At 72.4% G+C, this 54,775-nt stretch carries 55 protein-coding genes (1 of these 55 cut by a window edge); 31 read left to right on the plus strand and 24 right to left on the minus strand.

From position 1 onward, the window contains the following. Positions 1-178: 178 nt before the first annotated feature. Entirely contained in the window at positions 179-1,189 is a 1,011-nt protein-coding gene (locus ACFWI8_RS12875; protein WP_387089527.1) for a LacI family DNA-binding transcriptional regulator, read from the minus strand. A gap of 153 nt (positions 1,190-1,342) precedes the next feature. Between ACFWI8_RS12875 and ACFWI8_RS12880 the strand changes: the two genes are divergently transcribed. Further along, the gene (locus ACFWI8_RS12880; protein ID WP_387089530.1) at positions 1,343-2,752 is read left to right on the plus strand and encodes an endo-1,4-beta-xylanase; all 1,410 of its coding nucleotides are present in this window, start codon (positions 1,343-1,345) and stop codon (positions 2,750-2,752) included. 36 nt (positions 2,753-2,788) lie between these two features. Here ACFWI8_RS12880 and ACFWI8_RS12885 read toward each other — a convergent pair whose 3' ends face one another. Further along, a complete protein-coding gene (locus ACFWI8_RS12885; RefSeq protein WP_387089533.1) occupies positions 2,789-3,496 on the minus strand; it encodes a TetR/AcrR family transcriptional regulator in 708 nt (235 codons plus the stop codon). A 122-nt stretch (positions 3,497-3,618) separates the two neighbouring features. On the opposite strand from ACFWI8_RS12885, the gene ACFWI8_RS12890 reads away from it, so the two are divergent. Then, positions 3,619-4,071, plus strand: coding sequence for a nitroreductase family deazaflavin-dependent oxidoreductase (locus ACFWI8_RS12890; protein ID WP_387089536.1), 453 nt, complete (start codon positions 3,619-3,621; stop codon positions 4,069-4,071). A 16-nt stretch (positions 4,072-4,087) separates the two neighbouring features. On the opposite strand, the gene hemC is transcribed toward ACFWI8_RS12890, so the two are convergent. After that, positions 4,088-5,020 carry a hydroxymethylbilane synthase gene (hemC, locus tag ACFWI8_RS12895; protein WP_387089539.1) on the minus strand — a complete coding sequence of 311 codons (933 nt, stop codon included), beginning with the start codon at positions 5,018-5,020 and terminating at the stop codon, positions 4,088-4,090. Between hemC and ACFWI8_RS12900 the strand changes: the two genes are divergently transcribed. Genes ACFWI8_RS12900 through ACFWI8_RS12910 form a run of 3 tightly spaced genes read left to right on the plus strand, consistent with a single transcriptional unit; the run spans position 5,019 to position 8,591 of the window. Continuing rightward, on the plus strand, positions 5,019-5,645 hold the full coding sequence (locus ACFWI8_RS12900) for a hypothetical protein (protein WP_387089542.1): 627 nt from the start codon (positions 5,019-5,021) through the stop codon (positions 5,643-5,645). The two genes, hemC and ACFWI8_RS12900, sit on opposite strands and share 2 nt — an antisense overlap. Before the next feature lie 50 nt (positions 5,646-5,695). Further along, positions 5,696-6,088, plus strand: a complete 393-nt coding sequence (locus ACFWI8_RS12905) for a hypothetical protein (protein WP_311599464.1) — start codon at positions 5,696-5,698, stop codon at positions 6,086-6,088. A gap of 4 nt (positions 6,089-6,092) precedes the next feature. After that, entirely contained in the window at positions 6,093-8,591 is a 2,499-nt protein-coding gene (locus tag ACFWI8_RS12910) for a DUF4132 domain-containing protein (RefSeq protein WP_387089545.1), read from the plus strand. Here the strand turns inward: ACFWI8_RS12910 and ACFWI8_RS12915 are convergent. The 6 genes from ACFWI8_RS12915 to ACFWI8_RS12940 all read right to left on the minus strand — a co-directional run bounded on the left by ACFWI8_RS12915 (position 8,578) and on the right by ACFWI8_RS12940 (position 16,228). After that, complete coding sequence (locus tag ACFWI8_RS12915; protein ID WP_387089548.1) at positions 8,578-9,435, minus strand: NAD(P)H-binding protein; 858 nt, start codon at positions 9,433-9,435, stop codon at positions 8,578-8,580. The two genes, ACFWI8_RS12910 and ACFWI8_RS12915, sit on opposite strands and share 14 nt — an antisense overlap. A gap of 116 nt (positions 9,436-9,551) precedes the next feature. Continuing rightward, positions 9,552-9,887, minus strand: coding sequence for a hypothetical protein (locus tag ACFWI8_RS12920; protein WP_387089551.1), 336 nt, complete (start codon positions 9,885-9,887; stop codon positions 9,552-9,554). Between the two features lies 1 nt (position 9,888). Beyond that, positions 9,889-10,467, minus strand: a complete 579-nt coding sequence (locus tag ACFWI8_RS12925; protein ID WP_387089554.1) for an Imm50 family immunity protein — start codon at positions 10,465-10,467, stop codon at positions 9,889-9,891. Positions 10,468-10,822: 355 nt separating this feature from the next. Continuing rightward, positions 10,823-11,311 (minus strand): hypothetical protein, encoded by a 489-nt coding sequence (locus ACFWI8_RS12930; RefSeq protein WP_387089556.1) that lies wholly within the window; start codon positions 11,309-11,311, stop codon positions 10,823-10,825. Positions 11,312-11,323: 12 nt separating this feature from the next. Next, positions 11,324-15,796: a DUF6531 domain-containing protein gene (locus ACFWI8_RS12935; RefSeq protein ID WP_387089559.1), complete on the minus strand. Its 4,473-nt coding sequence runs from the start codon at positions 15,794-15,796 to the stop codon at positions 11,324-11,326. 213 nt (positions 15,797-16,009) lie between these two features. Then, a complete protein-coding gene (locus tag ACFWI8_RS12940) occupies positions 16,010-16,228 on the minus strand; it encodes a hypothetical protein (protein ID WP_387089562.1) in 219 nt (72 codons plus the stop codon). A 115-nt stretch (positions 16,229-16,343) separates the two neighbouring features. On the opposite strand from ACFWI8_RS12940, the gene ACFWI8_RS12945 reads away from it, so the two are divergent. Both ACFWI8_RS12945 and ACFWI8_RS12950 read left to right on the plus strand, forming a co-directional pair. Beyond that, a complete protein-coding gene (locus ACFWI8_RS12945) occupies positions 16,344-17,198 on the plus strand; it encodes a helix-turn-helix transcriptional regulator (protein ID WP_387089565.1) in 855 nt (284 codons plus the stop codon). Beyond that, positions 17,182-17,439, plus strand: coding sequence for a DUF397 domain-containing protein (locus ACFWI8_RS12950; RefSeq protein ID WP_387089567.1), 258 nt, complete (start codon positions 17,182-17,184; stop codon positions 17,437-17,439). Before ACFWI8_RS12945 ends, ACFWI8_RS12950 begins: the two co-directional genes overlap by 17 nt. A 228-nt stretch (positions 17,440-17,667) precedes the next feature. Here ACFWI8_RS12950 and ACFWI8_RS12955 read toward each other — a convergent pair whose 3' ends face one another. Then, positions 17,668-17,814 carry a hypothetical protein gene (locus ACFWI8_RS12955; RefSeq protein ID WP_311599446.1) on the minus strand — a complete coding sequence of 49 codons (147 nt, stop codon included), beginning with the start codon at positions 17,812-17,814 and terminating at the stop codon, positions 17,668-17,670. A gap of 277 nt (positions 17,815-18,091) precedes the next feature. Here ACFWI8_RS12955 and ACFWI8_RS12960 point away from each other — a divergent pair, with 277 nt between their 5' ends. From ACFWI8_RS12960 to ACFWI8_RS12970, 3 genes are read left to right on the plus strand one after another with little or no spacing between them, the layout of a single operon-like run. Continuing rightward, positions 18,092-19,444 carry a protein kinase gene (locus ACFWI8_RS12960; RefSeq protein WP_387089571.1) on the plus strand — a complete coding sequence of 451 codons (1,353 nt, stop codon included), beginning with the start codon at positions 18,092-18,094 and terminating at the stop codon, positions 19,442-19,444. Continuing rightward, the gene (locus ACFWI8_RS12965; protein ID WP_387089573.1) at positions 19,431-19,814 is read left to right on the plus strand and encodes a hypothetical protein; all 384 of its coding nucleotides are present in this window, start codon (positions 19,431-19,433) and stop codon (positions 19,812-19,814) included. The genes ACFWI8_RS12960 and ACFWI8_RS12965 overlap by 14 nt, the downstream gene beginning before the upstream one ends. Further along, entirely contained in the window at positions 19,795-20,943 is a 1,149-nt protein-coding gene (locus ACFWI8_RS12970; RefSeq protein WP_387089576.1) for a caspase family protein, read from the plus strand. Before ACFWI8_RS12965 ends, ACFWI8_RS12970 begins: the two co-directional genes overlap by 20 nt. Before the next feature lie 30 nt (positions 20,944-20,973). Here ACFWI8_RS12970 and ACFWI8_RS12975 read toward each other — a convergent pair whose 3' ends face one another. Further along, positions 20,974-22,608 carry an ABC-F family ATP-binding cassette domain-containing protein gene (locus ACFWI8_RS12975; RefSeq protein WP_387089578.1) on the minus strand — a complete coding sequence of 545 codons (1,635 nt, stop codon included), beginning with the start codon at positions 22,606-22,608 and terminating at the stop codon, positions 20,974-20,976. Positions 22,609-22,815: 207 nt separating this feature from the next. Here ACFWI8_RS12975 and ACFWI8_RS12980 point away from each other — a divergent pair, with 207 nt between their 5' ends. The 3 genes from ACFWI8_RS12980 (at position 22,816) to ACFWI8_RS12990 (ending at position 27,154) form a co-directional block, all read left to right on the plus strand. After that, positions 22,816-23,454: a helix-turn-helix domain-containing protein gene (locus tag ACFWI8_RS12980; RefSeq protein ID WP_387089581.1), complete on the plus strand. Its 639-nt coding sequence runs from the start codon at positions 22,816-22,818 to the stop codon at positions 23,452-23,454. A gap of 546 nt (positions 23,455-24,000) precedes the next feature. Continuing rightward, positions 24,001-24,729 carry an HAD family hydrolase gene (locus ACFWI8_RS12985; RefSeq protein WP_387089584.1) on the plus strand — a complete coding sequence of 243 codons (729 nt, stop codon included), beginning with the start codon at positions 24,001-24,003 and terminating at the stop codon, positions 24,727-24,729. Between the two features lie 7 nt (positions 24,730-24,736). Continuing rightward, a complete protein-coding gene (locus tag ACFWI8_RS12990; protein ID WP_387089587.1) occupies positions 24,737-27,154 on the plus strand; it encodes a glycoside hydrolase family 65 protein in 2,418 nt (805 codons plus the stop codon). An 8-nt stretch (positions 27,155-27,162) separates the two neighbouring features. Here ACFWI8_RS12990 and ACFWI8_RS12995 read toward each other — a convergent pair whose 3' ends face one another. Next, positions 27,163-27,864 (minus strand): FCD domain-containing protein, encoded by a 702-nt coding sequence (locus ACFWI8_RS12995; protein ID WP_311599434.1) that lies wholly within the window; start codon positions 27,862-27,864, stop codon positions 27,163-27,165. Positions 27,865-28,049: 185 nt separating this feature from the next. Between ACFWI8_RS12995 and ACFWI8_RS13000 the strand changes: the two genes are divergently transcribed. Genes ACFWI8_RS13000 through ACFWI8_RS13015 form a run of 4 tightly spaced genes read left to right on the plus strand, consistent with a single transcriptional unit; the run spans position 28,050 to position 31,817 of the window. Continuing rightward, positions 28,050-28,535, plus strand: coding sequence for a gluconokinase (locus ACFWI8_RS13000; RefSeq protein ID WP_387089825.1), 486 nt, complete (start codon positions 28,050-28,052; stop codon positions 28,533-28,535). A 49-nt stretch (positions 28,536-28,584) separates the two neighbouring features. Beyond that, positions 28,585-29,991 carry a gluconate:H+ symporter gene (locus ACFWI8_RS13005; protein WP_311599432.1) on the plus strand — a complete coding sequence of 469 codons (1,407 nt, stop codon included), beginning with the start codon at positions 28,585-28,587 and terminating at the stop codon, positions 29,989-29,991. Positions 29,992-30,001: 10 nt separating this feature from the next. After that, positions 30,002-30,778 carry an SDR family oxidoreductase gene (locus tag ACFWI8_RS13010; protein WP_387089590.1) on the plus strand — a complete coding sequence of 259 codons (777 nt, stop codon included), beginning with the start codon at positions 30,002-30,004 and terminating at the stop codon, positions 30,776-30,778. 13 nt (positions 30,779-30,791) lie between these two features. Next, positions 30,792-31,817 (plus strand): L-idonate 5-dehydrogenase, encoded by a 1,026-nt coding sequence (locus ACFWI8_RS13015; RefSeq protein WP_387089593.1) that lies wholly within the window; start codon positions 30,792-30,794, stop codon positions 31,815-31,817. Between the two features lie 2 nt (positions 31,818-31,819). Here the strand turns inward: ACFWI8_RS13015 and ACFWI8_RS13020 are convergent, their stop codons facing one another. Then, positions 31,820-32,746 carry a phosphotransferase family protein gene (locus tag ACFWI8_RS13020; protein ID WP_387089596.1) on the minus strand — a complete coding sequence of 309 codons (927 nt, stop codon included), beginning with the start codon at positions 32,744-32,746 and terminating at the stop codon, positions 31,820-31,822. 297 nt (positions 32,747-33,043) lie between these two features. After that, positions 33,044-33,916 carry a universal stress protein gene (locus ACFWI8_RS13025; RefSeq protein WP_387089599.1) on the minus strand — a complete coding sequence of 291 codons (873 nt, stop codon included), beginning with the start codon at positions 33,914-33,916 and terminating at the stop codon, positions 33,044-33,046. 165 nt (positions 33,917-34,081) lie between these two features. On the opposite strand from ACFWI8_RS13025, the gene ACFWI8_RS13030 reads away from it, so the two are divergent. After that, entirely contained in the window at positions 34,082-35,482 is a 1,401-nt protein-coding gene (locus ACFWI8_RS13030; RefSeq protein ID WP_387089602.1) for an endo-1,4-beta-xylanase, read from the plus strand. 3 nt (positions 35,483-35,485) lie between these two features. Here ACFWI8_RS13030 and ACFWI8_RS13035 read toward each other — a convergent pair whose 3' ends face one another. Next, positions 35,486-35,824 carry a nitrite reductase (NAD(P)H) small subunit gene (locus tag ACFWI8_RS13035; protein ID WP_387089605.1) on the minus strand — a complete coding sequence of 113 codons (339 nt, stop codon included), beginning with the start codon at positions 35,822-35,824 and terminating at the stop codon, positions 35,486-35,488. Continuing rightward, positions 35,821-38,418, minus strand: coding sequence for a nitrite reductase large subunit NirB (nirB, locus tag ACFWI8_RS13040; protein WP_387089608.1), 2,598 nt, complete (start codon positions 38,416-38,418; stop codon positions 35,821-35,823). The genes ACFWI8_RS13035 and nirB overlap by 4 nt, the downstream gene beginning before the upstream one ends. Before the next feature lie 230 nt (positions 38,419-38,648). Here nirB and ACFWI8_RS13045 point away from each other — a divergent pair, with 230 nt between their 5' ends. Further along, positions 38,649-39,191, plus strand: a complete 543-nt coding sequence (locus tag ACFWI8_RS13045; protein WP_387089611.1) for a GNAT family N-acetyltransferase — start codon at positions 38,649-38,651, stop codon at positions 39,189-39,191. Positions 39,192-39,561: 370 nt separating this feature from the next. Here ACFWI8_RS13045 and ACFWI8_RS13050 read toward each other — a convergent pair whose 3' ends face one another. Next, the gene (locus ACFWI8_RS13050) at positions 39,562-41,046 is read right to left on the minus strand and encodes an aldehyde dehydrogenase family protein (protein ID WP_387089614.1); all 1,485 of its coding nucleotides are present in this window, start codon (positions 41,044-41,046) and stop codon (positions 39,562-39,564) included. Between the two features lie 217 nt (positions 41,047-41,263). On the opposite strand from ACFWI8_RS13050, the gene ACFWI8_RS13055 reads away from it, so the two are divergent. From ACFWI8_RS13055 to ACFWI8_RS13080, 6 genes are all read left to right on the plus strand, one after another. Next, the gene (locus tag ACFWI8_RS13055) at positions 41,264-41,884 is read left to right on the plus strand and encodes a TetR/AcrR family transcriptional regulator (protein WP_387089616.1); all 621 of its coding nucleotides are present in this window, start codon (positions 41,264-41,266) and stop codon (positions 41,882-41,884) included. Positions 41,885-42,067: 183 nt separating this feature from the next. Then, positions 42,068-42,439, plus strand: coding sequence for an ArsR/SmtB family transcription factor (locus ACFWI8_RS13060; protein ID WP_387089619.1), 372 nt, complete (start codon positions 42,068-42,070; stop codon positions 42,437-42,439). Next, on the plus strand, positions 42,436-43,191 hold the full coding sequence (locus tag ACFWI8_RS13065; protein ID WP_387089622.1) for an aquaporin: 756 nt from the start codon (positions 42,436-42,438) through the stop codon (positions 43,189-43,191). Before ACFWI8_RS13060 ends, ACFWI8_RS13065 begins: the two co-directional genes overlap by 4 nt. After that, entirely contained in the window at positions 43,188-43,607 is a 420-nt protein-coding gene (locus ACFWI8_RS13070; RefSeq protein WP_387089625.1) for an arsenate reductase ArsC, read from the plus strand. The genes ACFWI8_RS13065 and ACFWI8_RS13070 overlap by 4 nt, the downstream gene beginning before the upstream one ends. A gap of 53 nt (positions 43,608-43,660) precedes the next feature. Continuing rightward, the gene (locus tag ACFWI8_RS13075; protein ID WP_387089627.1) at positions 43,661-44,467 is read left to right on the plus strand and encodes an NmrA family NAD(P)-binding protein; all 807 of its coding nucleotides are present in this window, start codon (positions 43,661-43,663) and stop codon (positions 44,465-44,467) included. Between the two features lie 44 nt (positions 44,468-44,511). Next, the gene (locus ACFWI8_RS13080) at positions 44,512-45,054 is read left to right on the plus strand and encodes a hypothetical protein (protein WP_387089630.1); all 543 of its coding nucleotides are present in this window, start codon (positions 44,512-44,514) and stop codon (positions 45,052-45,054) included. A gap of 92 nt (positions 45,055-45,146) precedes the next feature. On the opposite strand, the gene ACFWI8_RS13085 is transcribed toward ACFWI8_RS13080, so the two are convergent. Together ACFWI8_RS13085 and ACFWI8_RS13090 are read right to left on the minus strand one after the other, a co-directional pair. Beyond that, entirely contained in the window at positions 45,147-45,344 is a 198-nt protein-coding gene (locus tag ACFWI8_RS13085; RefSeq protein ID WP_387089632.1) for a DUF397 domain-containing protein, read from the minus strand. A 3-nt stretch (positions 45,345-45,347) separates the two neighbouring features. Beyond that, positions 45,348-46,208 (minus strand): helix-turn-helix domain-containing protein, encoded by an 861-nt coding sequence (locus ACFWI8_RS13090; protein WP_387089635.1) that lies wholly within the window; start codon positions 46,206-46,208, stop codon positions 45,348-45,350. 114 nt (positions 46,209-46,322) lie between these two features. On the opposite strand from ACFWI8_RS13090, the gene ACFWI8_RS13095 reads away from it, so the two are divergent. The 3 genes from ACFWI8_RS13095 (at position 46,323) to ACFWI8_RS13105 (ending at position 48,010) form a co-directional block, all read left to right on the plus strand. After that, positions 46,323-46,748 carry an ATP-binding protein gene (locus ACFWI8_RS13095; RefSeq protein ID WP_387089637.1) on the plus strand — a complete coding sequence of 142 codons (426 nt, stop codon included), beginning with the start codon at positions 46,323-46,325 and terminating at the stop codon, positions 46,746-46,748. Positions 46,749-46,817: 69 nt separating this feature from the next. Further along, complete coding sequence (locus tag ACFWI8_RS13100) at positions 46,818-47,363, plus strand: hypothetical protein (RefSeq protein ID WP_387089640.1); 546 nt, start codon at positions 46,818-46,820, stop codon at positions 47,361-47,363. Positions 47,364-47,374: 11 nt separating this feature from the next. Next, a complete protein-coding gene (locus tag ACFWI8_RS13105) occupies positions 47,375-48,010 on the plus strand; it encodes a class I SAM-dependent methyltransferase (protein WP_387089643.1) in 636 nt (211 codons plus the stop codon). Between the two features lie 63 nt (positions 48,011-48,073). Here ACFWI8_RS13105 and ACFWI8_RS13110 read toward each other — a convergent pair whose 3' ends face one another. From ACFWI8_RS13110 to ACFWI8_RS13120, 3 genes are all read right to left on the minus strand, one after another. Beyond that, on the minus strand, positions 48,074-48,841 hold the full coding sequence (locus tag ACFWI8_RS13110) for a phosphotransferase family protein (RefSeq protein ID WP_387089646.1): 768 nt from the start codon (positions 48,839-48,841) through the stop codon (positions 48,074-48,076). Between the two features lie 33 nt (positions 48,842-48,874). Beyond that, the gene (locus ACFWI8_RS13115) at positions 48,875-49,594 is read right to left on the minus strand and encodes a hypothetical protein (protein WP_387089649.1); all 720 of its coding nucleotides are present in this window, start codon (positions 49,592-49,594) and stop codon (positions 48,875-48,877) included. Between the two features lie 74 nt (positions 49,595-49,668). Further along, positions 49,669-50,433, minus strand: coding sequence for an SDR family NAD(P)-dependent oxidoreductase (locus ACFWI8_RS13120; protein ID WP_387089652.1), 765 nt, complete (start codon positions 50,431-50,433; stop codon positions 49,669-49,671). 68 nt (positions 50,434-50,501) lie between these two features. Between ACFWI8_RS13120 and ACFWI8_RS13125 the strand changes: the two genes are divergently transcribed. Further along, entirely contained in the window at positions 50,502-51,110 is a 609-nt protein-coding gene (locus tag ACFWI8_RS13125) for a TetR/AcrR family transcriptional regulator (RefSeq protein WP_387089655.1), read from the plus strand. 39 nt (positions 51,111-51,149) lie between these two features. Here ACFWI8_RS13125 and ACFWI8_RS13130 read toward each other — a convergent pair whose 3' ends face one another. Then, complete coding sequence (locus tag ACFWI8_RS13130) at positions 51,150-51,527, minus strand: winged helix-turn-helix transcriptional regulator (RefSeq protein ID WP_387089658.1); 378 nt, start codon at positions 51,525-51,527, stop codon at positions 51,150-51,152. Between the two features lie 110 nt (positions 51,528-51,637). Between ACFWI8_RS13130 and ACFWI8_RS13135 the strand changes: the two genes are divergently transcribed. Then, the gene (locus ACFWI8_RS13135; protein ID WP_387089660.1) at positions 51,638-52,483 is read left to right on the plus strand and encodes an NAD(P)H-binding protein; all 846 of its coding nucleotides are present in this window, start codon (positions 51,638-51,640) and stop codon (positions 52,481-52,483) included. Positions 52,484-52,530: 47 nt separating this feature from the next. Here ACFWI8_RS13135 and ACFWI8_RS13140 read toward each other — a convergent pair whose 3' ends face one another. Then, complete coding sequence (locus ACFWI8_RS13140; protein ID WP_387089663.1) at positions 52,531-53,052, minus strand: GNAT family N-acetyltransferase; 522 nt, start codon at positions 53,050-53,052, stop codon at positions 52,531-52,533. 128 nt (positions 53,053-53,180) lie between these two features. On the opposite strand from ACFWI8_RS13140, the gene ACFWI8_RS13145 reads away from it, so the two are divergent. Continuing rightward, a protein-coding gene (locus ACFWI8_RS13145; protein WP_387089666.1) for an ATP-binding cassette domain-containing protein crosses the window boundary here: on the plus strand, positions 53,181-54,775 show its 5' portion. The gene runs 787 nt beyond the window's last position; the window shows 1,595 of its 2,382 coding nt (coding positions 1-1,595); its start codon is at positions 53,181-53,183; its stop codon lies beyond the right edge, outside the window.

A 54,775-nucleotide genomic window follows, 5' to 3' on the forward strand; every position in this document is an offset into this window, starting at 1 on the left:
GTCGGCGGGCGCGCCGGCATACGCCCGCGCGCAGCGCCGCGGCGCCGCCCCGCGGGCCCCGCAAGCGCGGAGCGCGTGAGAGGGCGGGTGGGTGGGGGAAAATCCGCCCACCGCGCCCCAGCGGCGGTGCCGCCCGTGTCACGCGGACCGGCTTGCCGGGGGAGGGCGGCGCGCCGGCCTACGGCCGACGCGCCGTCGACGCGCGGACGACCAGTTCCGTCGCCAACTCGACCCGCGGCGAGTCGATCTCCTCGCCCCGCGCCTGCCGCAGCACCGTCCGCGCCGCCACCTTCCCCATCTCCGCCAACGGCTGCCGGACCGTCGTCAGCGGCGGCGCCACCCACCGCATCTCCGGCAGGTCGTCGAAGCCCACCACGCTCACGTCCTGCGGTACCCGCAGCCCGCACTGTCGCAGCGCCTCGATCGCCCCCATCGCCATCTGGTCACTCGACGCGAAGACCGCCGTCGGCGGGTCGGCGAGGTCCATCAGCCGGCGGCAGCCGTGGAAGCCGGACTCGTGGTAGAAGTCGCCCGGTACGGTCAACTCCTCCTCCACCGGGACGCCGGCCGCTTCGAGCGCCGCGCGGTAGCCGTCGTGCCGGGCCCGGCTGCACAGCAGCCGCGGCGGGCCGGCGATGAAGCCGATGCGCCGGTGGCCGAGCTCCAGCAGGTGCTCCGTCGCGGCCATCCCGCCGGCCCAGTTGGTGGCGCCCACCGTCGGCGCGGCGATGGCCGTGCCGCCGGCCGGGTCGACGACCACGATCGGCACCCCGAGCCGGGTCAACTCCTTGTGCAGCAGCGGCTCGAGCACCGACGTCACCATGATCACGCCGTCCGAGGCGCGCGCCCGCAGGTTGGTCATCCACTGCCGGGCGGCCCCGGCCCGGTCGTGGATGGCCGAGACGACCGTGCCGACGCCGGCCGCGTGCGCGACCTCCTCGACGCCTCTGATGATCTCCACCGCCCATGGGCTGTCGAGGTCGTTGAAGACGAGGTCGAGCAGCGCGGCCCGGTCGCCGTGGGGCTGGACCCGCCGCCGGTAGCCGTGGTGCCGCAGCAGCTCCTCGACCTTGGCCCTGGTCTCCGGCGCCACGTCGGACCGGCCGTTGACCACGCGGGAGACGGTGGGCACCGACACGCCCGCCTCCCTCGCGATGGCCGTGATCGTCACCTTGCGTTCGCCTGCCATGAGCACCTCTTCTGTCGCATCCGGGCGCGTCCGGCCACCGGAAGTTTTTCAATGTTATTCCGGAAGGCTTGACGCCCTCCAGGGCGACCCATACAACGGACGCGTCAGCCTGCGGGGGCATGACAACGAGAGGGGTATCGCATGCATCCCCTGGTGCGCAGAGCCGCAGTCGTCATCGCGGCCGGGGCTTTTCTGCTCTCCGGCGGCGCGGTGTACGGCAGCGCCCAGGCCCAGGAGTCTCCGTCCGAGAGCCCGGCGGCCTCGGCCGCGACGCTGCGCGAGGCGGCGGCCGCCCAAGGAAGGTTCATCGGCACCGCCATCGCCGACGGCAAGCTGAACAACACCACCTACACCAACATCGCCCGTACCGAGTTCGACAGCGTCACCGCCGAGAACGTGATGAAGTGGGACACCCTAGAGCCGTCCCGCAACTCGTTCAACTACGCGCCGGGCGACCGTCTGGTGAACTTCGCCCAGGCCAACGACCAGCAGATCTACGGCCACACCCTGGTCTGGCACAGCCAGCTGCCCGGCTGGGTGTCGAACGGCGGCTTCTCCGCCACCGAGCTCAACTCGATCATGACCAACCACATCACCAACGTGGTCACCCACTACCGCGACTCCGTCGAGTACTGGGACGTGGTCAACGAGGTGTTCAACGAGGACGGCACGCTGCGCGGCTCGGTCTTCCAGAACACCATCGGCCAGGGCTACATCGCCAACGCCTTCCGGGCCGCGCGCGCCGCCGACCCGGACGCCAAGCTCTGCATCAACGACTACAACATCGAGGGCACCAACGCGAAGAGCAACGGCCTGTACAACCTGGTGAGCTCGCTGCTCAACCAGGGGGTGCCGATCGACTGCGTGGGCTTCCAGTCGCACTTCATCCTGGACCAGATCCCGTCCACCTTCCAGGCCAACCTCCAGCGCTTCGCCAACCTCGGCCTCGAGGTCAACATCACGGAGCTCGACATCCGGATGACCACGCCGGCCGACGCCACCAGGCTGGCGCGGCAGGCGACGCAGTACGCGGGCGTGGTGCAGACCTGCCTGGCGATCTCGAACTGCGGCGGCATCACGGTGTGGGGCATCTCCGACGCCGACTCCTGGATCCCCGGGGTCTTCCCGGGCGAGGGCGCGGCCTGCCTCTATGACGCGAACTACGTGGCCAAGCCGGCGTTCAACGCGGTGCTGACGGCGTTCGGCGGGGATCCGGGTGAGGATCCTGGCGGCCCCGGCGAGCCGCCCGTCACCGGCTGCGTCGCCAACTACACCGTCGCCAGCCGCTGGAACACCGGCTCGACGGTCAACGTGAGCGTCACCACGTCCCAGGCGGTCAACGGCTGGACGGTCACCTTCAGCCTGCCGGTCGGCGAGTCCGTCACCAACTCCTGGAACACCGCGCTCAGTCAGAGCGGTACGACGGTCACCGCCCGCAACGCCTCCTACAACGGCTCGGTGGGCGCCGGTGGTTCGTTGAGCTTCGGCTTCCAGACCAACAGCGGCGCCGTCTACAGCGCGCCCGTCCTCTCCCTCAACGGGACGGTGTGCACGGCGTCCTGACGTGCCATCACCCGGCTGGCCCGGTGGCGAGACGCCTCAGCTCGCCGCCGGGCCGACGCCGGCCTCGGCCGCCAGCCGGCCCACCGCGTGCTCGAAGAACTCGGCGGGCGCCGTGAGGGCCCCGTTGTACTGGTCGAAGACCTCGAAGCTGACGAGGCCGACCAGCTGTCCCCAGGCGGCCAGCGCCGCCCCGAACACGTCGGGCGGCAGCTCCGGCGCGTACTCGGCGGCCAGCGCCGCCAGGTCGGCGTGCACCGGCTCCGGCGGCTCGCCCCAGGCAGGCCGCTCCAACAGGCCGTCGGCGTGGGCCTCGCGCAGAACGGTGAGCAGCGCCAGCGGCACCCGGACGCCCGCGCGCACGGTGTCCTGCGGGGCCGCGTAGCCGGGGATCGGCGTGCCGTGGATCAGCCCGAACTCGTGCGGGTTCGCCAGCGCCCAGTCGCGCACGGCGCGGCAGACCAGGACCCAGCGGGCGCGCGGGTCCCGCCGGGGCGACGCGGCGAGCGCGGCCTCGGCCGCCTCGCCCATCGCGTCGTAGGCGTCGATGATGAGCGCGGTGAGCAGCTCGTCGCGGCTGGGGAAGTAGCGGTAGAGCGCCGAGGAGACCATGCCCAGCTCCCGGGCGACGGCGCGCAGCGACAGCTTGGGCGCTCCCTCGGCGGCCACCCGGCGCCGTGCCTCGTCCTTGATCGCCGCCGTGACCTCGCGCCTGGCCCGCTCCCTGGCCCCCTTGATCGTGCTCATGGCCCCAGTCTGCCATCTCCCGGAACATCGCTCCAATGTGAGAGCGGTGCTCTTGTTTTCGCGCGATCAGGGTGTAATCATTGCTCCCAACCGAGAGCAGTGCTCACCGAAAGGGCCTCCTGATGTCCACCACCTCGCACGTGAAGAAGCCCGGCTGGTTCACGGTCAACGTCCTGAACCGCCTGGTCGCCTTCCTGGCCCGGCGCGGCGTCAGCGTCAAGGGCTCCCGCGTCCTCGCCGTCCGTGGCCGCAAGAGCGGCGACTGGCGCACCACCCCCGTCAACCTGCTCACGGTCGACGGCGTGGACTACCTGGTCGCGCCCCGCGGCCACGTCCAGTGGACCCGCAACATGCGGGCGGTCGGCGGCGGCGAACTCCGCCTCGGCAGAAAGGCCGAGCCCTTCACCGCGGAGGAGGTGCCCGACGACGAGAAGCCGGCCCTGCTGCGTGCCTACCTCAAGCGTTGGAAGGCCGAGGTCGGGGTGTTCTTCAAGGGCGTCGGCCCCGACTCCCCGGACGCCGACCTGCGCCGCGTCGCGCCCGACCACCCGGTCTTCCGCATCACTCGGTCGTGATCCGCCCGGCCGTCGCTCAGTGCGGGATGGTGTCGATCAACTCGCGCGCGCCCTGGCGCAGGAGCGCCACCGCCACCGAGGTGCCGAGCGTCGCCGGGTCGAGCGGCCCGGCCCACTCGTGGGCGTCGAGCACGGTCTTGCCGTCCGGCGAGAACACCCGCCCCCACAGGCTCAGCCTGCCGTCCCGCTCCGCCTTGGCGTAGCCGGCGATCGGGCTGTTGCAGTGGCCCTGGAGCACATGCAGGAACATCCGCTCCGCCGTCATCTCCCGCCACGTCCCCGGGTCGCCGAGGGCCGCCACCGCGTCGATGACCTCCGTGTCGCCCTCCCGGCACTGCAACGCCAACACCCCCGCCCCTATGGGCGGGCACATCTCGTCGACGCCGAGCACCTGGCTGATCCGGTGTGCCATCCCGATCCGTTCGAGACCCGAGACGGCGAGCAGCAGCGCGTCGGCCTCGCCCGCCGCCAGCTTCTCGAGCCGGCGGTTGGCGTTGCCCCGCATCGGGACGGTCACCAAGTCGGGGTAGGCGGACGTGAGTTGCGCCACTCGGCGGACCGATGAGGTGCCGATCCTGGTGCCCGGCGGCAGCTGGTCCAACGTCCGCCCGGCCGGGTCGACCAGCGCGTCACGGATGTCGTCCCGCGCCAGGTAGGCGGCGAACACGGTGCCCGCCGGCAGCGGCCGGTCGGCCGGCACGTCCTTGACGCAGTGCACGGCCAGATCCGCCTCGCCGGCCAGCAGCGCCGCGTCCACCTCCTTGGTGAACGCGCCCTTCCCGCCCAGCTTGGCGAGGTCACCCTGCCACCTGTCGCCCGAGGTCGTGACGGGCACCACCTCGGTGCGGATCTCCGGGCGCAGCGCGGCCAATTCGGCGCGAACCCGCTCGACCTGTGCCAACGCCATCGGGGAGGACCGGGAAACGATCCGGATGAGCTCAACGGCCATGCGGGACACGATAGCCTTCCGGCACGGGGACACCTGCCAGACCGAACGCCAGAACGGATACGTAGCCCTCATGGCTGAGGTAGATGACTTCGCCCTGCTGGCCCGCATCGCGAGTGATGAAACGTTGCTGCGCTACTTCGAGTGGCCCTGCGACTTCGATGTGACCCGGCGGGAGCCCGTGGAACACCTGCACCTGTCGTCCGGTGCGCCCCTCGAACCCGTCGCGGGCTGCGGCTCCGGCGGCACCTACTTCCTGATCGGCGAACCGGGCGCCACCCGCCCGGTGATCTACACCAACTCCGAGGGCCGGGGCGGCCTGATCGCCAACAGCCTGCGGGAGGCACTGGAGTTGATGGCCGGCATCCCCTACTGGATGGAATGCCTGCACCTCACCCCCGCCGAACTCGCCCGCCCCGAAGTCGACCTGCTGAAGAAGCTGGAACTCGACTTCAACGAGGACCTGCCCGAGTTCGACCCCGCCCACCAGCGCGCCGCGGCGGCCGCCCTCGGCATCTCCCCACCCAGCCCCACCCGACTCCTGCGCCGCCTCCGCGAGCGCGTGGCGCGCACCCGGCCCGACTACATCGTCCACACCAACGAGGGCTGGCCCTACGACAGCTTCTGACGACCGAGTCCTCGAACGCACTGTCAGTGGTGGCCCGTAACGTCGCCGGTATGCCATACGTGACGTTCGTCGACGAGACGACAGCGGGGGAGCGCTCGGCCAGCTGGGCGCTCGACATCACCGGTGAGCGCACCACGCCCCGCGAGCTGATCCGGCGGCGCGTCCGCCACGAGGTCGCCGAGTACAACGCCCGCACCCCCCGCGTCTTCCGCGGCCTCGTCCAGCCGGAGCGCGCCGAGCGGGTGCCCGGCGGCTACGCGATGCCCGCCCCCGGTCACGTCGACGCCGACGCCCAGGTCGAGCGGGCCCTGCGCGCCTTCCAGGGCAACGGCTTCCTGCTGCTGGTCGGCGACCGGCAGCTCACCGAGCTCGACGAGGAGATCGAGCTGACGGCCGACACGGAGGTGACCTTCCTCAAGCTGGTCGCCCTGGTGGGGGGTTGAGGACATGAGCGCACAGCAGCACGCCACCGCGCTGCGGCAGGCTCTGGCGGCCGGCGACACCGCCGCCGCGATCGAGGCGGCCGACGGCATGGTGCGCGCCACCCTGTCCAGCCGGAAGTGGAACTACGACTTCAGGGATGCCTGGTTCCTCTCGCTGTCCGAGCTGCCCGCCGAGGTGCGCCGGCCCGTCGCCGAGCGGGTGGCCGCGACCCTCGCCGAACTGCCGGCCGACCGGGGTCTGGTGGAGGTCGGCTTCGACCCCGCCACGGCTGTCGCTCTCCTCGCCCACGATCTGGCGGACGACCGCTTCGAGGCGGCGCGCGACTGGCTGCTGCGCGCCGTGGGGAGACGCTTCGTCCTTCACGGCCTCTGGGGGGTGGAGCCCCTCCTCGCCGCCGGTGCCGCCGCCGGCCGGAGCATGCCACCTGAGGCGCTGGCCACCTTCCGTCGGACCGCGCTGGACCACTACGCGGCCTCCGCCGCCACCCGTGCCGCGTTCAAGCGGCTCACCGACCCCCCGCTGAACGTGGGCGAGGCGTGGGCCGACAGTGCCCTGGCCGCCGTCACAGGGCCCGACGACCCGTGGCTGACGCTGCTGCACCACCTCACCACCGCCACCACCGCCAAGCCGTCCGCCGCGTGGGAACAGTCCGCCCGCGCCCTGGCGGAGTCGGTCGGTGCCGAGCGGGTCCGCCCCCTCGTCGTGACCCTGCTGCGCCAGGTGGGTCGCCCTCGTACCCTGCCGCTGGAGGTAGGTCCTTACCGCACCGCCAACGACCTCTTCGACGTGCACAACGCCACACCGCTGCGCGGACTGGCCTGGCTGGCGTCCCTCCTGCCGCCCGACCGGGACACGGTCAGGACCCTCGGCGCCCTGGTCGAGACCTCCCTGCGGAAGGTGTCGGGCGTCGGCCCGCGCAGCCCCAAGGTCGCCAACGCCGGCGTGGTCGCCCTCTCCAGGATCGACGACGAGGCCGCCCTCGCCGAGCTCGCCCGGCTGGCCGCCCGCGTCACCTACAAGGCCACCGCCAAGCTCATCGACGCCGCCCTCAGGGACCGCGCCGCCGCGCTCGGCCTCGGCCGCGAGGAGGTCGAGGAGTTGGCCGTCCCCACCTACGGGTTGACCTCCGTCGGAGCGACCACCGTCCCGCTCGGCGAGACCACCGCCCTGCTCGCGGTCAGCGGCGTCAAGGCCACCCTCACCTGGCGCACCGCCGCCGGCAAGCAGGTCAAGGGCGTCCCGGCCGCCGTCCGGCGCGACCACACCGAGGAGTTGACCGAACTGCGCGCCTCGGTCAAGGACCTCGACAAGATGCTCTCGGCCCAACGCGACCGCCTCGACCGGCAGTTCCTCGCCCGCCGCACCTGGTCCCACGACACCTGGCGGCAGCGCCTCCTCGACCACCCGCTCGTCGGCACGCTCGCCCGCCGCCTGCTGTGGACCGTCGACGGCACGGCCGTCGGCTTCGCCGACGGCGCACTGCGCACCCTCGACGACACCCCCGTGGCGCCGGCCCCGGACGCGGAGGTCGCCCTCTGGCACCCGGCCGACCGCGACCCGGCCGAGGTCGCCGCCTGGCGCGACTGGCTCGAACGGCACGCCGTCACCCAGCCGTTCAAGCAGGCCCACCGCGAGGTCTACCTCCTCACCGACGCCGAGCGCGCCACCCGCACCTACTCCAACCGATTCGCCGCCCACATCCTGCGCCAACACCAGTTCCACTCCCTGGCCGCCGTCCGCGGCTGGCGCAACCGACTCCGGCTCTGCGTGGACGACACCCTCCCGCCCGCCGTCCGCGAACTGCCCGAGTGGGGCCTGCGCGCCGAGTACTGGATCCACGGCGACAGCGCCGACCACGGCGCGGACGACATCACGGACTCCGGCAGCTACCTGCGGCTCAGCACCGACCAGGTCCGGTTCTATCCCCTCGACGCCCCGGAGAACCTGGCGCACTGCGCCGGCCGCTGGCCCTACGAGATGTGGCTGCCCGACGGCGCCGAGCCCGTCGAGCCGCTGCCGCTGGCGGAGATACCCCCACTCGTGCTGAGCGAGGTGCTGCGCGACGTCGATCTGTTCGTCGGCGTGGCCAGCGTCGGCAACGACCCGACCTGGCAGGACGGTGGCCCCGCCGGACGCCACCGCGAGTACTGGACGTCGTACGGCTTCGGCGAGCTCAACGCGACGGCCCAGACCCGCCGCGTCCTCCTCGAACGCCTCGTCCCCCGCCTCGCGATAGCCGACCGCTGCACCCTGGAGGGCCGCTTCCTGCTCGTGAAGGGCGAGCGCCACACGTACAAGATCCACCTCGGCTCGGGCAACGTGCTCATCTCCCCGAGCGACCGCTACCTCTGCATCGTCCCCACCTCCCGAGCCGCCGCCGAGCAGCCGCCCGGCTACCTGCCCTACGAGGGCGACCACACCCTCGCGGTCATCCTGAGCAAGGCGATGCTGCTGGCCCACGACACGGAGATCACCGACCGGACGATCCTCAGCCAGCTGTAGCGCCCGCGAAGGCGGCCGCGTGCTCCGCCGCCCACTGGGCGAAGGTGCGCGCCGGGCGGCCGGTGACCTGCTCGACGGTGTCGACGACCGTGCGGCCCACCTCCGGGGTGTTGCCGTACGCCTCCAGCAGGAAGCCGATCACCTCCTCCGGATGGCCCGCCGCCCGCCACCGCGCCACGGCCTGCTCCTCGGTCAGCTCGACCAGACCGATCTCCCGGCCGGTGGCGGCGGCGATCGCCGCCACCTTGTCGCCCACCGTGAGCAGTTCGGGGCCGGTGATCACGTACTCCTGACCCCCGTGCCCCTCCTCGGTGAGCGCCACCGCGGCGACGGCCCCGATGTCACCCTCGTGGACCATGGCGCTCAGCCGGGAGACGAACGGCTCACGGACCTCCCGCGCGGTCGCGATCGGCTCCGCCCACTCCAGGGCGTTGGCCATGAACTCGACCGGCATGAGCACGGTCCAGTCCACGCCGTCGTCGGCACGCACGGCGTCCTCCAGCGGCGAAGGCCCGCCACCGTGCAACACGGTGACCCGCCGCACCCCGGCCGCGCGGGCCGCCTCCAGGATCCGCGGGCCGGTCTCCAACGGGCCGAAGTAGGCCCCGCCGAAGGTGATCAGGTGCAGACCGGTGACGCCCTCCAGGGCCGGCACCAGACTGTCGGGCTCGGTCAGGTCACCCTGCACGACCTCCACCCCGGCCGGAAACACGGCCCCCGCCGCGTTCCGTGTGAGCGCCCGCACCTCGTGCCCCCGGGCGAGCAACTCGGCCACGACCTGCCGCCCGACGGTCCCGGTGGCGCCACTGACCAGTATCTTCTGCGTCTTCCGTGTCTTCGTCATGGCACGACCGTAGGAGCCATTGAGGTCACATCATGTCCGCAATGCCCGGGCGGCGGGGCGGGCCACGGTCTGCGCCACCTCAGTGCCACGCTCACTCGCCGGCACCGCGCGGTCGGTCAGAACGCCCCGGTGATCAGGCCCCGACGCTCGACTCGTGGCGGGGAGTCCGCGTCGAAGCGGACCGACGTGCCGGGGCCGGCGAGGGTGACGGCGAGCCGGCCGTCCGGGAGTTCGGCGGTGCCCCAGGAGGTGAGCGGCTCATGGGTCCAGCCGTCGACCGCCAGATCGGTCACCCCGCTGTACACGACCGACAGCTCGTGCGCCGTGTAGCCCCGCCCCTGCCAGTCCGCGAGCGCGTCCTCCGGCAGGCCGGGACGCCGGCTCGTCACCGTCACCGAACGCCCTCGTTCGTCGATGTGGACCGAGGTGATGTGAGGTTCGTCGAGCGTCACGTCAGAGCCGTCCCCAGTACGCGTGGTCGGTGGTGTCCGGAAGTGAGTCGCCGAGACGGATCTGGTCGACGCGCCCGACATGCCAGTACGTGTCGTCACGGCTGCGGGTCGCCGCGAGGTGGCCGACGGTCAACGACGCGTTGCTGGTGAACTCCAGCACCTGCCCGTCCCCTCCTATCGCCGAGACGGCGATGCGGCGCAGGTGGGCCGGCTCCCGACGGCTGATCTCGACGCTCACCGGCGTGCCGAACGGCCACCCCGCGACCCGCACGTCGGCGACGTCGAGGAAGCGCACCTGGAGCTCGAAGCCGTCGCACCCCGCCGCCACCCACGCCTCGTCCGGCCGGTCCGGCAACCCGGCCGGCCGGAACCGCGAAGTGAGCGTGGGCCCGTCACGGTCAAGGTGCAGGGACACGAGCACCGCACCGTCCAGGCTCGGTGGCGTGGTGAAGTACCCACCCAACAGCTCCCCGTTGGTCAGGAGAACAGCCCAGGGAAGCGGCGTAGGAGTGGTCTGTCCGGCCTGCCGGGGGCTCTGCCATCGAGTCTGCGGAATTCGCGACGGCTCCCTGCGGATCACTCGTTACGACCTTCCCCGTCATACTGGCGATCTCCAAGTAAGAGAGTTCGTGGACCTCGATAAACACTCCTGAAGGGCACCGCTCTGCCAAAGGCGGCCCGGTCAACTCCACTCCCGCTGCGAGCCAGGCCGCGTCCCGCCAGTACCGACGAGCACTGTGAGCCACACGTGCGGGTGAACTCGCATGCCACGCTCGACCGGTTGGGGGAGGCACGTGGGCCTCGGCGCGCAGATCGGTGGCCAGACCTCCCCTGCCACCCGGGAGGCGAAATCGAAAGCGATATGTCCATGCCATCACGCGTGCGTACTGGAAGGTCTCACCCCTCGAAAGGCGGACGCAGCCATCCTTTCTCGGTTATCGGAGCTTGGCGCGATACTCCGTCAGCGCCCTGCGGAAAGCCTGCGGACTTGACTCGTCCAGTGGATCGTCGAAGCCGACGAGGGGAAGGCTGACCTCGATGGCAGAGATGGTCTCCTGACGTGTCTCGTTCCACTGGTGAATCGCGTCGAACACATGTGACGCGGTGTGATAGGCGGGGTCGATCGCGGCGTGGTCGGGGTGGACCTGGGGCCTGCCGTGCTCATCGAGCCGCATGCGGCGACCGGGAGGCACGATCACCAGTGGAGGTTGGCCGTCTCCGCGCCGGTTGACCAGGATTTCCGCTGAGTCGTGACTCGGACTGCCGCCGTACCGTTCATGGGCGAAGATCCCGGCCATGAGGACCGCGTCCACCGGGACCTGTGCGCGGTTGCCCACCTGAAGGTCGACGTCCGGATCGTTCTCGAAGAAGCGGCGCCATGTCCGGAGCGTCTCCGCGTTGCGGGAGGTGATGATGATCTGCACGTGGTGTCCTCGTCAGGGAATGGGCATACTCGGCAGGATGCGAATCCGGCCCATGTTCTCAATGATGTCGTCTCGCAGCGCGAGCGCCTCGATCCCGCCGGCCTCCACCAGATCGACCCTGCTGATTTCCGGGATGTCGTCGATCCTGATGGTCGAACGAACGAGAGTGTACGGTCCTTCGTCCGGGAATCGGCCATACATTGTTCGTGCGTAGGCCGCCGCGGCTTCGGGCGTCGTGGAGAAGTACTTGACTTCGATGCCCGCCGGATTCTGGAAGGTCCGGGTGCGCGCGATCTGATTCAGCTCGGCGTTCTGGACCGCACGGTAGAGGTACATCTCGCCGGGCCTGAGCCTGTCGAGCCTACCCGTGCACGACAGCAGACCCAGCGGGTCGATCCACGTGAACGGATTGTCCACGTAACCGTAGTGGTTGGGGTCCGGGGCGAGCCCGAGAGGATCCGGAGAGGCATAGCGGCTGATCTCGGGGTCGTAGTACCGGTGGTAGTTGTAGTGCCACTCGCTCTCCGGATCGAAGTACTGCCCGGGGAAACGCAGCGGGGTGTCGGTACTGGTCGCTCCGCCGGACGCGGCCACACCCCACAGCGTCGGGCGGGCCTGCCAGGCGACGTGGCCCGCTTCGTCAACGAGTTCGGTCGGGGTCCCCACCAGGTCGGTGACCATCGCGTAGAAGCGCGCGTCGACCTCGGCCTCCGTCAGGTACTCGCGTTGCGCGACGGGGTATTGACCGGTGTGGTCCCACGTGAGGTGGATGGACTCCGCCTTTCCGGTCTCTGTCGTGGTCTGTTCGATGAGTGTGGTGCTGTGCCAGACGAATTCGACGTTCTCCGTGATCGACCCGTCCTCGGCCAACCGCTGCTTCGCGATCCGGCGTCCCAGTGGGTCGTACAGATAGCGCCAGACCGTGCCGTCAGGGGTGCGGACGGTCGTGAGGCGATCCTCCGGATCCCATTCATAGCGCCACACGGCAGCTTTCCCGGACAGATGCCGCTTCTGGCGCAGAACGGTGCGACCCGCCGCGTCGTATTCGTAGCGCACTCGTCCGGCCGTCGTGACGCGCGTTCCCTCGAACCGCCGCTCTCCGACAGCCGCCGCAGGAGTAACTCCGTCGCCGGTCGGCCAATGCGCGGCGAGTTGGTTCCCCACCTGGTCGTACGCGTAGTCCTCGCGCCACGAAGGGGCGGTGATGGAAGTGACCCGTCCCATGGGGTCCAACTCCATCGCCGCAGTGCCGAACCGATCGTCGTACAGCCCGGACAGGTGCTGGTCGCCGCGATAGCTGAAAGCCCGGTGCCGCAGCTGGCGCGGTCCCGCGCTGAGGGCCTGACTGGTCAGCTGCCCGGCTTCGTCCCACGTGTGCTGGAGTAGCAGTCCGCCGCCCAGGTTCCTCTGAATTTCGCGACCGACCGGGTCATAGTCGAAGGCCAGGTGACGGCCTGACGCGTCCAGGCTGATCGGACGCCCCGCTTCGTCGTAGTGCCACTCGCTGGTGGCTCCCCCAGGTGTCCGCCGGTGGGTCGTCCGGCCCAGGGTGTCGTAACGGAACGTGGTCGTACGCCCGTTGCAGCTCTCGGCCAGGACGCGTCCCCCCGCGTCCCGTTCGAGAACAAGCTCGGCGACGTCGTTGCGAGCCCCCAGCAATCGCCCGGCGAGGTCATAGGAGAAGTGAGTCAGCTTGCCGCCGACGTGCTTCTCGATCACGTTACCGAGATCATCTCGCTGGTACACGATCTCCTGCCCGAGGCCGTTGACCTTGGCGACGAGCTGGTTCGCCGCATCGTGCACGTACCCGACGGTGCGCTGGTCGAAGTCGGTCTCGGCCACCAGCCGACCCGCCTCGTCGTAGTGGTACTCCCAGGAAAGCCCGAGAGGGCTGGTGACCTTGACGAGTCTCAGTTCGGTGTCCCGATCGTAGGAGAACCGGGCACCATCCGGGTTGATCTGCGACCGGATGAGATCGAAGGGACCGTACTCGTAGCGGAACGTGTTGCCTTCGGCGTCCGTCCGGCTGGCGCAGTTGCCCTCCGCGTCCCAGGTCCAGGACCACTGGGCGCCGAGCGGGTTGGTGTGGGAGGCGGGCTTGCCCTCAAGCGTCCAGGCCAGGCGAGTGACAGCGCCGGCTGGGTCGGTCACCTCGGTCGGACGCCCGAAGGCGTCGCGACGGTAGCGGGTGACCTCTCCCAGCGGGGTGGTCACGGCCAGCGGCAACCCGGCCGCGTCGCACGTGAGGTGTGTGGTGTACCCGAGAGGATCGGTCACGTAGGCAAGACCGCCGTGCTCGTCGTAGCCGTACCGGGTCGTAGCTCCCAGCGGATCGGTTGCCGATACACGGTTGCCGCGTGCGTCGAACTCCTGACGCCACGAGGACCCGTCCACGTCCGTCATGCCGGACGGCAGACCCAACTCCGTGTAGGAGAAGGCGACGTGCTGCCCGTCCGGGCGCTCGATGGTCGAGAGACGTCCCATGGAGTCGTAGGCGTAGGAGTGCGTGCGTCCGAGCGGATCGGTAAGGCTGAGGAGGTTGTCGTAGCGGTCCCAGGCGCGGTGGGTGTGGTGGCCCAGCGGATCGGTTTCGGTGACGAGTTGATAGCAGTCGTTGAACTGGAAGACGGTGGTGTTGCCGAGAGAGTCCGTGAGCAGCGTGCGGTGGCTGTCGGTGTCATAGACGATGCGACTGTTGAGCGCCCCGTCGATGCCCTCGGTGGCCACGCAGCGGCCCTCGGTGTCGTAGACGTAGCGATACCAGATCCCGTTGCGGTCTTCCCAGCCGGTGATGCGGTGCTGGTCGTCGTAGAACAGGCGCTGCGGCTGATCCGAGGAGTTGTAGATCTCGGTGAGATTGCCCTGGTGGTCGTACCCGAAGCGCAGGAGGACAGGGGCCTCGGGAGCGCTGAGGAGGCGAAGAGCGCTGATCCGGCCGTGGTCGGTGGTGACACCGATGTGATACCCGCCGTCGTGCACGACGTCAGTGGGTGCCCCCTGGCCGTCGTAGGCGATCCGGATGTGGTTGCCGTTGCGGTCGCTGATGGCCACGAGGGGGAGTTCGTCACCCCGACGGCCTGGGACGGGCGCGAAGTGCAGCGTGCGGCCGGCCTCGTGCTGATGAACGGTGAGACCAGTGCCGGGGTCGCCGTCCCAGGCCAGGCTCCACCGGGGGCCTTCGATGGGCAGGACGGGCTCGTCGGCGAGTGGGCGAGGGTAGGAGAGGAGCATGCCGTCTTCGGTGGACAGCTGAACCCCGTGCTCTTCTAGGGTGAGGCGTTGGTCGAGAGTGGACGCCCAGGAAGGGCCGAACCAGACCCCCGTACGTACCGAGGTCCGGTGGTGGCGTTCGAGAGCGAGGGGTAGCACGCCCGGAAGCGCGAGGTCGGTGGCCGACATGACTATCTCGCCGGTGGCCATGTCGATCGGGTCGATCCGCGTGATCAGGCTGCGGATGCCCCGCCCCAAGCCGCGGATGCCTTGCCCCAGGCCACGGACGCCAGCGGAGATGCCACGTAGGCCGGTAGTGGCCAGGCCGCGTAGTCCTCGGGCGAGGCCGCCGAGGGTGGTGAGGCCTTTCATGCCGGGGATGCAGTCGAGGGCGGCGAAGGCGACGTCCCACAACGAGGCGCGGCCGTTGGCGTAGTCGTAGAGGGTGTCGGCGAGGACGACGAGGGCGGCGGCGAGGACGACCCAGGCGAGGGGGCCGCCGATGATCATGACGACGATGCCGAGGACGGCGACGACGACCTTGCAGATCTCGACGATGGTGTCCCAGTTCTCGGACACCCAGTGGATGGCGTCTTCCCACCAGCGGCGGTTTTGGATGCCGGCGTCGGAGGCGGCGTCGATCTCGGAGGCGCAGGTGCGGGCGGCCTCCTCGCGCATCTCCTTGGCGTCGAGGGCGAGTTGGCGGGCGGCGGAGAGGGCTTCCTCGGCGGAGTCGACGCGGGACTGGGCGGAGGTGGCGGCCTCGTTGGCGGCGGTGGCATCGCGGGTGGCGGCCCGGACCTCGGCCTCGGAGGGCGGCTCGACGTTCTCGCGTTCGCCCTCGCGTTCCAGGCGCTCGGCCTCGTCGCCGGCGCGGCTCACCCAGTCCTGGGCGTCGGTGAGTGCGGCCTGGGCTGAGGAGAGGTCGGCCTGGGCGGTGATGGCGCGGTCCAGGGCCCGGTCGGCCATGCCCTGCGCGGTCTCCAGCTTCGGCCAGTACGTCTGTAACGCCTGGGCGGCCATGTCGTAGGAGGTCTGGAGTTTCTGGAGGTTGGGTGGGACGCCGTCGAACTCGGAGCGGAAGGCTTCGGCGGAGAGTCCTGCCCAGTCGAGGACGGCGCGGTCCTCGGCCATGCCGCGGATGCGGCCGAGTGCCTCGCCGACGTCGTCCGCGAAGGTCTGGAGGTCGTCGGCGAGTTCCCGTACTTCGTCCGGGTTTCCGGGTGTCGGGTCCCGGTCCATGTCGACAGGTGACCAGTCAGACGGACGTGCCATGATCTTTCCCCCCGTGGTGATCAAGTAGCGCGCAAAGCCCGACTGTACGGTAATCGGCAGGTCACGATGGGTTCAACGGCGGGAGCTTCACAGGTGTGTGACAGTTGCCCTTGGCTCGGCGGTCGGCCTCGCTGAGGGCGTTGACCTCGCGGAGGCGGGCTTCGAGCTCCGGGCGGCGGTCCGGATTGGATGGCTCCGGCGGTGGCTCGTCGGTCACCGGGCACACCCGCGCAGCACGGACGCCAGCTTGCGGGCCAGGTCGACGTTGCAGCGACCGAGGTCGATCCGTGGGCGGGTGCTCTCGTCGGCGCAGGACGGCAGGTCGACGCGGAGGGACGGCAGCACGATGCCGGCGGCCTCGAAGGCCTCGCGCACCTCGGACACCGCCGACTCGGCGTCGGCGATCCGCTGGGAACGGCTCATGGTGCTCATGGCTCACCTTTCATCACGTGGAGTTCGCGAATGCATCCCCAGCGTGACGGTTTGCGGGTTAGCGTGGCCATGGATTTCCGCCCACATCGGCGGTGAAAGGTAGAGGAGTCATGCTATGGCCACACCTCGGAAGCCGATCCACTTCGGGCCCACGCGCGTCGGATGGGAGTTCTTCGGCGCGGAGTTGAAGCGGCGTCGCGAGGACGCGGAGCTGACGCAGGACGATCTGGGGAGGAAGGTGTTCTGCTCCGGCTCGTACATCGGCCAGTTCGAGGCGGCCTTCCGCAAGCCGCAGTTGGAGCACGCGCGGCGGTTCGACGAGATCTTTCAGACAGGGGGCCTGTTTGAGCGGATGTGCGAGGAGTTGATCAACAAGGCGCCGTTCGCCAAGCACTTCCAGTACGCGGCCGAGCTTCAGGCCATGGCCACGGTCATCAATGAGTACGCACCGCTGTTCGTCCCGGGCCTCCTGCAGACCGAGCGCTACGCGCGCGCTGTCTTTAAGGCGGTTGAGCCGTTCGATCCGGCGGAGGAAACTGAGGAGAAGGTGCGAAACCGATTGGAGCGAGGTCGCATCCTCCAGGGGCCAACAGCGCCCGTGTTGTGGACTGTCCTGGGGGAGACGGTGCTGCGTCGACCGATCGGTGATCGTGCCGTCATGGCCGAGCAACTTCGGCATGTGGCGGCAGCAGCGCGCAAGGGCAGGGTTCTCGTCCAGGTGCTGCCGTACTCGTCCGGGGCGCAGGGCATGCTGGAGGGCAGCATGACCCTGATGTCCTTCGAGGACGCTCCAGATGTCACGTACGTGGAGGGGCCCTACTGGGGGCAGTTGCTGGATGATCCCGCGCTGGTGGCACGCTGCCAGAGGGCGTTCGACTTGGCGCGCGCGGCGGCGCTGCCTCCCGAGCAGTCCCTCGAACTGATCGAGTCATTGGCGAAGGAATATGAGAGTGATGAGGGTCAAGGATGAGCTGCGCGGTGTCGTGTGGCGCAAGTCCAGCTATAGCGGAGGCACCAACGGCAACTGCCTGGAGATCGCTGTCGCCTGGCGTAAGTCCAGCTACAGCGGTGGAGGCAACGGGAACTGCCTGGAAGTCCGGGACGGCGTCCCGGGCGCGTTGGCAGTGCGGGACAGCAAGGCTCCGCGGCGTGCCGTGGTGAGGTTCTCCGGCGCGTCGTGGGGGGCGTTCGTCCGGCAGGTCAAGCGCTGAGAGCGCGGGGCCATCGGCGGCGGCGCTGAGGCCGGCGGACTATGCCAGGGGAATGCGGCGCTGGTCCGCGTCGTTCGGGTGCGCGCCGCCGATGGCGCGTGGACCTGGGGGGATGGGGGGAGTGGGGGGTTGGTCCTCGACGTGACGTTCGTTCTATGCCCCGTGCAAGTTTCGGCGAGTTCCGGTTGCGCGTTCTGGACGGGGGCGCACTTGGTGTGCTTGGCGCCCCTACGACGTCCTGCCGCCCTTGGCTCGGCGGTCGGCCTCGCTCTGGGCGTTGGCCTCACGCAGGCGTTGCTCCAGTTCCGGGCGGCGGTCCGGGCCGGACTGTGGTTGTTGGGTGGTGTTCTGCGACTGGGAGTTCTGGGAACTCATCGAGCGCACCTCCTCGACGCCGCCGACGGGCGGGCGGGGGGCGCGGGGACGGGGGTCGTGACGTCGGGCCTTGCCGCCGTCACCTGGTGTTGTCTGGGGAGCAGTAACACGAGCCACCTCTCATCACATGGCGTTGCCGTTGCCAATCTCAGCGTGACGGGCGGCCGGTCCGGGCACCTACCGGTTTCGGCCAACAACGGCGGCCTGCGGTGAGGGAGTCGCCACTCGGTGGCAGGGTGGCGGTCGGCGGTGACGAGGGACGGGGGAGGTGGCGCGGATGTGGGACGCAGGCGTCGTCCTCGGGGGCAGGTACCGGTTGCTGAGGCGGGTGGGCGCCGGCGGCATGGGGGTCGTGCACGAGGCGCATGACACGGTGCTGGATCGGAAGGTGGCGGTCAAGATCTTCCGCTCCGACCACGCCCGGCACCCCGAGGCCGACATGGAGCGCTTTCGGCGCGAGGGCATGGCGTTGGCCCGCATTCGGCACCCCAACGTGGTGAGTGTCTACGACACGGGGATGCACGAGCGCGAGCCGTACCTGGTCACGGAGTTCCTCGACGGCGTCTCGCTCTACCAACTGGTACGCATGCACGGCGCGTTGCCGGCGCCCGTCGTGCGGCTGATCGGGGCCGGGATGTGTGCCGCCCTCGCGGCGGCGCACCAGGGCGGGGTGCTGCACCGGGACGTGAAGCCGTCCAACGTGGCGGTGACCACCGCCGGGCAGGTGGTGTTGCAGGACTTCGGGATCGCCCGGCTGATCGACCAGTCGGCCGTCACCCAGACCGACGTGCGTCTCGGGACTCCCGCGTTCATGGCGCCGGAGTCGGTGCGGGGGTTGCCGCCGACTCCGGCCACCGACCTCTACAGCCTGGGGCTCTGCCTTCACCTGACGCTCACCGGTGAGGCCCCGTTGGGGGAGTCGGACGACATCGGCCCCATCATCGAGCGCGCGGTGACCGAGGGGGCACGGCCGCTGCGGGGGCGTGTCGTCGGCGATCCGGAACTGGTAGAGCTGGTGGACGAGTTGTGTCGGCTGGAGCCGGCCGACCGGCCGCAGTCGGCGGTCGAGGTGCTGGAGCGGGTCGGCCCCGTGCCCGCCGGCTCGCCCCCGGCGCTGACCGAGCTCGTGCGCCGCTGCCTGCGCGCGGAGGCGGTGGGCTACGTCAGAAGCCTGCCGGACGACGAGGCGATGAGCACGGACGCGCCCGAGTACCTGGACCTGTCCGTGCCGCCCTGGGCACATGGCGGGGAGGCGCCGGCGGCGGAGCCCGCCGTCGTGCCGGTCGCGCGGACCGCTCCAGAGCCGTCCCTGTCGCTGAGCATGGCCACCCTCCAGCTGGTGATGTCCAACATGACGCCGGGGAACGCGGTGTCCCGGCAGCGCGAGGCGGTCAACCTGGTGTTGCGCGGTGAACTACGCGAGGCGGCACGGCTGTTGACGACGCTGAGCCAGTTCTGCCTGGGGCGGCTCGGGCCCGACCATCCGACCACGCTGGCGAGCCAGTACTGGCAGGCTGTCTGTCTGGCCAGACTGGGCGCGAGCGGTGAGGCGTTGGCGCTGTTCTCCCGGGTGAGCGAGCGCGCGGGACTGGGGCGGGACGAAGGGGAGGGGACGGATGTCCGAGGTTGAGGTCCTCGTTGAGGGCGGTGAGGCGGAGGACCGACTGCGCTCGCTCCAGGACTGGTTGCGGACGGACGAGACGCTGGACGGGGCGGTGCGGGCCCGGTTGGCGGCGTCGGGACCCGCGGCGGCCGGGGCGATGGGGTTCGGCTTCGACGTGCTGCAGCTGGTGATCGGGTCCGGTCTGTCCACCGGGGCGTTGGCCGTGTCGATCCTCCAGTGGCGGCAGGCGCAGCGCGCGGCGCGGGAGTTGACGTTGCGACGCGGCGACGTCGAGGTACGGATCCCGGTGGCGGCGGTCGCCGCGGACGGGGAGCTGGTGCGGCGGATCGTCGCCCTGCTCGACGGTGAGGACGGGGATGAGCGGCGGTCTGCCTGATCCCGACGCGTCCCGGGCGGTGCTCATCGGCGGTGCGTCCTACCAGTACCTGGAGCAGCTGCCGGCGGTCGCGGCGAACCTGCGCGACCTGTCGGAGACGCTGTGCGACGCCACCCTGTGGGGGCTGCCCGAGCGGCACTGCGTCGTCGTGCCGGACCCGGCGGACGCGCCGTCGCTGATCGGCCCCGTGCGCCGGGCCGGCGACGAGGCGACCGACACGCTGCTGGTCTACTACGCGGGTCACGGGCTGCGGGACGCCGACTCCACCGACCTCTACCTGGCACTCACCGGTTCCGAGGAGTACGCCGGCTACACGGCCGTGGCGTACCAGCACCTGCGCGCCGTGGTGCGCGCCTCGCGCGCCAGGCGCCGGATCATCATCCTGGACTGCTGCTTCAGTGGCCGCGCCGCCCGCATCCTCACCATGGCCGGCGGGAGCCTGGCGAGCGAGGCGTCCGTGGACGGTGCGTACGTGCTGACCGCGTCGCCGCGCGACCGGGCGGCGTTGGCGCCGGAGGGCGAGACGCACACGGCGTTCACCGGCGAACTCCTCGACGTGCTGCGGCTCGGCGTGCCACAGGGGCCCGAGCTGATCAGCCTCGACGTGCTGTACCGGACGCTGTACGACCGGCTCCAGGCCAAGAACCGGCCGGCGCCGCAGCGCAGCCAGGAGAACGACGTGGGCCGGCTGCCGCTGGTCCGCAACCGGGCGCTGGGCACCGCCGGTTCGCCGGCGGGGCCGGTGCTGGACAGCGACGTGCGGACGGCGATGGTCGCGTCCGGGCTGCGGCTCGCGCGGCTGCTGCGGGCCGCTGGCCGGCCGGGGGACGCGTTGCCCGTGCTGCGGCTCGCGCTGCGGGAGCGCGGGCCGGTCGCCGGGGACGGCACGTTCGCCGTGCAGCTCGAACTCTCCGAGCTGCTGGCGGACTCGGGGCAGACGCGGGAGGCCATCGAGGTGCTCGAACAGGCATTCCACCAGACGCACCGCACGCCGGGGCCCGAGGCGGTGCTGGTCTGCCGGCGGCTGGCCGAACTGCTGCAGGAGTCGGGCAACCACATCCAGGCGTGCGAGGTGCTGAAGCACGCCCTGGACCTGGTGACGGGACGGGCCCCCGAACCGGCGGGCTGAGCGCCGGTCCGGGGGCGGGCGCCGAGGGCCTCAGAGCACCAGCCGCGGCCAGTCGGCGAGGTCCCGCAGCAGTTGCCGGTCGTGCGTCGCGACGACGACGGCGGCGCTCGTGGTGCGGAGCGCTTCGGTCAACTCGTCGACCAGTGCCGAGGACAGGTGGTTGGTCGGCTCGTCGAGCAGGACAAGACCGGGGCGCCCGGCAAGCGCCAACGCCAGGTCGAGACGCCGCCGTTGCCCCTGCGACATCCGCCCGACCGGGGTGCGCGCGGCCTCGGAGTCCAGCAGGCCGAGCGCCCCGAGCGGGACGACGTCCGCGTCGGTGAGCACCCCTCGGGCCACCAGCCGTCCCACGTGGCGGGCGTGCGCCTCGCGGGCGGTGAGTCCGGGGTCCGGTTCGGCCGTCTCCTGGCCCAGCAGAACCACCCGTGCGCCCTTCGCCGTCACGACCCGCCCGCTCGTGGGCCGGAGCGCGCCGGCGAGCACCGCGAGCAGTGTGGACTTCCCGGCACCGTTGGGTCCCGTGACGAGCAGCCGGTCGCCGCCGTCCAGGGCGAGGTCGACCGGTCCAGCCAGCCGCCCCGCCACCGCCACGCCGTGCGCGCGCAGCTGCGGCGCGCCTGGCCGGACGCCGAGGTCGGGCCAGCGCAGCGCCGGCGGCGGCTTCGGCACGTCGATCCGGTGCGCCGCCAGGGCGTCCTGCTGCCGCTTCAGGGCCTGCACGACGCCCGGCGCGCGGGACTGGCGCTGGTGCTTGCCGGTCCCCTTGTCCGGCCGCCAGCCGGTGGAGAGCCGGTCGCGCGCCTTCGACACCTCGTCCTTCAACCGCCGGTGCTCGGCCTGCTGTTCCTCGTGGTCCTGCTCCCAGCGTTCGCGCTCGCGCCGCCGGGCGTCCTGCCAGGCGTCGTAGCCACCGGCGTACCGGCGCGGAATCCCGTCGCGGGTCGGGTCGAGATCGAGGAACCGGTCCGCGGCGTCGCGCAGCAGCGCCCGGTCGTGGCTGACGACGGCGAGGCCGCCGTCGTGCTCGCGCAGCCTGCGGGTCAGGAAGTCGAGGCCGCCGGCGTCGAGGTGGTTGGTCGGCTCGTCGAGCAGCAGCACGTCGTGGCGCGCGCCGAGCAGGCAGGCCAGCCGGACCCGGTAGCGCTGCCCGACCGACAGCGTCGACAGCGGGCGGTCGCGGTCGGGGCAGGCGCCGAGCGCCTCCAGGGCGACATCGACGCGGCGTTCCGCGTCCCACGCGTCGAGCCGGGTGGCGGCGTCGAGCGCGGTCGCGTAGCGGTCGTCGGCGGTGGGGTCGTCGCCCCTGGCCATGGCGAGGGTCGCCTCGTCCAGCGCGGCGAGCGCCGCGAGCGAGGCGGCCAGCGCCTCGGCCGTCAGGGCGCCGACGGTCGCGCCGTCCCGGGCGGACAGCTCCTGGCGGGCCAGGCCGATCGTGCCGGCCTGGCGCACGGTGCCCGCGTCGGGCGTGACGAGCCCGGCGAGCACGTGGAGGAGTGTCGTCTTGCCGCGGCCGTTCTCGCCGACGACGGCGATGCGGGCCCTGGGGGAGACGGTGACCGTCACGTCGTTCAGGACGCGTCGGCCGCCGCGGGTGACGGTGACGCCCTCGGCGTGGACGTGTGCGCTGCCGACCGCGTCGGGGGTGGAGGTGGGGGAGACGTTCAACGGATGCTCCGCAGCTCGCAGTGGAGCCGGGCAGCGGAAGGCGGCCGCCCGGCGGGAACCGGGACGGCGAGCGCGAATTCGAGAGGAAGTGCGCCGCCGTCAGCGGGCGGAGCGCACCTTCTGGGACCAGAGACCTCGTGCCATACGGGTGATCGTAGCAACGCTGATCGACGAGCGGTGTCCGGTCGGCCCGGTGATCCTGGGGACATGAAGGCCGGTACCTCGCACGATCACCGCACCGACGTGGGGCGCCGCGTGGCGCGGCGGCGGGAGCGGCTCGGGCTCAGCCGCGACGAGGTCGCCGGGCGGGCCGGCGTCGCCCCGCAGTACCTGCGCTACCTGGAGGAGCACGAGGCGTCGCCCAGCATCGGCTCGCTGACCCGGGTGGCCAGGGCGCTCGACACGACCGTCGCCGAACTCAGCGGCGCGGAGCCGGCGGCGCCTCCGGCCCGGATCGGCGGCGGGGCGGTCGTCCCGCTCGACCCGGACGAGTGCCACGAGCTGCTGGCCGCGCACAGCGTGGGCCGGATCGTCGTCGGCACGGCGGAGGGCCCGGCCATCGTCCTGGTCGGCTACGCCGTGGTCGAGGGCGTCGTCGTCTTCCGCGCCGCCGGCCTCGGGGGCGGGGCGGAGCGGCTGGCCTTCGAGGTGGACAGCGTCGACGAGGCCGGGGGTGTCGGCTGGAGCGTCCAGGTGGTGGGGCCGGTCGAGGAGATCACCGACGAGGCGGAGCGGAGGCGGCTGGCCGCCGGCCGGCCGTCCCCGGTCGGGGGGAACGGCCACGGCCGCTGGTACCGCCTGACCCCGACCCGCGTCACCGGCCGCCGGATCGTCCCCAGCGAGTAGCCCGCGGCGGGCTTGGCTGTGCGCGCGGGGTGGTGGGTCTTACCGGCTGCGGGGCGCCTGCGGCGGGCTTGGCTGTGCGCGCCGGGTGGTGGGTCTTACCGGCTGCGGGGCGCCTGCGGCGGGCTTGGCTGTGCGCGCCGGGTGGTGGGTCTTACCGGCTGCGCCGGTGGGGGCGCTTCGCGCGGGCTTTGGCCGGGGTGGCGCCTGCGGCCGATGTCTGACCGGCGCTCCGCGCCGGCACCCCGGCCGGCGGGTGTGCGGCTCCGGAGCCTGCGCCGTGCCGGCGGCGCGCCGAGCGGCCTCGAGGCCGAGCGTCGGGCCTGCCTGAACGGTGCACGGATGGCGGCGCCGCGCCACGTGCCGCTGCGCGGCGGGTGCACGCCAGGGCGCGCCTGCGGCGCAGCCGCGCGGCGAGCCGGCCGCCCACGGCCGGCCGGGCCCCGTCCCATCCCGGTGGCCGGGCGCGCGCCAGGGCGCGGGGGGTGGTCGGATTGCGGGGTGGGCCGGGGCGGGGTCCCATGGAAGGGAACGGCCTGGGAGGTGGCGATGCCGGAGTTGTGGGGTTGTCAGGGTGTCGTCTTCGACACCGACGGCGTCATCACCGACTCGGCCCGGGCGCACGCCGCCGCGTGGAAGGAGGCGTTCGACGCCGTGCCGGGCGTCGATCCGCCGTTCGACCTGGTCGACGAGTACCGGCGGCACGTGGACGGCAAGTCGCGGCTCGACGGCGCGGCCGCGTTCCTCGCCGCGCGGGGGCTCGACCTGCCGACGGGCGATCCCGACGACCCGCCGGGGACCGGGACGGTGCACGCCGTCGCGGCCCGCAAGGAGGAGCTGTTCCGGCGGGTGTTGGACGAGGAGGGCGTCGACGTCTACCCCGGCACCGTGCGGCTGCTGCTGGCGCTGCACGGGGCGAACGTGCGGTGCGCCGCGATCTCGTCGTCGCGGCACGCCCGTGACCTGCTGTCCAGGGCCGGGGTGCGGTCGCTGCTGCAGACCGTGGTGGACGGCAACGACGTGGCCAGGCTCGGGCTGCCCGGCAAGCCGGATCCGGCGCTGTTCGTGGAGGCGGCGCGGCGGCTCGTGGTGCCGGTGGAGTCGGCGGCCGTCGTGGAGGACGCGCTGGCCGGCGTGGAGGCGGGGCGGCGCGGCGGGTTCGGGCTCGTGGTGGGCGTGGACCGGATGGACACCCCGACCAGCGCGCACGACCTGCGGGAGCGCGGCGCCGACCTGGTGGTCGGGGATCTCGGCGAGCTGCTCGGCGCCCGGAGGTGAGCGGGCCGTGCCCGACTGGACCTGGGAGTACGAGGGCTACGATCCGCGGGCCGAGCGGCTGCGCGAGGCGCTGTGCACCCTGGGCAACGGCTACTTCGCCACCCGCGGCGCGGCGCCCGAGACCAACGCGGGCCCGGCGCACTACCCGGGCACCTACGCCGCCGGCCTCTACAACCGGCTGCCGACGGTGCTGGCCGGCCGGCTCCTCGAACACGAGGACATGGTCAACCTGCCGAACTGGCTGCCGCTGCGTTTCCGCATGCACCCCGACGAGGGCCCGGACGGCCGCTGGTTCCACCCGGACCAGGACGTCGAGGGGCTGCTGCTGTACCGGCAGGCCCTGGACCTGCGGCGCGGCATCCTGACCCGCTGGATCAGGTTCCGCGACGAGCACGGCCGGCACCTGGGCGTGGAGCAGTCCCGCATCGTGCACATGGGGGACCCGCACTTGGCGGCGCTGCACACGACGTTCACCGCCGAGGACTGGTCGGGGACGGTCGAGGTGGAGTCGGCGATCGACGGCATGGTCGGCAACACCGGCGTCTCCCGCTACCGCGACCTGGCCAGCCACCACCTGACGCGGATGGGCACCGGGACGGGCGGCCCGGCCGAGCCCGGCGTGACGTGGCTGCGCTGCCGCACCACCGCGTCCGACGTGCGGGTGGTGGTGGCGGCCAGGACCCGGGCCGACCCGGACGGCGCGCCGGAGAACGTGCGCAACCGGCAGTCGGACTTCCGGATCGCGCAGCGGCTCACCATGCCCGTCGAGCCGGGCCGCACGGCGAGCGTGGAGAAGGTGGTGGCGCTCTACACCTCGCGGGACGCGGCGATCAGCGGCCCCATGGAGTCGGCGCTGGAGGCGGTGCGGTCGGCGCCCGACTTCGCCCGGCTGCTCGACTCGCACCTCCAGGCGTGGGAACGGTTGTGGCGGCAGGCGGAGTTCGAGGTGCCGGGGGAGTCGGGGCACGTGCTGCGGCTGCACGCGTTCCACCTGTTGCAGACGTTGTCGCCGGCGCACACCGCCGAGTTGGACGTGGGCGTGCCGGCGCGCGGGCTGCACGGCGAGGCGTACCGGGGGCACGTGTTCTGGGACGAGCTGTTCGTGCTGCCGTATCTCAACCTGCACTTCCCCGAGTTGTCGAAGTCGCTGCTGACGTACCGCTACCGGCGGCTGCCGGCGGCCTGCCGGGCGGCGCGGGCCCTGGGCCGGGAGGGCGCCTGCTATCCGTGGCAGTCGGGCAGCGACGGGCGGGAGGAGACGCCCGAGGTGCACCTCAACCCGCGCTCCGGGCGGTGGTTGCCGGACAACTCGCGGCTGCAGCACCACGCCGGCTCGGCCGTCGCCTACAACGTGTGGCGGTACGCGCAGGCCACCGGCGACACGGAGTTCGCGCACACCAGGGGCGCCGAGATGCTGCTGCAGATCGCCAGGTTCTGGGCCTCGACCGCCGAGTTCGACGCGGCGCTCGGCCGCTACCGGATCCGGCGGGTGCTGGGGCCAGACGAGTACCACGACGGCTACCCGGACGCGGCGGACCCCGGCCTTGACGACAACGCGTACACCAACGTGACGGCCGCCTGGGTGCTGGCGCGCGGCCTCGACCTGGCGCGCACGCTGCCGGCCTCGCGCCGGCAGGAGCTGTTCGAGCGGATCGAGCTGCGCGGCGGCGACCTGGAGCACTGGGAGGAGGTGTCGCGGCGGCTCCACGTGCCGTTCCACGAGGGCGTGGTGAGCCAGTTCGAGGGCTACGGGGAGCTGGCGGAGCTGGACTGGGACGGCTACCGGGAGCGGTACGGCGACATCCGGCGGCTCGACCGGATCCTGGAGGCGGAGGGCGACACGGTCAACCGCTACCGGGCGTCCAAGCAGGCCGACGTGCTGATGCTCGGCTACCTGTTCTCGCCCGAGGAACTGCGGGAGATCTTCGGCAGGTTGGGCTACGACCTGTCGGACGAGGCGTGGCGGCGGACGGTGGACCACTACCTGGCGCGCACCAGCCACGGGTCGACGCTCAGCGGCGTGGTGCACGCCTGGGTGCTGGCCCGCGCCCGGCACGGCGAGGCGTGGACGCACCTGCGGGAGGCGCTGGCCAGCGACGTGGCCGACCTCCAGGGCGGCACGACGGCCGAGGGGATCCATCTGGGCGCGATGGCGGGCACGTTGGACCTGGTGCAGCGCGGCCTGACGGGCCTGGAGACCAGGGAGGGGCTGCTGTGGCTCGACCCGGCGCCGCTGCCCGAGCTGTCGGAGTTCGGCCTCCGGGTCCGCTACCGGGGCGTGGAGGTGCGGATCAGGATGAAGCCGGGCCAGCTGTGGATCGGCGTGCCGCCGTGGGAGGAGTCCGGGGTGCGGGTGGTCCTCTCCCCGGACCTGGGGATCGAGGTGGCGCCCGGCGACGAGCGGCTGTTGCCGTTGGCCGGCTGATCAGGTCGTTACGGCGCCAGGACGTCCAGCTCGCGCAGCGCGCCCTCGGTGATCTCGCGGGTCAGCCGCTCGGCGCGCTCCGCGTCGCGGGCCCGGATCGCCTCGGCGACCTGGACGTGCAGGGTGACGGCCGCCGGGTCGGGGTCGTGGAACATGACCTGGTGCCGGGTGCGGGCGGAGAGCACCTCGCTCACCACGTCCCCGAGCCGGGCGAACATCTCGTTGCCCGAGGCGCGCAGCACCGTGCGGTGGAACGCGATGTCGTGCACCAGGTACGCCTCCAGCTGGTGGCCGCGGGAGTTGGCGACCATCTCCAGCACGTGCCGGGTGACCTCGGCCTGCTCCTCCGGGGTCGCGTTCCTGGCGGCGAGTCCTGCGGCCACCGGCTCGATGGCGGAGCGCAGGGTGGTCAGCGAGCGCAGCTGGCGCGGCCGGTCGGCGCCGGCCATCCGCCACCTGATGACCTGCGGGTCGAAGACGTTCCACTCCTCGGCGGGCAGCACGGTCACGCCGACCCGGCGGCGCGACTCCACCAGGTGCATCGACTCCAGGACCCGGACCACCTCGCGGACGACGGTGCGGGAGACCCCGAAGCGCTCCTCCAGCTCGCCGGTGCGCAGCACGCTGCCCGGCGGGTAGTCGCCGGCGGTGATGGCCGGCCCGAGGACGGCGAGCAGCTTGGTGTGGAGCCCCTGGTGACCTCTGTCCATGTCGTGGTTCTCCCGCTCCCCCTCGTCCCGGCTCGCCGGGGTCAGCTTACGGGCCACCCGCTCATATGACATTTAGGTCACAGGCTCTTGAATAAGTCATACATATGGGGTTGAGTGTCGGCACCATCCAGGTCGAAGGAGACAGTGCGGTGCAACACTCGCAGGACGTCCCGGTCGTGGTCGTCATGGGCGTGGCCGGCTCGGGCAAGACCACCGTCGGGCCGTTGCTCGCCGCCCGGCTCGGCGTCACCTACGCCGAGGCCGACGACTTCCACCCGCCGGCGAACATCGCCAAGCAGGCGGCCGGCATCCCGCTGGACGACGAGGACCGCGCACCCTGGCTCGACGCCATAGGGGCCTGGGCCCACGACCACGCGGCCTCCGGCGGCGTCGTCAGCTGCTCGGCGCTCAAGCGCGCCTACCGCGACCGGCTGCGGGCCGCGGCCCCCGGCATCTTCTTCGTGCACCTGGCCGGCAGCCGCGAGCTGATCGGCGACCGGATGGCCGCCCGCACCGACCACTTCATGCCGCTCTCGCTGCTCGACTCGCAGTTCGCCGCCCTCCAGCCGCTGGAGGACGACGAGGCAGGCGTCGCGATCGACATCGCCGCCGGCCCCGAGGACATCGTCCGCCGCGCCGTCGAGGCCGTGCCGGGCGCCGGCCACCCGTAGCCGTCCCGACCCCCCACCCAGTCCCCCCACCCCTGTTCGTGAGGTAACCATGACGCATCTCAACGCGGAGGTGCTGGCAGCCGCTTCGACCCCGGCCGCCGAGCCGATCACGTCCGCCGGGCACGGGCAGCTCGCGCTCGCCGTGCTGCTCGGCATAGCCGTGCTCGTGCTCCTGATCACCCGCTTCAAGCTGCACGCCTTCCTGTCCCTCACCATCGGCACCCTGGTGCTCGGCGCCGTCGCCGGCGCCCCGCTGGACAAGGTGATCAGCAGCTTCAGCGCCGGTCTCGGCTCCACCGTGGCGGGCGTCGGCGTCCTCATCGCGCTCGGCGCGATCCTCGGCAAGCTGCTCGCCGACTCCGGCGGCGCCGACCAGATCGTCGACACCATCCTCGCCAAGGCGTCCAACCGCGCCATGCCGTGGGCCATGGTCCTCATCGCCGGCATCATCGGACTGCCCCTCTTCTTCGAGGTCGGCATCGTGCTGCTGATCCCGGTCGTGCTGCTGGTCGCCAAGCGCGGCGGCTACTCCCTGATGCGGATCGGCATCCCCGCTCTCGCCGGCCTCTCCGTGATGCACGGCCTGGTGCCGCCGCACCCGGGACCGCTGGCCGCCATCGACTCCGTCGACGCCAACCTCGGCGTCACCCTCGCCCTCGGCGTGCTGATCGCCGTGCCCACGGCGATCATCGCGGGCCCGGTCTTCGCCCGCTACGCCGACCGCTGGGTCGACGTCACCCCGCCCGAGGGCCTGATACCCGAGCGCCCCTCTGAGCAGCTCGACCGGCGTCCCGGCTTCGCCGTCACCGTCGGCACCGTGCTGCTGCCCGTGGTGCTGATGCTGATCAAGGCGCTCGTCGACATCGTGATCGACGACCCGGAGAACACCGTCCAGCGGGTCGCGGACGTCGTCGGCAACCCGATGATGGCGCTGCTCGCCGCCGTGCTCGTCGGCCTGTTCACCCTCGGCGGCGCCGCCGGCTTCGCCCGCGACCGGCTGGCCTCCACCGTGGAGAGCTCGCTCGGCCCGATCGCCGGCATGCTGCTGATCGTCGGCGCTGGCGGCGGCTTCAAGCAGACCCTGATCGACTCCGGCGTCGGCCAGATGATCCTGGACATCTCCCAGGACTGGAACATATCGGCGCTGCTTCTCGGCTGGCTGATAGCCGTCGGCATCCGCCTCGCCACCGGCTCGGCCACGGTCGCCACCATCTCCGCCGCCGGCCTCGTCGCCCCGCTCGCCGCCGACATGTCCACCTCGCACGTGGCGCTGCTCGTGCTGGCCATCGGCGCCGGCTCGCTCTTCCTCAGCCACGTCAACGACGCCGGGTTCTGGCTGGTCAAGGAGTACTTCGGGATGAGCGTCGGCCAGACGCTGCGCACCTGGTCGGTGATGGAGTGCGTGATCTCCGTCGTCTCCCTCGTCTTCATCCTGCTGCTCTCGCTGATCATCTAGGCGGCCGACCGTGAAAGCACCAGACCCCCTCTTCGACATCGCCGGACGCGTCGCCCTGGTCACCGGCTCCAGCCGTGGCATCGGCCACGCGCTGGCCGGCGGCCTGGCCGCCGCCGGCTGCGTGGTCGTGCTCAACGGGCGCGACGAACGGCGGCTCGCCGAGGCCGCGGCCGAGATCACCGAGGCCACCGGCGCGGCCGTGCACACCGCCGCGTTCGACGTGACCGAGGGGACGGCCGTCGCCGCCGGCGTCGCCGACGTCGAGGAACGCGTCGGCCCGCTCGACATCCTGGTCAACAACGCCGGGATGCAGCACCGCAAGCCGCTCCTCGACTTCACCGACGCCGACTGGCACCGGATCGTCGACACCAACCTCACCAGCGCCTTCCTGGTCGGCCGCGAGACGGCCCGGCGGATGGTCGGGCGCGGCCGCGGCAAGATCGTCAACATCTGCTCGCTGCAGAGCGAGGTGGTGCGGCCCGGCATCGCGCCGTACGCCGCCACCAAGGGCGCCCTCAAGATGCTCACCAAGGGCATGTGCGCCGACTGGGGGCCGCACGGCCTCCAGGTCAACGGGCTCGGCCCCGGCTACATCGAGACCGAGCTGACCAGGCCGCTGGTCGAGGACCCCGAGTTCACCGCCTGGGTGCGCGGCCGCACCCCGGCCGGCCGGTGGGGCCGCGTCGAGGACCTGGTGGGCGCGCTGCGCTACCTGGTCTCGCCCGCGGCCGACTTCGTCAACGGGCAGGTGCTGTACGTCGACGGCGGCATGTCGAGCGTGTTGTGAGGTGGCGGGGACGATGCTGAGCTGTGTGATCCACGGGGCCGGCGACCTGCGGGTCGAGGAGCGGCCCGAGCCGGAGCCGGGACCCGGGCAGGCCCTGGTCGCGATCCGCTACGGCGGCGTCTGCGGCTCCGACCTGCACTACCACCGGCACGGCGGGGTCGGCGACTTCCGGCTGCGCGAGCCGCTGGTGCCGGGCCACGAGGTGGTGGGCACCGTCGTCGACCGCGGCCCCGGCGCGACGGGCCCGGCGGTCGGCACCCCGGTCGCCGTCCACCCCGCGACCCCCTGCGGCCGGTGCCCCGAGTGCGCCTCAGGACGGGCCAACATCTGCCGCGACACCCGCTACCTGGGCAGCGCCGCCCGGATGCCGCACGTGCAGGGCGGCTTCGCCGCCCGGATCGTGGTCCCCGCCGACCAGCTGCGGCCGCTGCCGCCCGGCCTCGACCTGCGGCGCGCCGCCCTCGCCGAGCCGCTGGCCGTCGCCCTGCACGCGGTGCGCCGGGCAGGGCCGGTGGCGGGCCGGCACGTGCTGGTCACCGGCGCGGGCCCGATCGGCTGCCTGGTCGCGGCGGCCGCCGACGAGGCGGGCGCCGCCTCGGTGACCGTCACCGACCTGCTGCCGCGCGCCCTGGAGTTCGCCCGCACCGCCGGCGCCACGGCGGTGGTCCGCGCCGACGACCAGGACGACCCGGGCTGGCCCGAGCAGGTGGACGTGGCGATCGAGGCGTCCGGCACCGCGCCGGGGCTCGCCGACTGCCTGAACCGGGTGACCCGCGGCGGCGTCGTCGTCCAACTCGGCCTGCTGCCGCCCGGCACCACGCCGTTCGCCGGCAACGCCCTGGTCACCCGCGAGATAGAGCTGCGCGGCGCGTTCCGCTTCGCGCCCGAGCTCGACGAGGCGCTGCGGCTGCTCGCGGCGCGCCCCGCGCTCGAAGGGCTGATCAGCGCGGTGCGGCCGGTGCGGGACGCGGCGGACGCGTTCGCGCTGGCCGCCGACCGCGCGACCTCCTGCAAGGTGCTGCTGGACTTCGGCGCCTGACCCTAGGGGCGGTCCGACAGCTCCTCGTGGAGTCCCTGGAGCGCGACGTGGTCGTCGTCGCTGCCGGTGTGCGGGGCGGCGAACCAGCGCGCGTACTCGGCGATCTCGGAGAGCCGCCAGTCGAGCGCGAACAGCTCCACCATCGCCGGGTCGGGGGCCAGTTCGGCGCCGGCGGCCGTGCCGAGCAGGCTCGCGTAGTCCCGCTCGCGCGGCGCGAGGGCCAGCGACTCCCAGTCGACCAGCCTCAGCCCGCCGGCGACCACGACCTGGTTGGCGAAGTGCGGCTCGCCGTGGGTCGGCACCCAGGAGTCCTGGCGGGAGCGGGCGACGTCCCCCAACTCCAGGTAGCGGGCCGTCCAGCGCCCGATCGCGGCACCGCGGGCGGCGATCGCCGCCCGCGCCTCCTCCGCCAGCGGCCCCGACGTCCAGGCGGCGGCGGTGCGGGCCCGCAGCTCGTCCGCGAACCCCGGGCCGACCCGGGGCCGCCAGCGCGGCAGCCCCTCCGGAGGTGTCGTCTGGTGCAGGGCGGCCAGCGCCGCGACGACCTCGGCGAGGTGCCGGGGCTCGCGGGCCTCCGCCTGGGTCGGCGACCGGCCGTCCAGCCACGGCGTCACGCTGAGCACGCCGGGCCCGACACCGACGGTGAACCGCCCGGAGGCGGTGGGCAGCGGCGCGCACACCACGGCCAGGCCGGCGGCGGCCAGCGCCGCGGCCCCCGCGTAGGCGGCCTCCAGCGACTCCGCGGTGTGCCGGGGCGCCAGCTGGTCCAAGGTCACGAACAGGGCCTCGCCGGCGGCGCCGCGCGCCCGCCAGTGGTGGGCGCCGAACCCCCAGGGCAGGTGCTCGACCCCGGTGACCCCGGGCAGCCAGTGGTCGGCGACCGCGCGGGCGATCGCGTCGTCGTCGATGAAGGAGGGGCGGGAGAACACGAGCCCCGATCCTAGGCAGCCTCTTGGGGAGCCGTCACCGGAGTTTCGTCGCCGGCGCCCGGCGACTCGCAGGGGCTGGTCGGTGCGCTCCGCCCGGGGTTTTTTCCGCCGCGCTTCGCGCGGGTGGGCCTGACGGCCCGGATTCGTTTCGCCGGGCCGGGCCTAACCGCGTGCCAGCGCGCACCGGCGGCGTCGTGCTGGCACGCGGCTGACCGGCTCGCAGGGCCCTGACGGCGGCTTCGCCGCTCGTCGGGCCCCTGTGGCCGTGCCGGCCTGTGGCCGTGCCGGCCTCGGCGGTCAGCCGTACGGCACGACCGCGACCGGGCAGGCCGCGTGGTGCAGCGCCGCGTGCGCCACGCCGCCGATGTGCGGGCTGAGCCGGGGGCGGTGCAGGCGGCGGCCGACGACGAGCAGCGCGGCCCGGTGGGACGTCGCCGCAAGCAGCTCCTCCGAGGCGTTGCCGAAGCGCAGGTGCTCCACGACCGGTACCGCCGGATGGCGCTCCCGCCAGGGGGCGAGCGCCTCGGAGAGCAGCGCGGCCTGCTGGTCCTCCACCGGCTGGTGGCCGCGCTGCTGGAGCATGTCGGGCACGTCGGAGCCGAACATCGACGGCGCGCCCCAGACGTGCACCGCCCGCACTCCGGCGCCGCGCACGCCGGCCGAGGTGAAGGCGAAGTCGAGGAGCCGGCCCGAGTCGGGGCCGAGGTCGCGCAGGCCCACGACGACCTCGTCGCCCTCGGTGGTCCTGCGGGCCTCGACGGCCCGCACGGAGACCACCGGGCAGGCGGCGTGCGCGATGACCGGCTGGCCCACCGAGCCCACCAGGAAGCCGACGACCGCGCCGTGCCCCCGGGAGCCGAGGACCAGCAGCTCGGCCTCGGACGACTCCTCGACCAGCCCTGACGCGGCCGTGTCGGGCACCAGGTGGGTGCTCACCGTCAGCTCGGGATGCCCCGCCGAGACCTCGGCCTCCGCCTGTTCGAGCAGCCGCCTCGCCACGTTCTCGTCCGGCGGCGTCGGCACGAACAGCGACTCCTCCATCCAGGCGTGGGCCAGCCGAAGCGGAACGCCCCGCCGGGTCGCCTCGCGGGCGGCCCACTCCAGGGCGGCCTGGCTCTCCGCGCTGCCGTCGATCCCGACGGAGACGGGGCGGGTGCTGGGGAGGTTCATGGCACATCCTCGGAAAGCGGTCCGTACTCCACTCTCGCGCCGATCCCGCCCGACTGCGACCGCAGGGCCCGGGACGACGGGGAAGGGGTTATTGACGCGTGCGCGGCAAACCGCCTAGAAAGAGGGCGTCAGCCTGCGGGGGCTCGACCGAGAGGGACGCCCTCGATGTTCCATCGTGTACGCGGCGCAGCCGTCGCCGCACTGGCCGCCGCCGCGCTGCTCGCGCCGACCGGCGCGGCGAACGCCGCGGCCGCCGCTGAAGACCCCGAAGCCGCCGCCCCGCCGCTGCGGGACCTGGCCGCCGAGAGCGGCCGGTTCTTCGGACTCGGCATCAGCGGGCCGATGCTCGACCAGCCCCAGTACACCGCCATCGCCTCCACCGAGTTCTCCAGCGTCACCCCGGGCAACGAGATGAAGTGGGGCTCCGTCGAGCCCACCCGGGGCAGCCTCGACTGGACCGGCGCCGACCGGATCGTGGACTTCGCCGAGGAACACGACCAGGAGGTGCACGGCCACACCCTGGTCTGGCACAGCCAGCTGCCGAACTGGGTGGCGAACGGCGACTTCGCCGACGGCGAGCTGCGGCAGGTCATGACCGACCACGTCACCACCCAGGTCGGCCGCTACGCCGGCCGGATCGCCCGCTGGGACGTGGTCAACGAGCCGCTGAACGAGGACGGCACGCTCCGCGACACCGTCTTCCTGCGCGAGATCGGCCCCGGCTACATCGCCGACGCGCTGCGCGCCGCCCGCGCCGCCGACCCCGGGGCCAGGCTCTACATCAACGACTACAACACCGACGGCGTCGGTGCGAAGAGCGACGGCATGTACGAGCTGGTCCGCTCGCTCCTCGACCAGGGCGTGCCGCTGGACGGCGTCGGCTTCCAGTCCCACCTGATCCTCGGCCAGGTGCCGTCCTCGATGCGGGCCAACCTGCAGCGCTTCGCCGACCTCGGCCTCGAGGTGGCGGTGACCGAGCTCGACGTGCGGATGCAACTCCCCGCCGACGCCGCCAAGTCGCGGCAGCAGGCCGCCGACTACGGCGCGGTGGTGGGGGCCTGCGTGGCGGTGACGCGCTGCACCGGCGTCACGATCTGGGGCTTCACCGACGCCGACTCCTGGATCCCGCCGACCTTCCCGGGCCAGGGCGCGGCCCTGCCGTGGGACGAGAACTACCAGCCCAAGCCGGCCTACCACGCCATCGTCGAGGCGCTCGGCGGAGACCCGGCGCCCGAACCGGAACCGGGCGCCTGCGTGGCGGACTACCGGGTCACGAACCGGTGGAACGCCGGCTCCACCGTCGACGTCCGGATCACCACGACCCGGGCGCTCGCCGGCTGGACCGTCACGTTCGACCTCCCGGTCGGGGAGTCCGTGGTCAGCTCGTGGAACACCTCGCTGACCCAGAACGGCACCACCGTCACCGCCCGCAACGCCGCCTGGAACGGCACCGTGGGTGCCGGTGGCACGCTCGGCTTCGGCTTCCAGACCGACAGCGGCGCCGTCTACGGAGCGCCCGTGCCGGCGCTCAACGGCACCGTCTGCACGGGCGCGGGCAACGCGTAGCGCCTAGCGGGCGCGCGTGGCGTAGACGGGGACCGTGCGGTCCGGGTCGGGGTCGTCGATGCACCGGCCGGTCGTCAGGTCGAACCGCTGCTTGAGCAGCGGCGAGGCCACGAACGGCCGGCCGGAGCCGCCGCGCGAGCCGACCAGGCCGCGGGAGAGCACGTAGGCGCCGCTGAACGGGTCCCGGTTGCCGATGGCGTACGTCCTGCCGTGCCGGTCGAGGAAGAGCGCGGCCTGCTGCCCGTCCGGCAGCAGCACGGCCACGCCGCGCCCCGGGACGAGCTCGGCGAGCCCGCAGACCGGCAGCCAGCCGTCGTCCGTTACCTGGATCTCCACCTTCACTTGGACGAACTCCCTTCGAGCGTGCGGATCGGCAGGGTGGGCCCGGCGAGCAGCGTCAGGTCGGGCTTGTGCTGCTCGCGTTCGGGCACGAAGGCGACGGTCGGGTCGGGTGCGCCCGGCGCGTTGACGAAGGAGACGAAGCGCCGGAGCTTCTCCGGGTCCTCGATGGTCTCGGCCCACTCGTCGCGGTAGTTGGCGACGTGCGCGGCCATCATGGCCTCCAACTCGTCGCATATTCCGAGCGAGTCGTGGACGACGACGTCCCGCACGTGGTCCAGGCCGCCCTCGATCCGCTCCAGCCAGGTGGAGGTGCGCTCCAGGCGGTCCGCGGTGCGGATGTAGAACATCAGGAACCGGTCGATGAGCCGCACCAGTTCCGCGTCGGACAGGTCCTGGGCCAGCAGGTCGGCGTGGCGCGGCGTCGCGCCGCCGTTGCCGCCGACGTAGAGGTTCCAGCCGTTGGCGGTGGCGATGACGCCGAAGTCCTTGCCCATCGCCTCGGCGCACTCGCGGGCGCAGCCGGAGACGGCCGACTTCAGCTTGTGCGGCGACCGCAGACCCCGGTAGCGCAGCTCCAGGTCGACGGCCATCCGCACGCTGTCCTGCACGCCGTACCGGCACCAGGTCGAGCCCACGCAGGACTTCACGGTGCGCAGCGCCTTGCCGTAGGCGTGCCCGGACTCGAAGCCGGCCTCCACCAACCTGGCCCAGATCATCGGCAGTTGGTCGACGCGGGCGCCGAACATGTCGATCCGCTGGCCGCCGGTGATCTTGGTGTAGAGGTTGAAGTCCCGCGCCACCTCGCCGATCACGATCAGCTTCTCCGGCGAGATCTCCCCGCCCGGCACGCGCGGCACGATCGAATACGACCCGTTCTTCTGCATGTTGGCGAGGAAGTGGTCGTTGGTGTCCTGCAACGCGGCCTGTTCGCCGTCCAGCACGTAGCCGTTGGCGCCGATGGTGGGCGCGAGCGAGGCGATGATGGAGCCCACCGTCGGCTTGCAGATCTCGCAGCCCTCGCCGCCGCGCGCCTCCTCGCGGCCGTGCCGGTCGAGCAGCTCCCGGAAGCCGGTGATCCGCAGCGTGCGGACGATCTCGTACAGCTCCTGGCGGGTGTGGGAGAAGCAGCCGCACAGGCCGATGTCGACGGCGACGCCGTTGGCCGCCAGCTCGTCGTTGACCAGCTGGCCCAGCACCCGCAGGCAACTCCCGCAGTCCGTACCGGCCTTGGTGCACTTCTTGACGTCGGCCACGCAGGTCGCGCCGCCCTCGGAGACGGCCGCCCTGATGGCGCCCTTGGTCACGCTGTTGCAGTTGCAGATCGTCGCGTCGTCGGGCAGCGCGGACGGGCCGAGCCCGGTGGGCGGCGCGAGCCCGGCCGGCAGCACCAGCTGCTCCGGCGGCGCCGGCGGCACCGAGCCGGTCAGCGCCCGCAGCAGCCCGTAGGAGTCGGCGTCGCCGACCAGCACGCCGCCGAGCAGCGCGCCGTCGGCGCCGACCACCAGCTTCTTGTAGACGCCGGCCCGCGCGTCGGAGTAGACCACGTCGAGGCAGCCCGCCGCGCGGCCGTGCGCGTCGCCGAAGGAGGCGACGTCGACGCCGAGCAGCTTGAGCTTGGTCGAGGTGTCGGCCGAGGTGAACGCGGCGTCCGTCCGCCCGTCGTTGGCGATGGCGTCGGCGGCGGTGGCGGCCATCTCGTAGCCGGGCGCCACCAGGCCGTACACCATGCCGTCGACCGTCCTGGCGCACTCGCCGATGGCGTACACCGCCGGGTCGGTCTCCGTGCGGCAGCGTTCGTCGACCACCACGCCGCCGCGCTCGCCGACCGCGAGCCCGGCCGCCCTGGCCAGCGCGTCCTGCGGCCGGACGCCGGCGGAGAACACCACCAGGTCGGCCTCGACGGTCGTGCCGTCGGACAGCACCATGCCGGTGACCGCGCCCGTCTCGTCGGCGGTGATCTCCTGCCCGGCCACGCCGGTGTGCACGTTCAGGCCCATCTCCTCGACGGTCCTGCGCAGCGCCCGGCCGCCGCCCTCGTCCACCTGGATCGCCATGAGCCGGTCGTTGAACTCCACGACGTGGGTCTCCAGGCCGAGACCGCGCAGCGCCCCGGCCGCCTCCAGGCCGAGCAGCCCGCCGCCGACCACCACGCCGGTGCGGGCGCCGGCCTCGGCGTGCGCGGTGATGGCCGCCACGTCGTCGACGGTCCGGTACACGAAGCAGCCGGTGGCGTCCCGGCCGGGGACGGGCGGGACGAAGGGGTACGAGCCGGTGGCGAGCACGAGCGTGTCGTATGCGACGACGCGCCCGGCGGCCGTGGTCACGGTCCGCGCCTCGCGGTCGATCGCGGCGACCGGGTCGCCGAGGTGGGTCTCGATGCCGTGACGTGCCATGAACCCCTCGGGGACCATGGACAGCTCTTCCGGGGTGGTGCCGGTGAAGCAGGAGGTGAGGTGGACCCGGTCATAAGCGGGACGCGGCTCCTCGCCCAGCACCACGATGCGGGCACGGTCGGGCACGCCGCGGTCGGCCAGCTCCTCGAGGAAGCGCTGGCCCACCATGCCGTGGCCGATCAGGACGATGGTCTGGGTCATCACGTGTTCGAGAGTGCGACGGCGCTGTTACCCGGCCGCATCACCTCCGTTTCCCTCGGGCAACGCTGACCTCAGCGGGCGGCGACCCGATGTGTGAGGGGGCGTGCGGATCGCTTAACATCCGCGCAGCACGGCCTTATCCGCCGCTTAACGTCCTGTGCGCGGCTGCACGTTCATCCCGTGATCGGGTAATCATGCGAGCGGCGCGAAACCGCCCGACTGCTGCGAGGATGACGCGTATGACCGAGGTGCGCACCACTCACACCGCCGACCTGGACCCCACCGCGCTCGCCGCCGCGCGCGCCCTGCTCGACGAGGCGTTCGACGGGGACTTCTCCGATCACGACTGGGAACACTCGCTGGGCGGCATGCACGCGATGCTCTGGGACGGCGACGAACTCGTCGGCCACGCCTCCGTCGTCCAACGCCGCCTGCTGCTCGCCGGCCGCGCCGTCCGCACCGGCTACGTCGAGGCCGTCGCCGTCGCCGCCTCCCACCGCCGCAACGGCCACGGCACCCGCCTGATGACCGAGGTCGAGCGCGTGATCCACGGCGGCTACGACCTCGGGGCGCTCTCCACCTCCGACGACGCCCACGACTTCTACGCCGCCCGCGGCTGGCGCCTGTGGCGCGGCCCGACCTTCGCCGTCACTCCCCTCGGCATAGCCCGCACCGAGGACGAGGACGGCGGCGTCTACGTCCTCCCCGTCTCCGTCACCCCCGACCTCTCCGGCGAGATCACCTGCGACTGGCGCGACGGCGACGTGTGGTGACCGAGGCGGCGGTCCGTCCCGACGAACTCAACCGCCGCACGGGTGGCCGGCGGCGGGCTCCCGCTCACCCGGGGTGCGGGCCGGCTCTGGCCGGCTCAGAACGCCGCGGCGCCTGCGTCTACTGGCCGCCACGGCCCGCTTGATCGACGGGTTCAGTCCCGCCGTGATCGAGAAGCGGGTGCCGGCCCGGCGGCAGGCGGCCACCACGTCGGCGTTGGAGAACTGGCTGTCCGCGACACGTCGGCCGAGACGGCCAGCCAGGAGGGGCGGACGGTGGACAGTCCTCGTCGCCCGGCGGGCCAGCTTGGCGCTGGCCCCGTAGCGCTGCTTCGCGGGCGGGGCGCTGCGGGGGCCGGGCGCGGTGCCGGGCTCAGAGGTTGACGACGACGGCTTTGGTCTCGGTGTAGGCGTCGAGGACGTCGGTCCCGTGTTCCCTGCCGATGCCGGACTGCTTGAAACCGCCGAAGGGCAGCGGGCCGCTGCTCATCTGGTTGACGGTGTTGATCCACACGGTTCCGGCCTGGAGGCGGTCGGCCATGGTGTGGGCGCGGCTGAGGTCCTTGGTGAACACGGTGGCGGCCAGGCCGTAGACGGTGTCGTTGGCGATGCGCACCGCCTCTTCGACGTCCTGGAACGGCAGCAGTACGGCGAGAGGACCGAAGATCTCCTCCCGGGCGACGCGTGAGGTGTTGTCCAGGCCGGTGACCAGCGTGGGGCCCACGAACAGGTCGTCGGACTCCTCACGGGTGTCACCGATGATCTTCCCGCCGGCCTGGCGGGCGAGGTCGAGGTAGCTGGTGACCTTCTCGTAGTGGCTGCGGGAGGCCAGGGGGCCCATCACAGCCTGCGGGTCGAAGGGATCGCCCAGGGGGAACCTGGCCATGTTCTCGGCGAGCAGGCGGGTGAACTCCTCGCGGATGGATTCCTGCACCAGGACGCGCGTGCCGGCCACGCATCCCTGGCCACTGCCCGCACAGAAGCCCAGCGCGGCGGAGAACGCGGCGGCCTCCAGATCGGCGTCCTCGAAGACGATGAACGGTGACTTGCCGCCCAGCTCGAGGGTGACGCGCTTGAGGTCACGGGCAGAGGACGCCAGGACGTGCTTGCCGACGGCCGTGGACCCGGTGAAGCTGATCTTGTTGACGTCCGGGTGGGTGATCAGGGCCTCACCGGTGCTCTGGCCGGGGCCGGTGACGACGTTGAGGACCCCGTCAGGCAGGTCGGTGTGCTCACGGACGAGTCCTGCCAGGCGCAGCAGGCTCAGCGAGGTCTGCTCCGAGGGCTTGGCGACGACGGTGTTCCCGGTGGCCAGTGCGGGGGCGATCTTGTAGGCCATCTGCACGAGGGGGCCGTTCCAGGCGGCGATCGCGGCGACCACGCCCAGCGGGGAGCGCTTGGTGTACTGCAGCTGGCCGGGGGCGGAGGGCGCGGTGGCGCCGTAGATCCGGGTCGGCCAGCCGGCGTAGTGGCGGTAGACCTCGACGGTGTGGTCGACCATCCCGCGCGTCAGCATCAACGGGCCGCCCATCTCCAGGGAGTCCAGGGTGGCCAACTCGTCGGCGTTCGCCTCGATGACGTCGGCGATCTGGTTCAGCACGCGGCTGCGCTGTTCCGGCCTGATGGCTCCCCAGGTCGGGTCTTCGAAGGCGCGGCGCGCGGCCCCCACGGCCGCGTCGATGTCGTCGCGCCCAGCGACGGCGATTGTGGTGAGGTCGGCACCGGTCATCGGGTCGACCGTGGCCATGGTCTCGCCGTCGGTGGCGGGCTGTTCACGGCCGTCGATGAACAGACCGTGTGGCCGCGACGCGAAAGAAGGGGCAGGACGGGTCGTGGCTGGGGCAGCTGGGGTGTTCACGGCGAAGCGACCTCTTTCGGTGGACGGTGGTCACCGCGTCGTGCGCGGAGCACCCGTCACGGGCTGGAACAGAGCGTTTCCGCCTCAGGTGGTGGCCGCCGTGGCGACCACCACCCAGCGGTGTCGGTCTCGCTTTTCAGGCAGCCTATACCAACCTGGCAGAGACTGTCATGAAGGCATTCACTGCCTCCTTGGCGGTCTCCGCTAGGGTGGGGTCATGTCCAGCACGAGACTGCCGTCGGTCTGGGAGCGGTCGCGTCAGATGGCGCGCGAGGAGATCAAGGCCGCCGCGCTCAGGCTGTTCATCGCCCAAGGATTCGAAGAGACGACCATCACGCAGATCGCCGAGGAGGCGGGCGTCTCCCAGCGCACGCTCTTCCGCTACTTCGGCACCAAGGAGGAGTTGGTCTGCGGAGACCAGGACGAGCTGGGTGAGCTGTTCGTGCGCCTGGCGGCCGCGCAGCCCGATGACGTGTCCGTCTGGCAGGTGCTGCGCGACGGCTTCGTCACGGTCATGACCGCCGACCATTCGTTGGAGCAGACCCTGCGCATCAGCACGCTCATCTTCCGCACCCCCGCGCTGCACGCCAGCTACACCCAGAAGCGTCAGGGCTGGGCGGTCAGCCTGATGCCGGTGATCCGCGAACGCCTGCTCGCCGAGGGCTGCGAGGCCAGCCGCGTCGATCACGATGCCCGCACCGCCATCGCCGTTGCCTTCGCCTGTGCCGACGCCGCTGTCAGCACCTGGGTCGCGGCCCGCGGAGAGGTCGACCTGGTCGCGCTCTACGACCAGTCCTTCGATCTCGTCCGCTCCGCCCCCAGGCCGCGACGTCCGTGACCGAGGATCGGCGCGCGACTCGTCGACAGGGCGCGGGCCCGGGGCGAGTCGCGTTCGCCCGATCCGTGCGGCATGCCGTCGACCGCGCCGGCCGCGTCGGCGTCGGTGGGATGCGGCTGTGACGGCGACCGTCGATACAGGGTCGACCTTGCCATCTGATGAGACGACCGTCAATATAGACGCATGTCGAATCACACTGCTCTCCCGGTGCTCGGCCGGGACGCCACCGAGTGCTGTGCGCCGGTGGTCCGCGAACCGCTGGGCGAGGACGCCGCCGTCGAACTGGCGCGGATGTTCAAGGCGCTGTCCGACCCCGTCCGGCTGCGGCTGCTGTCCCTGATCGCCTCCCACGAGGGCGGGGAGGCGTGCGTCTGCGACCTGACCGGCCCGTTCGACGTCTCCCAGCCGACGATCTCCCACCACCTGAAGGTCCTGCGGGAGGCCGGCCTGGTCGGCTCGGAACGGCGCGGCACCTGGGTCTACTACTGGGTCCTCCCCGCGGCGCTGGCCCGGCTCTCCGCCCTGCTCGCGCCGCCCGCGGCGTCCACCGCGTGAGCGCCGAGGCGGCCCTGCCGCGCCGCGCGGCGGCCGAGGCGCTGGGCACCGCGGCGCTGGTCGCGGTCGTCGTCGGCTCCGGCGTCCAGGCGGCCGGGCTGACCGACGACGTCGGCCTGCGGCTGCTGGCCAACTCCCTGGCCACCGTCCTCGGTCTCGGCGTGCTGATCGCCCTGCTCGGCCCGGTCTCCGGGGCGCACCTCAACCCGGTCGTGACGCTGGCCGCCTGGTGTGTCGGCCGGCGGTCGGGCGACGGCCCCACCCTCCGCGACGTCGCCGCCTACCTCCCCGCCCAGACCGTCGGGGCGATCGGCGGCGCGGTGCTCGCGAACGCGATGTTCGCCGAGCCGTTGGCGCGCTTCTCCGGCCACGACAGATCGGCAGGACACCTGCTGCTCGGCGAGGTGATGGCCACCGCGGGACTGGTCTGGCTCGTCCTCGGCCTGACCCGCGCCGGCCGCGCCCACCTCGCGCCGGCCGCGGTCGCCTCCTACATCGGCGCGGCCTACTGGTTCACCTCCTCGACGTCCTTCGCCAACCCGGCGGTCACGATCGGGCGCGCCTTCACCGACACCTTCGCCGGCATCGCCCCCACCTCCGTCGCGCCGTTCATCGCCGCGCAGCTCCTCGGCGCGGCCCTCGGCCTCGGCCTGGCCGCCGTCTGCTTCCGCCGCCCCGCGCCTGCCCTGGCCCCGCGCGACGTGCGGCGGCCCGCCCGTCCCCGATCCCCGGAAAGCCCCCTGGCCTCATGAGCGTTCCCGCCACCCCCTCCGTGCTGTTCGTCTGCGTCCACAACGCGGGCCGTTCCCAGATGGCCGCCGCCTTCCTCACCCACCTCGCCGGGGACAAGGTCCGGGTCCGCTCCGCCGGCTCCGCCCCCGCGGACGCCGTGAACCCCTCGGTGGTCGAGGCCATGGCGGAGGTCGGCGTCGACATCTCCGCCGAGACGCCCAAGGTGCTGACCGCGACGGCGGTACGGTCCTCCGACGTCGTGATCACCATGGGCTGCGGCGACGCCTGCCCGGTCTTCCCCGGAAAGCGCTACCTGGACTGGGCGTTGGACGACCCCGCCGGCCGGGGCGTCGAGGCCGTCCGCCCGATCAGGGACGAGATCGAACGCCGGGTCCGCGGCCTGCTCGCCGAACTCGACGTCGAGACGGCCAGTTGACCTCAAGTTCGGTTGAGCTCCTAGCGTTCCGTGCGGACGAGAGGAGTTCACCTGTGACGACACTGGTGACGGGTGCCACCGGGAACACCGGCAGGCACGTCGTGGCGGAGCTGGTCCGCCGAGGAGAGCACGTTCGGGCCCTGACCCGGAACCCGGCCGCGGCGGAGGGCCGCCTTCCGGCCGAGGCGGAACTGGTGGCCGGCACCCACACGGCGCCGGAGACGCTGGACTCCGCCCTGGACGGCGTCAGCCGGCTGCACATCACCGCGACGGCCGGACTCGCCGACGTCGGTCCCGAGCTGGTGCGACGGGCGGTCGACGCGGGCGTGCGGCGCCTCACCGTGCTGTGGGGCGGCTGGGTCGGCCCGGTCGAGAAGGCCGTGGCGGACTCAGGTGTGGAGTGGACGCGCCTCGAAGCCCAGGAGTTCATGTGCAACGCGCTGACCTGGGCCGAGTCGATCCGCGCCGAGGGCGTCGTGCGCGAGCCGTTCGACCTCCCCAGCGCGGTCGTCCACGAGGCCGACATCGGCGCCGTGGCCGCCGCCGCGCTGCTCGACGACGGCCACGCGGGCAACGCCTACAACCTCACAGGACCCGAGTCCCTGACCACCCGTGAACGCATCACGATCCTGTCCAGGGCCACCGGCCGCGACATCGACCTCGTCCGCATCACCCACGAACAGGCCGTCGACCGGCTGGTCTCCACCGGCGTTTCCCGGGCGGACGCCGAGTACGTCATCGGCTGGCACGCGGCGCCTCCCGAGGAGGCCATGACCGTGGACGACACCGTCGAGCGCGTGACCGGCCGACCGGCGCGCACCTTCGCCCAGTGGGCGGCCGAGCACGCGCACCGCTTCTGAAACCAGGTGCCCGGGCGGCCACCGCTCTGCCAGGCTGGCCGGCCATGACCACGTACGAACTGTTGCTCATCGGCGGTGGCGCGGGCGTCGGGAAGACGACCGTCGCATGGGAGGTGTCCGCGGCGCTGCGGGCGGCGGGAACGGCGCACTGCCTGATCGAGGGGGACTACATGGACCAGATCCACCCAGCCCCCGCCGACGACCCGCACCGCGCGGCGATCACGGAGCGGAACACCGCCGCGATCTGGGCGAACTACGCGGCTCTCGGCCAGCGGCGCCTCATCTACACGAACACGGTGAGCATCCTGGAGGAGCCGATGCTCAGACGGGCCATGGGCGGCGGCGCGATCAGGTCGACCTGTGTCCTGCTCACCGCCGAGGAGGCCACCGTGCGGGAGCGGCTGGCGGGACGGGAGATCGGCTCCCAGCTCGACGCCCACATCGAGCGGAGCCTGCGGATGGCCCGCGAGCTGAACGAACGGGCCCCCGCCGGCACGGTCCGCATCCCGACCGACGGTCGCGGGGTGGAGGACATCGCCCTGGATGTGGTCCGGACGGTTGCCTGGAAGGACCAAGCAACGGGCTGAGAGGGTGTCAGGCGGTCGGCCCCAGGCGCGTCGCCCTGCGCGCGCCGCGCCATGTGCCTGGCGAACTCCCCGGTATCCGTCACGCGGCGTGGCTAGCCCATGGCACGGACATCTCCGTCCAGAGCGCTGAGCAGCACCCGCCACGCCCGTGGCGACGTCCGCACGAGCGGACCGGGCGCCCCGACCTTGGAGTCACGAACGGCGACGGCCCCGGGTATGTTCGTCGCCACCTCCACGCACTCGTTGTTGGGGTCGCTGTAAGTGGACTTTCGAAAGATGTAGTCGGACATGGCTCACAGTTCGTCGCGGATGCCAGTGATGAGCGAGGCCGAGTCGCGAGGACTCAGTGCTCGTGCGGCGATCTTCTCGAACAGTTCGACATGCTGTACAGCTTCTTTCCCGCCTTCAAGCCAACGGCCACCGAATGGCGCTTCGACGTAGACCACATCCATGGCGCTCGCCTCGGGGAAGGACAGCACGTTGAAAGTGCAGTTCAGGCCAAGCAAAGCGCCCGCGCTGAAGGGCAGGACCCGCAAGGTGACGTGGGGGCGACGGGTGGCGACCAGCAGGTGGTCCAGTTGCGCGCGCATCACCTCGGGGCCGCCCACCAGATGCCGCAGAGCGGCCTCGTACACGACCGCCAACAGAGACGGCGGTCGTTCCGAGTCGAGCCGCCGCTGACGAGTTAGCCGTGCAGCGATCACGACGTCATCCTCAGCCGTCGTGTCGCGCAGCGCCCGCACATACTCGGGCGTCTGCAGGAGCCCTGGAACGTAGGCGAGTTGCCAACTGCGCAAGCTGCCTGCCGCGTCCTCAAGGCGGACGTACTCGTTCATCTTGCCGAGACTGGGGAAGTCGTCCCACCAGCCCTTGCTCTTGCGCCTCTCCCGGTCCAGACGCGCCAGTTCGAGCAGGCCGCCGACAAGGACCGGGTCATCGGCCCCGTACAACTCGCACAGCACCCGGATATCCGGGTCGCGCATGGGCACCCAGCCGCTCTCCATCTTCGCGATCTTTCCGGTGGACGCCGCCAGGGCCTTGGCGGCCTGGCCCTGGTTCAGACCGGCCGCGGTCCTGAGCGCGAGCAACTCGCTGCCGAGGCGCCGTCCCAGGACCGTCGAGACGCGGTTGTTCCGCGGCTGCAGGTTCTCCATCGCGATACAACCCTCTCGGGTGAAATTTTCCCGGATCCACTTTGATCGGCGATTCTCCCGCGCTTACCTTCTGTGGTCAAGTGAACGCGTTGCGCGCCAACTGGAGGTGTGTCCATGGCCGATATCCGGGACGACGAGGGCGTCATCCACGAGCATCGCGCCGACTACCCGTCCTATCCAGCCAGCGTCACCGTCGCGCGGCGGCGGGTGCGGCGGGCGGTGGAGGGGTGGGGTCTGGGAGCACTCGTGTCGGATGTCGAACTGGTGGTCTCGGAGTTGGTGGCCAACGCCGTGCTGCACGGCTGTGTGGCTGGACGTCTGTTCGCGGTGCGGGTGGTCGTGACGGCCGCTGCCCTGCGGGTCGAGGTCGTGGACTCGCGGCGCGAACGGCTGCCGCGCGAGCGGGCCGCCGGGCCGGACGACCAGTTCGGGCGTGGGTTGCTCATCGTGGACCAACTCGCCGACCGGTGGGGTGCGGTCGAAGAGTCGTCGGGCCGAGGCAAGATCGTGTGGTGCGAGTTCGACCGTCGACGACAGTGACGCAACCAGCGCGGGGTGCGGCGCGTCCGGATCTTCCGAACGGGGGTGGCGGTGCGCGGAGGTGGCCGAATGCGGTGGCGAACGGTGACGGCCGTCGCCTGCGTGGTGGCCGTGCTCGCCGGCTGTGTGTCGTCGGCGGACGACGAGGCCCGCGCGCCCGGCCAGGCCGGCGTCGAGGTCACCGTGGTGCGGGGCGACCGGACGTACCCGCTGACCGCCGAGATCGTGGCGTGGGAGCTCGGCCCGCACCCGCAGGTGCCCCAGCGAGCGGACGCCGTGCACTTCTCCTACCGGACGGTCAGGACGGAGTCGCTGCCGGAGACGATGGTCGAACTCGGGGTGTGCGCCGTGGACTCGGCGGACGTGGTGGTGTTGTGCGACGTCATCGTCGTGCACGACTCTCCCGTCGAGCCGCGGGTGGTGGAGGCCGACGCGTGGATCGGCGCCGGATCCGACATGGACCTGTCCGGGACGGCCGCCGTGGTGCTCCTGCCCGACCAGCTGCGGCCCGGTCTCCACGCCGGGGACCCGAAGGACGACGACGGCTACCGCCCGCCCCGGCTCCCGCTGCCCGGCGAGCACCTGCGCGTCGGTGGGGCGGGACCCACCCGCTAGGGTCCTCACCCGTGACCGAACCCTCCTCCTACCTCCGCGCGACGGCCGACGCCTACGACGCCGTCGCCGTCCTCTACGCCGAGTTCGCCCGAGACGAGCTCGACGGCCAGCCGCTGGACCGCTCGTTCCTCGCCGCGTTCGCCGAACTCGCGCGCACGGGGCCCGTCGTCGAGGTGGGGTGCGGCCCCGGGCGGGTGGTCGCGCACCTGCACCGCCTCGGGCTCGACATCTCCGGTGTCGACCTGTCGCCCGTGATGATCGACCTGGCCCGCGAGACGTATCCGGAGCTGCGGTTCGAGGTCGGCTCGATGGACGCCCTCGACCTGGCCGACGGCTCGCTGCACGGCGTGCTGTCCTGGTACTCGGTCATCCACACCCCGCCGAAGGAACTGCCCCCGTACTTCACCGAGTTCCAGCGGGTCCTCGCGCCCGGCGGCCATCTCCTGCTCGGCTTCTTCGAGGCGGAGGGCGAGCAGGTCACCGACTTCGACCACAAGGTCGTGACGGCCTACCGGTGGCCGGTCGACGACCTCGCGGCGCTGGCCCGCGCGGCCGGCTTCGTCGAGGTCGGGCGGATGACGCGCGAGCCGCACGAGGGGGAACGGCCGTTCCGCCAGGGCCGGCTGCTGATGCGCCGGGCCGAGTGAGACCCGGTTCGTCCGGGGCGCGGCGGGCCCTGCCCGTGCGCGTGCGCCAGTGGGTGCGGCCGGTCAGCGGTAGCCGGCCAGGCCGTCGGCCAACTCGTCGGCGTCGCCGTCGCGTTGGGCGGCGAGCGCCTGTTGGAGCGCGAACGAGCCGCGGATCGTGGCCGCTCGGGCGGCGACGGCGGGGGAGGGGCGGAGGGCGGCGAGCAACTCCGGTCCGTAGGAGGCGGACAGGGCCGCGAGGTCCTCGGCCTGGTCGCCGAGCGCGACCTCGTCCCAGTCGATGACGCCCGTGAGGACCGGCAGCCCGGCGTGCCACTCCCACAGCAGGTTCTCGGCGCCGAGGTCGCCGTGGACGACGGCGGTGTCCAGGGCGGGCAGGGCGCGCAGCGCGGCCAGTTCGGCGTCGGCCCTGGCGCGGCCGGCCGGGGACATCGACGGGTACAGCTCGGCGGTCACGGCGTCGGCGAAGTCGCGCCAGTGGGTGGCGGGTTGGCGCGGCACGTCGGTGGCGGGCGCGGTGGCGAGCCGGGCGAGGAGGGCGGCGAGCTGGTCGGCGGCCGAGGCGAGGACGGCGGGGGAGGCGAGAGCCTCGGGCGGCAGCGGCTCGCCCGGGACCCGGGTGAGGACGAGGCGTGGCGGGTCGGCGAGTTCGGCGATCGGCTCCGGGGTATGGACGCCGAGGCCGAGCCCGGCGACGGTGCGCAGCAGGGCGGACCGGCGGGGGAGCCGGGCGGCGGCGGCCGGGGTGCGGGGGTGGCAGACCACGTGGTCGGCGTGCACCTCGACGCGGTGGAACTGGCCCTCGTGCACGGTGGGTTCGGGCTCACCCATCGGTGACGCGGCCCGAAGTGGTGCGGCTGGGGTTCACGCTCCACGCAGCCAGACGCGGAGTGGACCGAGCTCGGTGAAACCGCTGGCGAGCGCGGGGGCGAGGTCGTCCGCGTGCTCGTAGCCGACGAGAGGGAGGCCGGGGAAACGGGCGGCGGCCGCGGTGACGGTCGCCGGCCAGACAGCGGCGAGGTCGGCGGCGTCGACGGCGAAGAGGTTGGAGACACCGACCACCCCGGAGCCGTGGTTCAGGACGGCGCCCCCAGCCAGGTCCCGGCCGTCGTGGAGGGCCAGCACGACCACGGACGGGTCGTCGAGCAGGGGTGGGCGGAACACGTCCGCCGTGACGTCGCCGCCGTGCCAGGCGGTCTGCCAGTCGCCCAACTCGCTGGCCGAGGAGACACGTTCGACGCGCAGGGAGGCAGGCATGGGCGCGGGGGCCGCCGCCGGGCGGTGGATCCACCGGGCGGTGAAGAGCTCGGCGAAGCCGTGGGGGGTGAGGTCGAGGGCGGCGAAGCTGTCCTTGACCGAGCAGCCGGGGGAGGCTGTGTCGATTCCGGCCAGGACGTCGGCCGGCCGGGCGTCGGGGCGCAGGGTCACGGCGTCGGGGTAGTACGGGTGCGTGCGGCGGGCGCTGCTCCAGACCGTGTCGCCGAAGTCACCGGCGATGCCGTGGGAGCGGCAGACCGCGGCGCACCACTCGGCGTTGTTCCGGGCAGCGGCCGCCTGGATCCGGGGCGTCTCCGTTGGTGTCACCCGGGAAGCGTGACACCGGTCGGTGCCTGGACGCACGCCCGTTTCCCGGACCAGGTGGCCACGGCGTCCCGGGCTCAGCCCCGGAGGCCGAGGTGGAGGCCGCCGCTGGCGTCGAGGACCTGGCCGGTGATCCAGCGCGCGTCGTCGGAGGCGAGGAACGCGACGGCGTCGGCCACGTCCTCGGCGCGGCCGAGGCGGTCCAGGGCGGTCTGGCCGGTGATGAACTCCGCCAGCCCCGGCTGCTCGAAGACGGCGGCGTTGTCCGCGGTCCTGGTCGCGCCGGGGGCGACGGCGTTGACCGTGATCCCGCGGGTGCCCAGCGCGCCGGCCAGGGTCAGCGTCATCGTCTCCAGGGCGCCCTTGCCCATCGCGAAGGCGGTCTGCCCCGGGTTGGCCACCCGGGTGGCGACCGAGGTCAGGGAGATGATCCGGCCGCCGTCGCGGAGCAGCGGGAGCGCCCGCTGGACGATGAAGTACGGCGCCCTGACGTTCACCGCGAAGAGGCGGTCGAACCGCTCGGGGGTGTCCGTCTCGACGGGGCCGGTCGGGGCGGCCGCCGCGTTGTTGACCAGGATGTCCAGCGGCCGACCGGCCAACCCCCGCGCCAGGCCGGCGAACAGGGCGTCCACGTCCCCGTCCGTGCCCAGTTCGGCGTGGACGACGAAGGCGCGCCCGCCGGCCCGCTCGATGCCGGCGACCGTCTCGTGCGCCGCGGCCTCGCCCGAGCCGTAGTGCACGGCGACCTCCGCGCCGTCGGCGGCGAGGCGCCGGGCGATGGCCCGCCCTATGCCGCGCGAGGCCCCGGTCACCACGGCGGTCCTGCCGATCAGTCTGCCCATTCCGTCCACCTCTTCGTGTTAGTCACCCGCAACTTGTGAGTGACTAACAGTACGGTAGCGTGTCACGCATGAGTGGTGAAGGGCCGAGTCTGCGCGAACGACGGCGGGTGGAGACCAGGCGACTCATCCAGTCGCACGCCCTGCGGCTGTTCGCCGAGCGCGGCTTCGACGACACCACCGTCAACGACGTCGCGCGCGCGTCCGGGGTCTCGACGATGACCGTCTACCGGCACTTCCCGACCAAGGAGGACCTGGTCCTCCACGGCCGGTACGACCACCTCGTCGCAGCCGGGGTCGCGGCCCGGCCGGCGGGCGAGCCCCAGGTGCGCCGGATCGGCCGGGCCCTGGTCGAGACGGCCCGTGACCTCGCCGGGTCCCCCGACCGGGAACTGCTGCTCGCCCGCCTGCGGTTGATGATCGACACGCCGGCGCTGCGCGCCCGACACCTGGACAGCCAGCTCGCCACCCAGCAGGCCATCACCGACGCCCTGCTCGGCGACGCGCCCGACCCCGACGCGGAGTTCCGCGTCGGGGCCGCGGCCAGCGCCTGCCTGGCCGCGATGCACATCGCCCTGACGCGCTGGGCCCGGGAGGACGGGCGCCCCGACCTGCCGGGCCTGGTCGCCGCCGCGCTCGCCGCCGCCTTCGGGGAGGAGTTCGGCGACGACGGCGACTGACCGACTGACCGGCCGGGCGGTCGGCTCGGCGCGGTCCGGTCAGCGCGGCGAGCCGGCCGCGTCGTACTCCTCGCGGGCGCGCTCGACCTGGCCGAGGTTGGCCGTGGCCCACTCGGCGAGGTGCGCGAAGAGCGGGGCCAGGCTGCGGCCCAGCTCGCTGATCTCGTACTCGACGCGCGGCGGCACCTCGGGGTGGTAGGTGCGGACGACCAGGCCGTCGCGCTCCAGCTGGCGGAGGCGCTGGGTGAGCACCTTGGGGGTGATCCCGGTGATGCGCCGCTCCAGCTCGACGAACCGCTGGCGGCCGAAGGTGTGGAGCGACCAGAGGATCGGCGTGGTCCAGCGGCTGAAGACGATGTCCACGACCGGCGAGATCGGGCACGCCAGCTCGGGGTCGGTCGCGGCGTCGGCCCTCATGGCGCCAGCCCCCTTCTGGGGTAGTCACTTTCCTGTAGGTACCTACTATACCGAGGCTGTTAGCGTCCTTCCCGTCGCGAGAAACCACAGGGAAGACGCGGGAGTCGAAGATGATCGTGGTGACGGGTGCCACAGGTAACGTCGGCCGTTGGCTGGTCAGAACGCTGGCCGAGGCCGGGGAGCGGGTGACGGCGGTCGCGCGCGGGGTCGCCGCGGGCGACGTGCCGGCGGGCGTGCGGGCGGTGACGGCGGACCTGGCCACGCCGGAGAGCCTGCGGCCCGCCCTCGACGGCGCGGAGGCGCTGTTCCTGCACGACGGCGGCGCGGGCGGCCACGGGCTCGACCCGCACGCCATCCTGGCCGTGGCCAGGGACACCGGGGTCCGGCGGGTGGTGCGGCTCTCCTCGCAGGGCGTGGCGACCAGGCCGGAGTCGCCCTCGCACGGCGGCACCATGCGGGCGGTCGAGGACGCGGTGCGCGAGTCGGGCCTGGCCTGGACGATCCTGCGGCCCGGCGGCTTCGCGTCCAACGCCTTCGCCTGGGCGGAGTCGGTGCGCGCCGAGCGGACCGTCGCCGCGCCCTTCGGCGACGTCGGGATCCCGGTGATCGACCCGGCGGACATCGCCGAGGTCGCGGCCGTGACCCTGCGCAAGGACGAACACGCCGGGCACGTCTACGAGTTGACCGGGCCGGCGGTCGTCACGCCCCGGCAGCAGGCCGCGGCGATCGGGGCGGCGCTCGGCGAGCCGGTGCGGTTCGTGGAGCTGACCCGCGAGGAGGCGCGCGCCCGGATGGCCGCCTTCATGCCGGAGCCGGTGGTGGCGACCACGCTGTCCGTGCTCGGCGAACCCACCGCCGCCGAGCTGCGGCTGAGCCCGGACGTCGAGCGGGTGCTCGGCCGCGCGCCCCGCTCCTTCGCCGAGTGGGCCGAACGCAACGCCGGGGCCTTCCGCTGAACTCTTCACGTCCGTCGACGACCGCACCGGCCGCGGGTAGCGGGCGGCTAGGCCGCCGGCGGCAGGGACCGCTGCATCAGGATGGTGTCCAGCCAGCGGCCGTGCTTGGTGCCCACGGCGGTCAGCCGGCCGGCGTCGGTGAAGCCGAAGCGGCGGTGCAGCGCCGGGGAGGCCGCGTTGTCGCCGGCGTCGGCGATCACGGCGATCAGCTGGCGGACGCCGGCCTCGGCGCAGGCGGCGAGCAGCGCTTCGAGGAGCCGGCTGCCGAGGCCCTTGCCGGTGTGGTCGGGGGCCAGGTAGATCGAGTTCTCGGCGGTGTGCCGGTAGGCGTGCTGGGCGCGCCAGGGGCCGGCGTAGGCGAAGCCGGCGATCTCGCCGCCGGGCGCCTCGGCGACCAGGAAGGGCAGGCCGCGCGCCGTGAGGTCGGCGAGCTTCCGCTCCCAGTCGGCGGTGGTCGGCGCTGTCTCCATGAAGGTGACGACGGTGTCGGTGACGTAGTGCGTGAAGATCGCCGCGATGGCGTCCAGGTCGGCGGCGCGGACCGGCCTGATGTCGTTGGAGTCGTGCATGCCCGCACTGTAGGGAAGCGCGCTTGACGGGCGGCCGGCGGGGCCGCTCACGGATCGGGGTCCGGCACTTATTGGGTACACTGTACGAGGTTTAGGTCCGGCCCTTCAGGTACCCCAGGGGGAATCGCGTGTCCGCAGAGCAGCCGCCACCGCACTCCAGCGCCTTCGCCGCCCCGCCGACCGAGGCCGACGGGCACACGGTCATCCAGGTTCGCGGCGCCCGCGAGAACAACCTGCGGAACGTGTCGGTCGACATACCCAAGCGCCGGCTCACCGTGTTCACCGGCGTCTCCGGCTCCGGAAAGTCCTCGCTCGTCTTCGGCACCATCGCCGCCGAGTCGCAGCGGCTGATCAACGAGACCTACACGGCCTTCCTCCAGTCCCTCATGCCGAGCCAGGCCAGGCCCGACGTGGACGGGCTGCACAACCTGAGCGCCGCCATCGTCGTCGACCAGGAGCGGATGGGCGCCAACTCCCGCTCCACCGTGGGCACCGCCACCGACGCCTACACGATGCTGCGGATCGTCTTCAGCCGGCTCGGCACCCCGCACATCGGCACGGCCACCCACTTCAGCTTCAACAGCCCCGAGGGCATGTGCCCCGACTGCGAGGGCCTCGGCCAGGTCACCGACATCGACGTCGACCAACTCGTCGACCGCACCCGCTCGTTGAGGGAAGGGGCCATCACCGTCCCCAACTTCCAGGTCGACTCCTGGTACTGGCAGGTGATGGCGGGCTCGGGACTCTACGACCCGGACAAGAAGCTGGCCGACTTCACCGAGACCGAGTGGCAGGACTTCCTGTACAAGGAGCCGACCAAGCTCAGGATCGGCACCAACAACGTCAGCTACGAGGGCCTGGTGGGCAAGATCAGGCGGCTGTGGCTCGGCAAGGACCGCGACAGCATGCAGCCGCACATCCGCGCCTTCGTCGACCGGGCCGTCGTCTTCACCGAGTGCCAGGCCTGCGGCGGCAGCCGGCTCAGCCAGGACGCGCTGTCCTCCCGGATCGACGGCCGCAACATCGCCGAGTGCTCCGCCATGCAGATCAGCGACCTCGCCGGGTTCGTCCGCGGCATCTCCGACCCTTCCCCAAGCTCTTCGAGCAGGGGATACCCCAACGTCGCGCCGCTGCTCACCGGCCTCGGCCAACTCCTCGACTCCCTGGTGGAGATCGGCCTCGGCTACCTCTCCCTCGACCGGCCGTCCGGCACGCTCTCCGGCGGCGAGGCGCAGCGCGTCAAGATGGTCCGGCACCTCGGCTCCTCGCTGACCGACGTCACCTACGTCTTCGACGAGCCGACCACCGGCCTGCACCCGCACGACATCCAGCGGATGAACGACCTGCTGCTGCGGCTGCGGAACAAGGGCAACACGGTGCTGGTCGTGGAGCACAAGCCCGAGGTCATCGCCATCGCCGACCACGTCGTCGACCTCGGCCCCGGCGCCGGCGAACACGGCGGCACGATCTGCTACACCGGCGACGTCGCCGGGCTCGCCGCCTCGGACACGCTCACCGGCCGCCACCTCGGACACCGGGCCGCGCTGCGCGAGAAGGTCCGCACCCCGGCCGGCCAACTCTCCATCAAAGGCGCCGACCTGCACAACCTCAAGGGCGTCGACGTGGACGTGCCGCTGGGCGTGCTCACCGTCGTCACCGGCGTCGCCGGCTCGGGCAAGAGCTCGCTGATCCACGGCTACCTCGCCAAGCGCGACGGGGTCGC

This window comes from Streptomyces sp. NPDC127098, from assembly GCF_042722465.1.
GTDB lineage: Bacteria > Actinomycetota > Actinomycetes > Streptomycetales > Streptomycetaceae > Streptomyces > Streptomyces millisiae.

Excerpts from the sequence above, each read along its gene's own strand:
- ACFWI8_RS12910 (WP_387089545.1), top strand. The coding sequence starts at position 6,093 with ATGAGCGCACAGCAGCACGCCACCGCGCTGCGGCAGGCTCTGGCGGCC.
- ACFWI8_RS13025 (WP_387089599.1), bottom strand. The coding sequence starts at position 33,916 with ATGAACCTCCCCAGCACCCGCCCCGTCTCCGTCGGGATCGACGGCAGC.
- ACFWI8_RS13080 (WP_387089630.1), top strand. The coding sequence starts at position 44,512 with ATGACCACGTACGAACTGTTGCTCATCGGCGGTGGCGCGGGCGTCGGG.
- ACFWI8_RS13070 (WP_387089625.1), top strand. The coding sequence starts at position 43,188 with ATGAGCGTTCCCGCCACCCCCTCCGTGCTGTTCGTCTGCGTCCACAAC.
- ACFWI8_RS13085 (WP_387089632.1), bottom strand. The coding sequence starts at position 45,344 with ATGTCCGACTACATCTTTCGAAAGTCCACTTACAGCGACCCCAACAAC.
- ACFWI8_RS12935 (WP_387089559.1), bottom strand. The coding sequence starts at position 15,796 with ATGGCACGTCCGTCTGACTGGTCACCTGTCGACATGGACCGGGACCCG.
- ACFWI8_RS13060 (WP_387089619.1), top strand. The coding sequence starts at position 42,068 with ATGTCGAATCACACTGCTCTCCCGGTGCTCGGCCGGGACGCCACCGAG.
- ACFWI8_RS12965 (WP_387089573.1), top strand. The coding sequence starts at position 19,431 with ATGTCCGAGGTTGAGGTCCTCGTTGAGGGCGGTGAGGCGGAGGACCGA.
- ACFWI8_RS13015 (WP_387089593.1), top strand. The coding sequence starts at position 30,792 with ATGCTGAGCTGTGTGATCCACGGGGCCGGCGACCTGCGGGTCGAGGAG.
- ACFWI8_RS13120 (WP_387089652.1), bottom strand. The coding sequence starts at position 50,433 with ATGGGCAGACTGATCGGCAGGACCGCCGTGGTGACCGGGGCCTCGCGC.
- ACFWI8_RS12995 (WP_311599434.1), bottom strand. The coding sequence starts at position 27,864 with ATGGACAGAGGTCACCAGGGGCTCCACACCAAGCTGCTCGCCGTCCTC.
- hemC (WP_387089539.1), bottom strand. The coding sequence starts at position 5,020 with ATGGCCGTTGAGCTCATCCGGATCGTTTCCCGGTCCTCCCCGATGGCG.
- ACFWI8_RS12915 (WP_387089548.1), bottom strand. The coding sequence starts at position 9,435 with ATGACGAAGACACGGAAGACGCAGAAGATACTGGTCAGTGGCGCCACC.
- ACFWI8_RS13140 (WP_387089663.1), bottom strand. The coding sequence starts at position 53,052 with ATGCACGACTCCAACGACATCAGGCCGGTCCGCGCCGCCGACCTGGAC.
- ACFWI8_RS13030 (WP_387089602.1), top strand. The coding sequence starts at position 34,082 with ATGTTCCATCGTGTACGCGGCGCAGCCGTCGCCGCACTGGCCGCCGCC.
- ACFWI8_RS12985 (WP_387089584.1), top strand. The coding sequence starts at position 24,001 with ATGCCGGAGTTGTGGGGTTGTCAGGGTGTCGTCTTCGACACCGACGGC.
- ACFWI8_RS13055 (WP_387089616.1), top strand. The coding sequence starts at position 41,264 with ATGTCCAGCACGAGACTGCCGTCGGTCTGGGAGCGGTCGCGTCAGATG.
- ACFWI8_RS12970 (WP_387089576.1), top strand. The coding sequence starts at position 19,795 with ATGAGCGGCGGTCTGCCTGATCCCGACGCGTCCCGGGCGGTGCTCATC.
- ACFWI8_RS13000 (WP_387089825.1), top strand. The coding sequence starts at position 28,050 with ATGGGCGTGGCCGGCTCGGGCAAGACCACCGTCGGGCCGTTGCTCGCC.
- ACFWI8_RS12945 (WP_387089565.1), top strand. The coding sequence starts at position 16,344 with ATGGCCACACCTCGGAAGCCGATCCACTTCGGGCCCACGCGCGTCGGA.
- ACFWI8_RS13095 (WP_387089637.1), top strand. The coding sequence starts at position 46,323 with ATGGCCGATATCCGGGACGACGAGGGCGTCATCCACGAGCATCGCGCC.
- ACFWI8_RS12890 (WP_387089536.1), top strand. The coding sequence starts at position 3,619 with ATGTCCACCACCTCGCACGTGAAGAAGCCCGGCTGGTTCACGGTCAAC.
- ACFWI8_RS12960 (WP_387089571.1), top strand. The coding sequence starts at position 18,092 with ATGTGGGACGCAGGCGTCGTCCTCGGGGGCAGGTACCGGTTGCTGAGG.
- ACFWI8_RS13045 (WP_387089611.1), top strand. The coding sequence starts at position 38,649 with ATGACGCGTATGACCGAGGTGCGCACCACTCACACCGCCGACCTGGAC.
- nirB (WP_387089608.1), bottom strand. The coding sequence starts at position 38,418 with ATGACCCAGACCATCGTCCTGATCGGCCACGGCATGGTGGGCCAGCGC.
- ACFWI8_RS13135 (WP_387089660.1), top strand. The coding sequence starts at position 51,638 with ATGATCGTGGTGACGGGTGCCACAGGTAACGTCGGCCGTTGGCTGGTC.
- ACFWI8_RS13100 (WP_387089640.1), top strand. The coding sequence starts at position 46,818 with ATGCGGTGGCGAACGGTGACGGCCGTCGCCTGCGTGGTGGCCGTGCTC.
- ACFWI8_RS12940 (WP_387089562.1), bottom strand. The coding sequence starts at position 16,228 with ATGAGCACCATGAGCCGTTCCCAGCGGATCGCCGACGCCGAGTCGGCG.
- ACFWI8_RS12950 (WP_387089567.1), top strand. The coding sequence starts at position 17,182 with ATGAGGGTCAAGGATGAGCTGCGCGGTGTCGTGTGGCGCAAGTCCAGC.
- ACFWI8_RS12900 (WP_387089542.1), top strand. The coding sequence starts at position 5,019 with ATGCGGGACACGATAGCCTTCCGGCACGGGGACACCTGCCAGACCGAA.
- ACFWI8_RS13110 (WP_387089646.1), bottom strand. The coding sequence starts at position 48,841 with ATGGGTGAGCCCGAACCCACCGTGCACGAGGGCCAGTTCCACCGCGTC.
- ACFWI8_RS12885 (WP_387089533.1), bottom strand. The coding sequence starts at position 3,496 with ATGAGCACGATCAAGGGGGCCAGGGAGCGGGCCAGGCGCGAGGTCACG.
- ACFWI8_RS12955 (WP_311599446.1), bottom strand. The coding sequence starts at position 17,814 with ATGAGTTCCCAGAACTCCCAGTCGCAGAACACCACCCAACAACCACAG.
- ACFWI8_RS13130 (WP_387089658.1), bottom strand. The coding sequence starts at position 51,527 with ATGAGGGCCGACGCCGCGACCGACCCCGAGCTGGCGTGCCCGATCTCG.
- ACFWI8_RS12980 (WP_387089581.1), top strand. The coding sequence starts at position 22,816 with ATGAAGGCCGGTACCTCGCACGATCACCGCACCGACGTGGGGCGCCGC.
- ACFWI8_RS13005 (WP_311599432.1), top strand. The coding sequence starts at position 28,585 with ATGACGCATCTCAACGCGGAGGTGCTGGCAGCCGCTTCGACCCCGGCC.
- ACFWI8_RS13090 (WP_387089635.1), bottom strand. The coding sequence starts at position 46,208 with ATGGAGAACCTGCAGCCGCGGAACAACCGCGTCTCGACGGTCCTGGGA.
- ACFWI8_RS13125 (WP_387089655.1), top strand. The coding sequence starts at position 50,502 with ATGAGTGGTGAAGGGCCGAGTCTGCGCGAACGACGGCGGGTGGAGACC.
- ACFWI8_RS12905 (WP_311599464.1), top strand. The coding sequence starts at position 5,696 with ATGCCATACGTGACGTTCGTCGACGAGACGACAGCGGGGGAGCGCTCG.
- ACFWI8_RS12875 (WP_387089527.1), bottom strand. The coding sequence starts at position 1,189 with ATGGCAGGCGAACGCAAGGTGACGATCACGGCCATCGCGAGGGAGGCG.